Annotated in this window: 48 protein-coding genes (1 of these 48 running past the window's edge); 34 read left to right on the forward strand and 14 right to left on the reverse strand. The window is 35.5% G+C overall.

Annotated elements, in window-relative coordinates; genetic code table 11:
- From D7322_RS28495 to D7322_RS29110, 3 genes are all read left to right on the forward strand, one after another.
- Positions 1-475, forward strand: a 475-nt coding sequence (locus D7322_RS28495) for a hypothetical protein (RefSeq protein WP_220700101.1), incomplete at its 5' end; no start/stop codon positions are given.
- 162 nt (positions 476-637) lie between these two features.
- Positions 638-826, forward strand: coding sequence for a hypothetical protein (locus D7322_RS17965; protein WP_220700102.1), 189 nt, complete (start codon positions 638-640; stop codon positions 824-826).
- 16 nt (positions 827-842) lie between these two features.
- Positions 843-1,541, forward strand: a complete 699-nt coding sequence (locus tag D7322_RS29110) for a KilA-N domain-containing protein (RefSeq protein WP_394342598.1) — start codon at positions 843-845, stop codon at positions 1,539-1,541.
- A gap of 330 nt (positions 1,542-1,871) precedes the next feature.
- Here D7322_RS29110 and D7322_RS17980 read toward each other — a convergent pair whose 3' ends face one another.
- The 4 genes from D7322_RS17980 to D7322_RS17995 form a co-directional block, all read right to left on the reverse strand.
- Positions 1,872-3,434: a serine hydrolase gene (locus tag D7322_RS17980; RefSeq protein ID WP_183078750.1), complete on the reverse strand. Its 1,563-nt coding sequence runs from the start codon at positions 3,432-3,434 to the stop codon at positions 1,872-1,874.
- A 71-nt stretch (positions 3,435-3,505) separates the two neighbouring features.
- On the reverse strand, positions 3,506-4,315 hold the full coding sequence (locus D7322_RS17985) for a helix-turn-helix domain-containing protein (RefSeq protein WP_121125633.1): 810 nt from the start codon (positions 4,313-4,315) through the stop codon (positions 3,506-3,508).
- Positions 4,316-4,365: 50 nt separating this feature from the next.
- Positions 4,366-4,857 carry a DinB family protein gene (locus D7322_RS17990; RefSeq protein ID WP_121125634.1) on the reverse strand — a complete coding sequence of 164 codons (492 nt, stop codon included), beginning with the start codon at positions 4,855-4,857 and terminating at the stop codon, positions 4,366-4,368.
- Positions 4,858-4,867: 10 nt separating this feature from the next.
- Complete coding sequence (locus D7322_RS17995; protein ID WP_121125635.1) at positions 4,868-5,233, reverse strand: DUF7674 family protein; 366 nt, start codon at positions 5,231-5,233, stop codon at positions 4,868-4,870.
- A gap of 674 nt (positions 5,234-5,907) precedes the next feature.
- Between D7322_RS17995 and D7322_RS18000 the strand changes: the two genes are divergently transcribed.
- A complete protein-coding gene (locus D7322_RS18000; RefSeq protein WP_220700103.1) occupies positions 5,908-6,309 on the forward strand; it encodes a hypothetical protein in 402 nt (133 codons plus the stop codon).
- 556 nt (positions 6,310-6,865) lie between these two features.
- Here the strand turns inward: D7322_RS18000 and D7322_RS18005 are convergent.
- A complete protein-coding gene (locus D7322_RS18005) occupies positions 6,866-7,405 on the reverse strand; it encodes a hypothetical protein (RefSeq protein ID WP_121125636.1) in 540 nt (179 codons plus the stop codon).
- A 104-nt stretch (positions 7,406-7,509) separates the two neighbouring features.
- Positions 7,510-8,556, reverse strand: a complete 1,047-nt coding sequence (locus D7322_RS18010; protein ID WP_147430471.1) for a hypothetical protein — start codon at positions 8,554-8,556, stop codon at positions 7,510-7,512.
- 633 nt (positions 8,557-9,189) lie between these two features.
- Here D7322_RS18010 and D7322_RS18015 point away from each other — a divergent pair.
- The 4 genes from D7322_RS18015 (at position 9,190) to D7322_RS18030 (ending at position 12,995) form a co-directional block, all read left to right on the forward strand.
- Positions 9,190-10,533: an ImmA/IrrE family metallo-endopeptidase gene (locus D7322_RS18015; protein WP_121125638.1), complete on the forward strand. Its 1,344-nt coding sequence runs from the start codon at positions 9,190-9,192 to the stop codon at positions 10,531-10,533.
- 26 nt (positions 10,534-10,559) lie between these two features.
- On the forward strand, positions 10,560-11,111 hold the full coding sequence (locus D7322_RS18020; protein ID WP_121125639.1) for a hypothetical protein: 552 nt from the start codon (positions 10,560-10,562) through the stop codon (positions 11,109-11,111).
- Positions 11,112-11,521: 410 nt separating this feature from the next.
- Complete coding sequence (locus D7322_RS18025) at positions 11,522-12,547, forward strand: AAA family ATPase (RefSeq protein ID WP_183078751.1); 1,026 nt, start codon at positions 11,522-11,524, stop codon at positions 12,545-12,547.
- 1 nt (position 12,548) lies between these two features.
- On the forward strand, positions 12,549-12,995 hold the full coding sequence (locus D7322_RS18030; RefSeq protein WP_121125641.1) for a hypothetical protein: 447 nt from the start codon (positions 12,549-12,551) through the stop codon (positions 12,993-12,995).
- Between the two features lie 539 nt (positions 12,996-13,534).
- On the opposite strand, the gene D7322_RS18035 is transcribed toward D7322_RS18030, so the two are convergent.
- Complete coding sequence (locus D7322_RS18035) at positions 13,535-14,365, reverse strand: universal stress protein (RefSeq protein ID WP_121125642.1); 831 nt, start codon at positions 14,363-14,365, stop codon at positions 13,535-13,537.
- Positions 14,366-14,577: 212 nt separating this feature from the next.
- Positions 14,578-15,618 carry a cyclic nucleotide-binding domain-containing protein gene (locus D7322_RS18040; protein ID WP_121125643.1) on the reverse strand — a complete coding sequence of 347 codons (1,041 nt, stop codon included), beginning with the start codon at positions 15,616-15,618 and terminating at the stop codon, positions 14,578-14,580.
- A gap of 212 nt (positions 15,619-15,830) precedes the next feature.
- Between D7322_RS18040 and D7322_RS18045 the strand changes: the two genes are divergently transcribed.
- From D7322_RS18045 to D7322_RS18170, 26 genes are all read left to right on the forward strand, one after another.
- Entirely contained in the window at positions 15,831-16,262 is a 432-nt protein-coding gene (locus tag D7322_RS18045; RefSeq protein ID WP_183078752.1) for a helix-turn-helix domain-containing protein, read from the forward strand.
- Between the two features lie 529 nt (positions 16,263-16,791).
- On the forward strand, positions 16,792-17,550 hold the full coding sequence (locus D7322_RS18050; RefSeq protein ID WP_121125645.1) for a polysaccharide biosynthesis/export family protein: 759 nt from the start codon (positions 16,792-16,794) through the stop codon (positions 17,548-17,550).
- Between the two features lie 19 nt (positions 17,551-17,569).
- Positions 17,570-19,858 (forward strand): GumC family protein, encoded by a 2,289-nt coding sequence (locus tag D7322_RS18055; RefSeq protein ID WP_121125646.1) that lies wholly within the window; start codon positions 17,570-17,572, stop codon positions 19,856-19,858.
- Positions 19,859-20,152: 294 nt separating this feature from the next.
- The gene (locus tag D7322_RS18060) at positions 20,153-20,707 is read left to right on the forward strand and encodes a UpxY family transcription antiterminator (RefSeq protein ID WP_121125647.1); all 555 of its coding nucleotides are present in this window, start codon (positions 20,153-20,155) and stop codon (positions 20,705-20,707) included.
- Complete coding sequence (locus D7322_RS18065; protein WP_121125648.1) at positions 20,695-21,990, forward strand: nucleotide sugar dehydrogenase; 1,296 nt, start codon at positions 20,695-20,697, stop codon at positions 21,988-21,990. Before D7322_RS18060 ends, D7322_RS18065 begins: the two co-directional genes overlap by 13 nt.
- A 3-nt stretch (positions 21,991-21,993) precedes the next feature.
- The gene (locus tag D7322_RS18070; RefSeq protein ID WP_121125649.1) at positions 21,994-23,436 is read left to right on the forward strand and encodes a lipopolysaccharide biosynthesis protein; all 1,443 of its coding nucleotides are present in this window, start codon (positions 21,994-21,996) and stop codon (positions 23,434-23,436) included.
- Positions 23,433-24,599: a DegT/DnrJ/EryC1/StrS family aminotransferase gene (locus D7322_RS18075; RefSeq protein WP_121125650.1), complete on the forward strand. Its 1,167-nt coding sequence runs from the start codon at positions 23,433-23,435 to the stop codon at positions 24,597-24,599. Before D7322_RS18070 ends, D7322_RS18075 begins: the two co-directional genes overlap by 4 nt.
- Positions 24,600-24,606: 7 nt before the next feature.
- Positions 24,607-25,470 carry a glycosyltransferase family 2 protein gene (locus D7322_RS18080; protein ID WP_245971374.1) on the forward strand — a complete coding sequence of 288 codons (864 nt, stop codon included), beginning with the start codon at positions 24,607-24,609 and terminating at the stop codon, positions 25,468-25,470.
- Positions 25,471-25,510: 40 nt separating this feature from the next.
- Complete coding sequence (locus D7322_RS18085) at positions 25,511-26,683, forward strand: O-antigen ligase family protein (protein WP_121125651.1); 1,173 nt, start codon at positions 25,511-25,513, stop codon at positions 26,681-26,683.
- A 1-nt stretch (position 26,684) separates the two neighbouring features.
- Positions 26,685-28,508 carry an asparagine synthase (glutamine-hydrolyzing) gene (gene asnB / locus D7322_RS18090; protein WP_121125652.1) on the forward strand — a complete coding sequence of 608 codons (1,824 nt, stop codon included), beginning with the start codon at positions 26,685-26,687 and terminating at the stop codon, positions 28,506-28,508.
- Positions 28,509-28,756: 248 nt separating this feature from the next.
- Positions 28,757-29,857 (forward strand): glycosyltransferase, encoded by a 1,101-nt coding sequence (locus D7322_RS18095; protein ID WP_121125653.1) that lies wholly within the window; start codon positions 28,757-28,759, stop codon positions 29,855-29,857.
- Between the two features lie 55 nt (positions 29,858-29,912).
- Positions 29,913-31,223 carry a DegT/DnrJ/EryC1/StrS family aminotransferase gene (locus D7322_RS18100; RefSeq protein ID WP_121125654.1) on the forward strand — a complete coding sequence of 437 codons (1,311 nt, stop codon included), beginning with the start codon at positions 29,913-29,915 and terminating at the stop codon, positions 31,221-31,223.
- On the forward strand, positions 31,201-31,797 hold the full coding sequence (locus D7322_RS18105; RefSeq protein ID WP_121125655.1) for a sugar transferase: 597 nt from the start codon (positions 31,201-31,203) through the stop codon (positions 31,795-31,797). Before D7322_RS18100 ends, D7322_RS18105 begins: the two co-directional genes overlap by 23 nt.
- A gap of 38 nt (positions 31,798-31,835) precedes the next feature.
- Entirely contained in the window at positions 31,836-32,933 is a 1,098-nt protein-coding gene (locus D7322_RS18110) for a glycosyltransferase family 4 protein (protein WP_121125656.1), read from the forward strand.
- Between the two features lie 56 nt (positions 32,934-32,989).
- Complete coding sequence (locus D7322_RS18115; RefSeq protein WP_121125657.1) at positions 32,990-33,904, forward strand: glucosamine inositolphosphorylceramide transferase family protein; 915 nt, start codon at positions 32,990-32,992, stop codon at positions 33,902-33,904.
- 24 nt (positions 33,905-33,928) lie between these two features.
- Complete coding sequence (locus D7322_RS18120; protein ID WP_121125658.1) at positions 33,929-35,050, forward strand: glycosyltransferase; 1,122 nt, start codon at positions 33,929-33,931, stop codon at positions 35,048-35,050.
- 53 nt (positions 35,051-35,103) lie between these two features.
- Positions 35,104-36,204 (forward strand): NAD-dependent epimerase, encoded by a 1,101-nt coding sequence (locus tag D7322_RS18125; protein ID WP_121125659.1) that lies wholly within the window; start codon positions 35,104-35,106, stop codon positions 36,202-36,204.
- Positions 36,205-36,435: 231 nt separating this feature from the next.
- The gene (locus D7322_RS18130; protein WP_245971375.1) at positions 36,436-37,788 is read left to right on the forward strand and encodes a pectate lyase family protein; all 1,353 of its coding nucleotides are present in this window, start codon (positions 36,436-36,438) and stop codon (positions 37,786-37,788) included.
- A 97-nt stretch (positions 37,789-37,885) separates the two neighbouring features.
- On the forward strand, positions 37,886-39,034 hold the full coding sequence (locus D7322_RS18135; protein WP_121125661.1) for a glycosyltransferase family 4 protein: 1,149 nt from the start codon (positions 37,886-37,888) through the stop codon (positions 39,032-39,034).
- A gap of 45 nt (positions 39,035-39,079) precedes the next feature.
- Positions 39,080-40,111 carry a GNAT family N-acetyltransferase gene (locus D7322_RS18140; protein WP_121125662.1) on the forward strand — a complete coding sequence of 344 codons (1,032 nt, stop codon included), beginning with the start codon at positions 39,080-39,082 and terminating at the stop codon, positions 40,109-40,111.
- A 69-nt stretch (positions 40,112-40,180) separates the two neighbouring features.
- Complete coding sequence (locus tag D7322_RS18145) at positions 40,181-40,984, forward strand: phytanoyl-CoA dioxygenase family protein (protein WP_121125663.1); 804 nt, start codon at positions 40,181-40,183, stop codon at positions 40,982-40,984.
- A gap of 33 nt (positions 40,985-41,017) precedes the next feature.
- Positions 41,018-42,004: an aspartate aminotransferase family protein gene (locus D7322_RS18150; RefSeq protein ID WP_121125664.1), complete on the forward strand. Its 987-nt coding sequence runs from the start codon at positions 41,018-41,020 to the stop codon at positions 42,002-42,004.
- 70 nt (positions 42,005-42,074) lie between these two features.
- Positions 42,075-42,569: a GNAT family N-acetyltransferase gene (locus D7322_RS18155; RefSeq protein WP_121125665.1), complete on the forward strand. Its 495-nt coding sequence runs from the start codon at positions 42,075-42,077 to the stop codon at positions 42,567-42,569.
- Positions 42,570-42,829: 260 nt separating this feature from the next.
- Positions 42,830-43,885, forward strand: coding sequence for a GNAT family N-acetyltransferase (locus D7322_RS18160; RefSeq protein ID WP_121125774.1), 1,056 nt, complete (start codon positions 42,830-42,832; stop codon positions 43,883-43,885).
- A 13-nt stretch (positions 43,886-43,898) separates the two neighbouring features.
- Positions 43,899-45,851 carry a polysaccharide biosynthesis protein gene (locus D7322_RS18165; RefSeq protein ID WP_121125666.1) on the forward strand — a complete coding sequence of 651 codons (1,953 nt, stop codon included), beginning with the start codon at positions 43,899-43,901 and terminating at the stop codon, positions 45,849-45,851.
- Between the two features lie 65 nt (positions 45,852-45,916).
- Positions 45,917-46,276 carry a hypothetical protein gene (locus tag D7322_RS18170; RefSeq protein WP_147430473.1) on the forward strand — a complete coding sequence of 120 codons (360 nt, stop codon included), beginning with the start codon at positions 45,917-45,919 and terminating at the stop codon, positions 46,274-46,276.
- A gap of 219 nt (positions 46,277-46,495) precedes the next feature.
- Here the strand turns inward: D7322_RS18170 and D7322_RS18175 are convergent, their stop codons facing one another.
- The 6 genes from D7322_RS18175 to D7322_RS18205 all read right to left on the reverse strand — a co-directional run.
- Complete coding sequence (locus D7322_RS18175; protein ID WP_121125668.1) at positions 46,496-47,263, reverse strand: leucine-rich repeat domain-containing protein; 768 nt, start codon at positions 47,261-47,263, stop codon at positions 46,496-46,498.
- Positions 47,264-47,926: 663 nt separating this feature from the next.
- Entirely contained in the window at positions 47,927-49,435 is a 1,509-nt protein-coding gene (locus D7322_RS18185; protein WP_121125670.1) for a RagB/SusD family nutrient uptake outer membrane protein, read from the reverse strand.
- Positions 49,436-49,454: 19 nt separating this feature from the next.
- Positions 49,455-52,616, reverse strand: a complete 3,162-nt coding sequence (locus tag D7322_RS18190; RefSeq protein ID WP_121125671.1) for a SusC/RagA family TonB-linked outer membrane protein — start codon at positions 52,614-52,616, stop codon at positions 49,455-49,457.
- Between the two features lie 33 nt (positions 52,617-52,649).
- Positions 52,650-53,648 carry a TlpA disulfide reductase family protein gene (locus tag D7322_RS18195; protein ID WP_121125672.1) on the reverse strand — a complete coding sequence of 333 codons (999 nt, stop codon included), beginning with the start codon at positions 53,646-53,648 and terminating at the stop codon, positions 52,650-52,652.
- Between the two features lie 44 nt (positions 53,649-53,692).
- Positions 53,693-56,362, reverse strand: a complete 2,670-nt coding sequence (locus D7322_RS18200; protein WP_121125673.1) for a M14 family metallopeptidase — start codon at positions 56,360-56,362, stop codon at positions 53,693-53,695.
- 421 nt (positions 56,363-56,783) lie between these two features.
- A protein-coding gene (locus D7322_RS18205) for an alpha/beta hydrolase (protein ID WP_121125674.1) crosses the window boundary here: on the reverse strand, positions 56,784-57,671 show its 3' portion. Its footprint extends 150 nt past the window's final position; the window shows 888 of its 1,038 coding nt (coding positions 151-1,038); the start codon falls outside the window, past its right edge; the stop codon is at positions 56,784-56,786.

Consider the following 57,671-nt stretch of genomic DNA (forward strand, 5'->3'; position numbering starts at 1 on the left):
AATACTGGATGCAATAATTACCCATGACACTTATATCAGTCGATTGATCATAACTGAAAAACCTGAAACTTATATTGAAAACAAATTTATCAAAGATATGATACATACGACTTACAAGGAGGATTATCCTCTGGGAGATGCTATTGGAATCAGGGAATTGTTTAGCCATCTTGGTTATAGCATGCAAGATTCAATCGGTTTCCTAAATCAGACAAGAGCAAGGGATACAGTATACATTCCCCAATCGATCGCTCATAAGTATATGGTTAAAGACAGCAATAGATTGACTATGGAAGAACGTTTTTTAACAAAGCTGGTCTTCCACTTACCTATTCTGACATATGACGGCCAAAAAGCATTTGTGTCCGTGGATCATATATGTGGTGGATTGTGTGGCCAGGGATGGTATTTTATTCTTGAAAAAATAAAAGGCAAATGGAAGGTTGTAAAATATGAGGGGACTTGGATAGCTTAATATCAATAGCAATATGAAGTAGTCGACAACACGGCTTGAATAGATTATCGGATTTTTAAATGAAAAGAGTATTTTCAATTGTGTATTAAAAAATTAAAAAAATAATACTAAATGCTATTTTTACAGCATATTCGTATTTTGTAACCAACTGTTAATAGTAATATGATGGCAGACGACGAACTAGAAAATGTAGATCCAGACGATATTAGCGATTTACTTGTTAAAGTTGAAAAATCATTTGACATGAAGTTTGAGAGCACCGAACTGATGCACATTATCACTTTTGGTGAACTATGTGATCACATCGTCAATAAAATTCAACTAGCGCATTCGAACGACTGCACAAGCTAAAGATGGAGACTTTTTCATTTCTGATTGGCTTCGAAACAGAAACACAGTTAAATATCTGGGTATTTGGGAAAGCATTTATAACCCTCTTTTTAATTATGGCGAATTCGCCGTAATTAAAAGTCAGGCCGGACTTAACAGTTATAAAATCAGTGTTAAAGATTGGGTTGAGAAGACAAATGCTATTGGCTTAAAAGCGACCGCAGGAAGATATGGGGGGACATATGCGCATCCTGATATAGCTTTTGAATTCGGCATGTGGATTAGCCCCCATTTTAAAATTTACTTAATCAAAGAATTTCAGCGTCTAAAAGATGAAGAAAATGATCGTTTGAAATTGAACTGGGGCTTACAAAGGACACTAGCCAAAGTAAATTATCACATTCACACTGATGCTATAAAGGAAAACCTCATTCCTTCAGAAATTACCAAGCAACAAGCGAATTCCGTTTATGCCAGCGAAGCCGATATACTGAATGTCGCACTATTTGGTATGACAGCCAAACAATGGAGAGATACTAATCCTGACAAAAAGGGCAATATTCGAGACTACACGATTATAGAACAGTTGGTCGTGCTAAGCAACATGGAAAGTATAAATGCGTTGCTGATCCAACAAGACCTACCACAAAATGAAAGACTTATACAACTGAACAAAGTAGCGGTAACCCAAATGAAGTCGCTCGTAGAAAATAAGGCTGTTAAAAAATTGAAATAGAAAATCACACGTATTTTTAGAGAAAGTTTCTACGATTACTGGAAAGAAATGCTGACTTTAAATTCTATGAATCCAAAAATATGACAACATTTACGACGCGCCAGTGGCTCGAAGAAAGCAAGCCCATATTGCGTTTTCAATAATCATGATGGTGACTGGCAGTTTTTGACCAGCAAATGGAAGGTTGTTAAATATGAGGATACTTGGATAGTTAAGACCAATAGCAATATTGGGTGATCATTAACACAGCTATTCACAAAAATCTGTAAAACGCAGAACCACTCTATATTCTAATGATAAAATTAAAGGATATAGAGTGGAACACTTGCTTTAATCTATTCGCTTTAAATCCAGATCTTGAAAGTCGAAACTAAAATCAATTGAAGGTGATATTCCTTTCATTTTAAATGATTGTGCTTTACCTCTTTTACTATAATCAAATATCACAAACGCATCACAATTCATATCTTGATAATCCCATTTCACGGCAAACGTATTTTTATCATAAAAAAACATGCGGCCATTTAATTTTGGCGAACGCAAACTCCTGATTCTAAGCTCACCATTCTTCTCATAAATTTCCATTTGTCCAAACCATTTATCGTTATACATACCCATTAAATTCTGACGATTGTATTTGATACCACTCAAAGAATCTACCTGTGCCCAAACTTCCTTTGTTACCGCATCTGTTGCACCAATGTTACGCGAGAGATTTCGGGCTCGGTTGTCGATCCACTCGGCATCATCTAAGCCGAAATAACTGTCAAGAATAGCTCTAGTAATAGCAAATGCCAGCCCCCCGCCCCCATTTTCTGTATTGGTTAAAACAACTATCCCCAACTTCATATCCGGCACTAACATCACCTGTGACAACATTCCGGGTAAGCCACCGGTATGCATAGCAGTAAGATGACCTCTCATATCATTTAACACCCAACCTAATCCATATCCGTTAAATTGCGTGTTATACCGTTCTGAAATATAGTTGGGTAGAACAGTTTGAATCGTCCACATCTTTCCGCTACTGGCAGAACTAAATAATAATGATTTTAGATCATCACCATACCGCCCCTTATTAAGCTGTGTTAACATCCATTTTGACATGTCTGCCACATTTGAATATATTCCGCCGGCTGGTCCAATCATTCCAATAGCAAACCGGTCTATCTTTTTTAATTCACCGGTTGCCGCAGAATGCGGTGCTGCCACATTCTTGGCATCCTGAATATTTGAATCTCCGACAAATGAAGAATTCATCTGCAAAGGATTGAATATTCGCTTTTGAATAAATTCTTCGTAACTCATCTTGCTCACCCTTGCGATAATTTCTCCAGCAATGATGTATAATAAATTGTCATAATTATATTTTGTCCGGAAGGAAGAAACTGGTTTAAAATGTTGGAAAATACCAAACAGATCTTTCACTGTAAAGTCAGCTCCATCGGGAATAAATGTTAAATCTCCCGCGCCAAGTCCAAGACCGCTACGATGAGTTAGTAAATCAACGATATTAAAATTGTCGGTCACATAATCATTGTACATTTTAAATTCGGGAATATAATCTTTTACTTTATCATCCCAGGTTATCTTTCCTTCATCTACCAATATTGCAAGCGCAGCCGCAGTGAATGCTTTAGTGTTGGATGCTATTTGGAAGTTGGTATATTCGGTTACTTTTTCCTTCGTAGTAATTGAAGCAACACCATAACCTTTTTGATGTATCACCTGGCCATCTTTCACAACTGCAATCGAGGCTCCAGCGACATTCAATTTAACCAAAGCTTCTTCCATAAGGGAGTCTATCTTTTGATAAGATAATTGGGAGAAAAGTGGAAGTGCGATCAATAACAACACTATTATTAAGGCAAACTCAGATATTCTTTTTTTCATGGTTTATATTGTCAAAATGTAGCTTAAAGTAACAATGAAAAAAACATTAAAAATTGTAAAAATGTTACCAACTATATGAAACGCCAAATATTCTTTATTTCGATATCTACATTTTTAAAGAAAGAATTCGGACTCGATTTGGTAAGGGCCTTAAAGTCTTTTACAAAATGGGGCTGATCGTAGAATTCGTTTTTATAGGACAATTCTGTTAAATTTCTAACCCTTGCTTTGCTATCAATTGTATTCCTAAATCTAAATATCTTCCGGTAATCCATGGGGGATTTTCCCAGATGTTTGTATATCAATTTGTAAAGATGCTTTCTTGATATATTATTTTTTAGGGCGATGTCTGCGATTTTCATATTAGATTCAAGATCAACCAAAATATTTTCAATTTTTCGAAAATCTTTGTATCTAAACTTCGAAAGCCAATAAGCTTCAAATTCATTTCGTTGAATCTGCCTCTCAGAAATATGAAAAATACGGCTCATTTCCCTTTCAAAATCATCAAAATGAGATCCAAATTCCACAGGTTGCAAGGAAGAAAACATAATCTCCCAATTCTCCAAAAAACGATTAATTCCAAGCGGCTTAAAATAAATAGTGATTTCTTTAATGGGCCGCTCGTAACGTATTGTTATTGGTTTGGTATAGTTATAAATCAAGTTAGCATAGATATTTTTTTTTGCTGAAGGTACAATTGAGATTTGATTTTCATTAAATGTAACGCTTGAATCAGAATTTATGGAAACGATGCAGTAGTTGTTAGGAAAGGTAAAATATTCCTCAATTTCTTCCGAAGCATCGTCAGCAATAAAATAATAGCCCTCGATGTATTTCCTTAAGGTTTCATTTTCTGGTATATAAAACTGTAATTTCAATTGTCATTTTCTTTAGTGATAACGAATAGTAGGTTTGTCTTCTGCGACGTTTATTCTTTCACCTGAGATACCCATTTCGGCGCACGATCAATTGTCTGTCTAAGGTATAAATTCAATTGTGCAACATGATGCTGAATATGCCGCATATTATACAATAGAATCTCAAGTAAAGAAAAGTTCTTAGATTCGTTGATCCAACGGGCATTCATTCTGCTCGGTGTGAGTTCTTCTATATGCTTTCTAGCTTTCTGTCTACATTGCTCCAAATACGCAAGAATTTCTGACCTGGTATATGTCCGGTCTGGCTTTTTGCCCGTCGGATCAAATTCTGAAAATGTAAATGGTTTTGGTGGCTCAAATTTATTGGGTTCTACAGATAAATAATAATCTGTCCAAAAGAGACAGTGGAAAGACAGGTACCAAAAATCTAGTGCGGTGTCCCAATGTTCATCGGGGCACATATGGATCGCGTTTTCGAGCATGTCTAAACTAGCTCCAAACTGGCTCCAAAGTGCGTCTTTTATCATAATTGAATCTTGCATATTTGACTTTTTACTCGGTGCCGCGATTGTTTCTTGGAGAATTATTGTAATTCTCTATATTAGTATAAGCCTCACCCAAATGCAGTCCTAAGCGTTTTTTAAAATCAGGATTTTTGGAAAAATCCAATTTACCCAAAAAACTTAGATAAATGGCATTTTGAACCCGTTTATCAACTAAAGGCAAATTCTTGGTTAAAAAATCTACCATAACATCGAAGGTAATCAGATCATTTTTAGCTATAGCTTGCTGTATAAATCGTTTAAAACGGCCTATTTGAAAGGTCATAGAATCTCTGTAATCTTCATCTAAAAACTCTTCTTTCAAACTCGGAAACAATTGAATCAACTCTTTAATAAATAAATCTTGGTCCTTCATAATTATTATTTTGGAACAACTTCCTTACTTTCTTCCACCCCAAGTCAATAGATTTTGAATACGATGATTAAATTAGCGTTTTATATAATCCCGATATTCTTCCTGAACATGGCCTAGCCACTGCTCTACAGATTTTCCCAGTTTCAGCCTTGTTATGATTTGATCGTCTGTTAAATACTGTATCATAAATAAAAACCTGATGCATGAATTTAGTAAATTGTACTTTGGAAAGGAAATCATTTTGGCATCATCTTTTAAACCATTTGATAGATTTAGGAAAGTAAGTTACTAACCCAATCTGTCATCTTCATCCGCACCTGTCAGTGAGCCATATTCTCCGCAAAATCAAGATACATGGTCACTACTCTATTCAACTCGCTCAGTTCTACACCAAAGAAAAGAAGCAAAAGAACATCACTTGATTATGGTTGGTTTTTATCTTTACGATTGTTGAGGATATTTTTATTTCAGTCAATTTACTGATGAAGACTTTAGGGAACTTGATAATTCAAAATACGCATTGCGTGTATTTGCGAGTTGTGCTTCACTCTAATTGAACTCAACGCCTAATTTCCTCAGTTTATTCGATTTTTTCCTGCGTTCATTGTTTTGTTATTGAATAAAAAACAGCACCATAATATTTTTGCTTCATCAAACAATTAAAATCAAAAAAGATGAATAGAGAATTAGTATTTTTAAGAATTTTCGCAGTTGCAACTGTTATAGGAATTACATTTATTTCATTAACTGCATTTAAAAAATCAGAAAACCAAAAATTTAGTAAAATAGATGTAGAACGTATCAACATTGTGGAAAAAGACGGAACGGTAAAAATGGTTATTACCAATGTAGATCGTTTTCCGAACGGAACTAGCAAAATCAATAATCGCCCGACCAACGCAGACCGAAAAAAACGTTCGGGAATGTTATTCTTTAACGAAGAAGGAATAGAATGTGGCGGATTTATCTATGACGGAAGAAAAACGGAAAACGGACATTCGGCGGGGCTTAAACAAAAGGCAAATGGAAGGTGGTTAAATATGAAGGTACTTGGGAAGCTTAGTACGATTAAATAATCTTCCCTATCTACTGGTCATCCGTTTTCGAATCCGGATGGTCAATGGCATCAAAACATCCAATATATCAACAAATTAGTAAAATAACAATTAATCCACCGATAAAGCTAACAAACAATAATGCAAGCAGGCAATAAAGGATGGCTATTTATTAGTGGTTTTCAGTTGATGGCTTGCAACAAAAAAGTAAGCTCAAGTAATTGCCTGAATGATAATTTTTCTTTCTGCTGCGTACTTCCAGCGAAGGGGATACAACAATATAGAGTTCCTCGAAATCCAACAACATAATGTGATCAAAACGAATATAGAGTGTCTTGTTGATCTGTAAATAAATACCGCCGTGAAGATCGTCTATGGTATCCTCATCTTCAAAGAGAAAAGGTACAGCATATCCTTCATCAATAATAACGTAATCAAAACCTTCACCGTAGATAAAAGCATAAAATTCATATTGAAGAGCAGCTGGGTCATCATTGGCTGATTCTTTTCTATTTGATGCACTAAATGTATTCGCTAATCTCTCTGCTTCTTCTAACAGATCATTCTCCCTGATAATCTATGGATTAAAATATGAAGATTTATTAAGAAGTTCACTACCAATAACGTTGAACAAGCTTTTCCGGTAAGGGCTATATTGAAGCAAAAATATATAGCCATTCGCCACCGCACATAAGAACCACATTATATCCCACGGAACATTGTGACACGTGAGATCAGGACTAGTAGCGCGTATATAACCTGGAACAAATAGCTTTTCTATCGGCAGGGAATTCCGATATAAAATTCCTGCCATTAAAAAAACGGTCAATGTGTAGGGTACAAATGTCCAAAATGCTTTGAATTTGACTGGTTTATATCCATAATAAGATACTATACTCCATATAGTTAAAATGAGTGCTATTCCAGAAAAACACACAGCAGCCGGCAAAATCAACTTCAAACGATCTAAAATAAACGCTAGAAACACATCTTGCGGTGCAGATACGAAGACAGGAATATAGGCGGCAAATCCGCAAATTGACACAAATATAATAGTTACAGAAAGACAAACAATATAGTCCTTCCACTTTGTTTTATGTTTATTGGTACTTTTCATGATTATATATTGGTAATAAAATGTAGAAAACTCTCTAAATAAATCCTATTAGACAAACGCCTGCCGTTCAAAATTCAATAATTTCTTCATAAACTGCATTCCCTTTATTTGATAAGTCGTATATTGTCTACATCATCTTTTGCATAATTCTTGTAAAACCAGGGTATACCCAATCTTCCCTCAAAGACTTTCACCTCTACCCGAGCCTCCGAAACGGATCGAACTAATGGTAACATCATATTTCTGCTCCCCCATTGAGGATTATCAAGAACAATTTTATGTGGATCCATTCCCGGTAAAATGATAATTTGAGGATTATAAACGGTTCCTATCTCCCAACCCTCGACTTTCCCTAGATTGAGCATATTACCAACCTTAAGAAAAGCAATGCTATATAAGCTTAGAAAAATAAAAAGAATGGAATAGAATATGCCTTTGAGATAATTGGCCGCAAATTTTCGGTACAACTGGATAAATACCCAAATCAATAACGTCATTGCAAGACCCAAGACTGCTCCCCATTTTACAAAGAATAGCTCATCCAAAAGATGTACGTCGTCAAACATTAAGTACGCAAAAGCTATTATCGAAATACCCGCACTCAAAAACAGGCGTTTTAAAGCACCCCGTGGAAATCTATTCCAATATTGCAGCACCATAACCAATTGTAGGGTAACCGCTATACAAAAAAACAAGACCACGGCAGTGTTAAAATAAAAAATATCAAGAATAAATATATAGGCTATAAGCATAATCGTTACTATTCTACAAAACCAATAAGCAAGGAATGCTAAATTCCAACGGTTGGTTTCAAAGAAGTCCGAATAATGCTGCTGGCTGCTCTCCAATGTAGCTGCAAACTCTTTGCTCGAGAGTTTTAAATTTTTAAAGCTCTTTTGCCTTAAGAAAGCTAAATTGGAGTCTACAATCGCAGGCTGGCCAACAACCCAATTACTGATCTTGTATCCAGTATATTGTCCATCTAAAGCAGCTCTAAGGAGACCATATCGTCCCTCCATCAGCTCCAAATTGAAATTGCCCAAGATGATAACGTCAGTATCCCAATTGAAGGATAATTGTCCCATCCAAGGATCATATATAGTGATACCTTCCGCCGTCAATATTGCTTTCCAGCGGTATATATATAACAAATACCGAAAAAGTTTATAACAAACAAAGACCGAAGAAACAGCAATAATAAGCGGGAATACGGATATTTCACCGTTATATTCTAGTCGATATTGAGAAAACAAAAATGTCCATAGCGAAATTCCAACGATTGATATTAACAATAAAGTAAAAAAAATGCGATAAAAAATGGGGTAGACAAGAATTTGATCGTTAGTTTGCATAATACTGTGTTTATATTTTTAATTGATTAAATGGATATTTGGTTAATATCCTTTTCAGTTCATATGGTTTTCTGTCAAAATGGCTTAACTTTTGTCGCATTTATCGAGGCTAAAGGCTTCTATTTTTGTATCCGCCAGCGAATTATACCAATATTTTAGGATATCAGGATAGCTCATCTTTTTTATTCGTGATGTTTAATATAGTTATTGTGCGAAAGATAACATTTTTTTTATTAATGCTTGTTAAATAAATTAACAAAGCACCTAAATTACAAATAAATAAAATTATTAAGATAACTGATAAGGTAGGTTTTATGATTGAATAAAAAAGCCAGGCATGTAGGTTTTTCAACAAAAAAAACTACACAAAACTACAAATATTAGCTTTAATATCTCATTTTTTTAGTATAATTGTATATAAGAAATTTCGATATGAATACAGTATTAAAAGGTAATCAGTTTGAAGATAAAGTATTTGACATACTCCAAGACGAAGTAGAAAAAGGAAGCATTCCGCTACTTCTTCAATGTTGTAAGTTTAAAAAGAAACCTAAATACTATTCGAAAGATCGTGAAAAACCTATCGAATTCGACATCAGTATCGAAGTTACTCCTATCGGTGCTGAAAATTATCAATTGCTCTATATAGCAGAATGTAAAAACTACAGTGGCAAGATATCTATTGATAATATCGAAGAGTTTGTAGAAAAGGTAAATCAAGTGTCAGGCAAGAACGTCAAGGCAGTATTCGTATTCTCAGGAGAACTTCAATCAGGTGTGCAAACTTATGCCAAAAACAAAGGTGTTATGCTAATAAATGTCACAGAAGATAACCTAACAAACATTATACTTCACAATAAAAAGAATAATTACAAGATCACACAAGATTGGACAGAATCAATAGATTATAACAATGGCCTTATTGCTGATTCAGCAAATATTGATAAACAGAAATGGGATGAAATAATAGAGAAAGCTTTTACAATATCACTTGGCAAAACAACAGAAAAAAGCGAACTCAATTCGTCCTTGAGTCAAATTGAACGTCTATCCAAAGAAAACATTGAAAAATTTGCTCAAAGAGTACTCTACAAAATTAACCCTAGTATTTTAAACGGTATTTCAAATCTCTCCGTTGAAGAGCTAAGCAACTTTCTGAAAACCGAATACGGTATATCAATATACAACGATCAAACGGTTTATAATCTGTTTAATCTGGATATAAAAGGATATTGCGATCCTAAAAAAAGGGAAATTCACATTAATCAAGAAATCGTAGGTACGGATAGTCATCTGTTTACCCTTGCGCATGAATTTGCACATATTCTATTACACGCTGACACAGGTCTGAATCAATCGGATTATAATAGCTTGGAAGATTCTAAATTTAATCCTTTGACCAGGAAACATAATCTTCAAAATGACAAAAATTGGATTGAATGGCAAGCAAACCAATTCGCTTCTGCCCTATTAATGCCAAAAGATGCCCTAAAAATGCGATTGATACTGAACCAGAAGCTTCTTGGTATCAATCGTGTGGGACAGCTCTTTTTAGATGATCAGGAATGCAACAAATTTGATTACATAAAGATCACTAGTGAACTGTCGGCATTTTTCAATGTGAGCAAGGCGATGTTAAAATATCGCATGGATGATCTCAACTTAATTCGTTATAGTGAAAAGAATCCTACAAGATGGAGAAGTATTATGAATCCTAACAATGAACCAGAACTGATTGGCGATATCATGACAAGGGCTATTATGCGATATAGTTAGCAACAAAAATTAATCAATAGTAAACTATGTTTGATACTACCCTACCTTATAAACTTATACAGATACGCAAGAATAGATTTGTCAATAGCGAATCTTTTCTGCGTGAATACATTTTTAAATTTTACCTTCACAACAAAAAAGGTTGCATTAAATATATTGTAAGTGTTAAAGAATATGCAGAAGGCCTACTCACTATGGATTATTACCCTAAAATTAGTTTAACGCCTAGAGTATCCGCACAAGATACGGTACAAGATCTTCGTTATCGTATGCTAACAAAACAAAATTCCTTTGGTAAAATTGGAGGAACGCTGATGGACATTATGGTAATGTTTCAAAACAACCATAATTTAAGAATATGGGGATTCTTGGCGGCAAATCTCATACGGGAAGACTCTAATGATAATAACAAACGATATAGGACCTACATAGAGATCCTAAGACGTTCATTTCAAAACAAGTATAATATTTTCGGAAACCGGAAAAATTCAGTTATATTTGTAATACCTAATATTTTTAATAAAAGTATCAAGGAAATAGTAAAGCGATATGAAGACATCTTTGCAGAAACAAACTAAGCACGAAGTTAAGGTAACTCACAGAGTTCCGAAGGCTACGCATGCCGTAACTTCTGACAAGAACAGATTTAAAGGTATGTCTAAAGACCTCGAGAAAGTGGAACCACTCTATATTCCTGGTTACAAAATAAGAGGATAATTCCTTATAATCTCAACGCTAGCTGTCCGTGTTAAACAACTAATCTGGCTTAATTAGCCCGATAACTTCTCTTTTTTCTAATCGCAAGCGTTACAAAAATTATAATTCCCTAAAATAATAACTCCGATTTTAATTACCACGAATTCGAGGTAGATACAGAGGAAGCAGTAGCAGAAAGATGTATTATATTTGTGGCAATGTATTGGTAGAACCATCGGGTATAGTAGAAAATATCGGTTGTGAAGAAATCAAAACAGAAAAATTATGGTCTATGGAAAGATTAATCGTCAAAAGTTTTGGTCCTTTATCGAATATTGATATAGAAATCAAGGATATTAACATCTATATTGGATCTAATCCCAGCGGAAAAAGTACTGTTGCAAAGCTTTTATCAATTCTCAAATCTGGTATTTTCTTCAATACCAACAATCGATTAGATACATTTAAAAAATCTCTCAGCAACCATAATATCGATTTTGCAATAAACGAAGATACCTTAATTCAGTATGAAAATGGCAATCACTTTTATACCATTAAGAATCAACAATTCGCCTCAAATATCTTGAATGAAAAGGATATAAAAAGTGTAAATCCAATTTATATACCTGCTGATAGGGTATTTTTTGCGACTTTTTCTCAATCTATTTTTAGCTTGATCAGTAGCGATATCGCTTTGCCTAAATGGCTGATTGAATTTGGAGCCAAGTTCGAAAGTGCAAGAAGCCATATCAAAGAACTATCTATTGATTTTCTGGAAACAAAATATCAATGGAAAGATGGGACAGACTATATTCAGGTATCAGATCAGACTACGATAAAACTATCGCAGGCTTCAAGCGGCATTCGATCTATAGTTCCACTTCTCCTTGTCGTGCAGCACAATACCAACTCAAAAAAGAAAGATGATGATCTTTTCGTAATAGAAGAACCCGAACTTAACTTATATCCTTCTTCCCAAAAAGACCTGATAGAATTTATTATCGAAAGGATAAAACAATCAGAGGATAAACTGATCGTGACGACGCATAGCCCATATTTGCTTACATCAATTGATAATTTGGTACAAGCCGGAAATGTGGTTCGCGAAAAGCCCGAACTTAAAAATGATGTCGAGAATATTGTACCATCCCCATTATGGTTAGATTTTGAAAATGTCGCTTGTTACTACTTCAGCAATGGAAAATCAACGTCTACATTGGATAATGAATTGAAATCAATCGGTCCATCCAATATAGATGATATTTCTGAGGAGCTAAGTGAAACGTTTGAAAATCTGTTAACGCTAAGATATTCGTAATATGCCGTGCAAGGATATATATGCTATATTAGGAGGTGACATGGATTGTTATAGTAATTCGTCCGTCGCTTTTGAAAACGGCAAAAAATTTGTAATAAACAACCGAAGCAAGAAGAGCATCTGTAAAATTCACATCGATAATTGCCTTATCAAAGACAATAATATCCGTAAATGTGACTTTTTCTTTGCAATAAAAGAAGATCAAAAATTTTATCTGGTAGAACTTAAAGAACAATCACTTGACGATGCTGTCGAACAAATAAAAAGTACTTTCGACATATTAAACAGCAAAATAAAGAAAAGAGCGCAAGACTTTATCGGGATTATTGTTTCTAGTGCTGTACCCAAAGCTGCTGACCAAAAATTTAAAGCTATCCAACAAAAGTTATTTAAAGAACATAAATTACTGATCAAGAGAAAACAAATTCATTACGAAGAAGTAATTTAAGCCCTTTTAAGGTACCCAGGTGGGAATTACTTTCATTCTTTGATTTAACGATATTTACAACTTTAGACCAATTTCACCTCAACTCTATCTCTTCAGGATTTGAGTGGCAATAATCAATGATTCCGTCAACAGCACAGCATATCTTTATCCGCTTTTGAATCTAAAGGTTCACAAGCCTCGCGAATATTTAGAAATAATTAACGATCTTTGCATCCTTTAAAAGAAGAAGTTATTACGATGATTAAAGATGAATTTTCAGTGTTATTAGAATTGATACCATAATACATATTATTAAAAGAAAATTTAGCATTTTAAGAGAGGAGGCGTCATGTTGAATATTATTAATAAATTGATCCATAAGAAGAAAAGTCTTGATAAGATCAGTGTTCCTCTATTGCGCCAAATTTCAAAGCGCAACCAAGTTTTTCTTCTAAAATATGAGAAGCTCCCTATTGGAGAGTTCCGTTTTAATGAAAATGAATGGGAATTCAAGTATTCGGAAGATTTTAAAAAAGTAAAGGATAAGTTTAGGGATTTATTTACTTTTTATAAGTTAATATCGGAATTTTTCTCAAGCGAGATAGTTCGTGTGTCGTTGAAGCATAAAGTATTGGGTTTAAATAATGTTTAGATTTATTTATAAAAAAAACAACTAGAGACGGTCTTATTTTTCTAACCGCAAGATCAATATCTTCAATTAAAGTGTTCGTCGAGGTTCTGAGAGCATATTTAACCTTAACCGCAACTCCTATTCTTTTGAACAACCGCCCTTCTAAAAGCGTAGCTTTAAGCATAATTTCTTGTGGAGAGACAATATGCAATAATTTAATTTCAATATTAAGTGTTTTTACAAACTCTACAATCTTCTTGATTTCCTTTTGATAATTAGTCATATCTGAAGCGTAACAAATACTATCTATAGTTTTTGTCTTATAAAAACTAGGCACACTAATCACGGGAACTGAAGATTTCGCAATTAATTTGTTTGCTGAGGCACCGATCGTCTTTTTTAATCTCCCTCCCCCCTGAATGCCATGGCATATACAGGTACATTTATGCTTGGACACGCATCTCAAAATAGTGGTCACTGTATTTGGATTCATCTGAAGGTCGATCTCAAAATTGACGGTAGGCGCTTCTATGTTACTAAAAATTCGATCTAAAAACTTGTTTAACTTAGTTAATATAAAATCTCTTCTGACTTGACGGTAATTTTCAAACCTATGAGGTCTCCAGCTTTTGGGTTTCAAAAGATGATAAACATGCACAATAATCAAAGTAGCACCTTTTAACTGTGACAATTTATAGGCAAAATGAATAGCTGAAGTAGAACCAGCCGAAAGATCTGTAGCTACCAGAATTTTTTCCATACATCCTCATCATTTTTCCCTAAAATTACCTTTAGAATAATACAGATACAATGATGGCTATCAGTTAAAACACTGATCGTTAGCGTAAAATATGCTTCACAGATAATTTGATGATATACATTTTTCAAGATTTGGAGAGAACACCTTATACAGGCATTTTAGGGAAGGTAATTATAATTGTTCTGATGAAAACGGGGCTGTAAACCGTTTGTTTAGCTTTTCATCTTTATTAAACCGCCAAGATCCATAATGTGGATCTGACTTCCATTTCTTTCTATTAATCCTCTTTCTCTAAAATCGGTAAGTATTCTACTAACCGTTTCTGTAGCGATACCAGCAAGTCCAGCAAGTTCGTCCCTACAAATATCTATTTGGTCTATTGGGACTGCATTCTTATTTAACCTAAGTAATACTTGTGTAAGTCTTTTTCTCACAGACTCGTAAGCAAGCTCTACGAGTTGATCTTTTTTTTCGCGTAAATAGGCTGATAATATTTTAATAAAGTGTTGATTAAGTCCAACATGTTCGTTTAACAAGTCAATAATTGCACTTTTAGATATAAGATAAAGAGATGAATCCTGAGTAGCTTCGGCACTTTCAAGCCAAGGATCATCTAGCAACAAAGTATCCAAACCAATAAAACTGTTTGGTTTATACAACCCTGTAATCATTTGTCGACCATCGTCTGTTAGTTTCAAAGTTTTAATACAACCTTCGATCAATAGATAAAGCCATTGCGAATGATCGCTTTCGTAATACAACGTTTGTTTCTTTTTGATATGTCGTATTTTGCATTGAGAAATAAGATCGAACAGTTTTTCCAAGCCTGTACCATTATGGGGATGATTGTTATTCGCCTCGCTAATCGGCAATGATATCTGATTCTTATTCTTGTTAATTTGACCTTCTACAGATCTAACAAGCTGATCGCCCTGAAATGGCTTTGTGACAAAATCATCAGCGCCACATGCTATCCCTTTTTTTACAATATCTGGAGTGGATAAAGCATTTAAAAAGACGAAGGGTATTTTAGTAGTTGATGGATTTTTTGACAATATAGATAATACACCAAAACCATCTATATTTGACAGCACAGTATTGCATAATATTAAACTAGGAAGTTTACTTAATGCTAGATTAATCCCTATTTCGCTATTAAATGCTGCCGTTACTTCATACCCTGAATTTTTTAATACATCCGAATATTTACCCAGTAAATCCAGATCATTTTCGATAATTAAAATATTATTCATTTTTGTCAATACATGTATAAGATAATTGATAAATCTACTTCTAATTCTGCTTTGCGACAATTTTTTCTTAAAAAACGTAACCTTTCAGCTACAAAACCGATCAAAATATGTGACCATCGTCACTATAAACCCTGACAAGCATCATTTCACATACAGAACATTTGAAAGAAATTTAAATGAAAACTAATTGTGTCCTAAAAATTAAGAGAATTATGAACGCTATCATATCGGAGAAGGATTTTTTTAAAGTTGGTTTAAATCCCGAAAGCAGCAGAGCTGCCTTAAAAGATTCTTCACAAAAACATGCAGGTAATATTGTAGAATCCATTATTAGAAAGCAAGGTCATAATATAAGTAAGCTGGCCAAATATATGAAGATTAGCAGGTGTACGTTATACAAATGGTTTGAGCATGATACCTTACCTTTTGATGTATTAGTTAGAATTGGCTCTTATACTAATTATGATTTTTCTTCTGATTTTCCCGAAGTTTTTCGCTCAAGTTCAGACGCTAAAATAGAACAGCATCCTTTACAAAACCCATCCAAAGAAAATGAGAAGATTGACTATTGGATAAGAAAATATATCCTTCTGTTAGAAAAATATAACGAGTTTCTAATAAATCAATCTCAACACCCTAAATAACTTTCTTAATTCGATATCTTCTTAAAAAAAACATCCCTTTTATCTTTTCCGTTAGCTTATATGTACTAAGGTCACTAAAACTTGGTTATGATCGTGCTTAGGATATAACGCCCGATTTGAACCCGTCTTTATATACCTCACCATAAAGACTACACAATACCTGACGGGCTCCTCCCCCATTCTATCTGCTATATGCATTTTTTCTTTTGGTTATCTGTGGTTTAAAACTGTAAAAAAATCAAAATGTTTAAACTGGGAAATGCAAATCTCCTGTTTTACAACTTTTCTTAAATTGATATACAACAAAAATTACATTCATCACACATTAAATACAACCAAGTATTATACATATAGTAATTCACTTTTTTTACAACTCCCGCTAAATCTGTTGAACAAAACCGTAAACTCTTGTAAAACCGGTATACCATTTATACAATTTAAATACAAAGTAATCTGCCGCATAAATTATTGATTGTTTTATATATACCTTAGTTATCAAGAAGTTTTGCACATTTTAAGATATAAAATCATGAAAACAAAACACCTGTTAATTATTATATATATACTCACTTTTAGCTCATGTGCGCAAAAAAGAGAGTTGGCTTATTTCAGCAATTTAGCTCAGCAAACCGCCGAGAAAACGATACGAGACGAATCAATAAAAATACAACAAAACGATCTTTTGAGGATAAATATAAATAGTCTTAACCCGGAATCAAACACACTATTTACGGTTAACCGCCAAAATGCAGCGGGAGCTACTTATGAAGGACCGGCAGGTTATAGAGTAGCTAAAGACGGAACGATTACTCTCCCCGTAATAGGCAATATTATAGTGGAAGGTTTGACTATTACACAAACCCAGGATGCATTAATAGAAAAACTAGCTAAATATGTCAAAGAACCAATGGTTGAAGTACAACTTTTAAATTTTAAGATTACCGTAATCGGAGAAGTAAATAAACCCTCGAGCTTTACCATACCTAGCGATCATATTAATTTATTAGAGGCGCTTGGTATGGCAGGTGATATGACGGTTTATGGTAAACGAGAAAAAGTATTAGTCATTAGAGAGCAAAATGGGAAAAGAATAATGAAAAGGTTGAATTTAAACCAAGAAGATGTGCTTAATGATCGCTTTTTTAATCTGATGCAAAACGATATAGTTTATGTGGAGCCGGATAAATCTAAAGCTATAGAATATAGCCCTAGCACGAGAATTATGCCTATTGTTATTGCCTCTATATCGGCAGTTGCCGTCCTGATTTCAGCCATTTTAAGAAATTAATTACTTAAGGAATAAGATCATGTTTGCAGAAAAGAACTTAAACGGCCCTAAAGATGTTGCAGAAGCTTTGAAAAGTTTTACCAAAAACTGGCCCTATTTTTTAATTAGCATTACGACAGCAATAGCTTTCGTTTATGGCTTCTTGTTCATAACACCTCCTGTTTATAAAATTAGTAGCACATTGTTAGTACAAGACGATAAAGAGGGCGCTTCTATGTCTAACGGCACTGCTTTTAGCGATTTGAACATGTTCCAAACCACTAAAACAGTTGAAAATGAAACTGAAATTTTCAGATCAAGAGATTTGATATCTAAAGTTTTAAAAGATTTGAATCTTGAGACATCATACTTTCAGAAAGTAGGTTTTAAAACAAAAGAGTTATACGGTAATACATTACCTATTAAAGTAGAAGTACAGGAATTGAAAAAAGGAGCTTATTCTAGAGCTATAGAAATTGCATCTATTAACAACAACCAATTTCGTTTAACAGTTAGTAATATTAATATGATTGCAAACTATGATCAACCTATCAAAAATAAAAACTATACAATACAAATAAAGAAAGGGCCTGCTTTTAAACCTGAATATGGAAAAATAAATATTCAATTTCAAGATCTGTATAAACTGACAGAGTCATATAGCTTAGCTAGGTTGAATATAGTTCCTGTAGCTAAAGATGCTAATACTATTACAATTAGTTTGAACGATAATATTCCGCAACGGGGATTAGATATTTTAACAAATCTCATTGAAAACTATAATATTAATAATGTAAACAATAAAAATATTATCGCTCAAAATACAATTAAGTTTATAGATAACAGATTAAAATATTTAGTAAATGACCTCGCTGGAGCGGAACAAGATGTAGAGAACTTCAAACAACAAAATCAAGTGACCGATTTCGGTATAGATGCACAATTAAATGCAACAAGATCGGTTGAATACAATCAATTGTTAGCGGAATCAGTTGTAAAGCTCGGCCTAGTAAAATCTATCGAAGATTATTTTCAAAGCAATCAGGCACAAGGCAGTTTAGCGCCAAGCGCCATGGGAATAGAAGATCCTATACTAAATGTAATGATTGGAAAGTTTAATGATTTACAGTTAGAAAGAAACAGAATGCTTCGTACAGCTAATGCTGAAAATCCTCTTGTTTTAAATTTGAATGAGCAATTATCAAGTTTAAAAAGCAACATTCTGGAAAACTTAAAGTCAATTAAAAGTGGGTTTAATATTCAGAACAAAAATTTACAAAAAAATTATTCACAATTCTATAGTAAAAGTAAATCTGTCCCTACAATAGAAAGAGGACTTTTAGAAAGAAGTAGAGACCAAAGTGTGAAAACTGGATTATACCATTACTTGTTGCAAAAACGTGAAGAAACAGCATTATCATTGTCTACAACTGTACCTACATCACAAGTTATAGATAGACCAGCTTATAATACAGCACCTATTGCTCCAAAAGCACAAATGCTTTATTTATGTGGTTTAGTCTTCGGATGCTTAATACCTGCAGGGTTTATTTATGTTAGGGGATTTTTTAACAATAAAGTGAGGGATGCCAGAACAATTGAGCTTACAGGTGCAAAATTGCTAGGTGAACTTTCCCACAATCTAGATAAAGGTACCAATGTTTTTCAAACAGACCATCGCTCCACTATTTCCGAGCTATTTAGGTACATACGCATGAATTTAAGCTTTATGACAAATCAACGCCATAAAATGATATTGGTTACATCCAGTATGAAAGGGGAAGGAAAGACATTTTTTAGCATCAATTTGGCGACTACATTAGGAATGCTTAATAAAAAAGTAGTTATTGTAGAACTTGATTTAAGGAGCCCCGTACTATTAAAAAAGTTAAAATTATCATCAACGCTAGGAGTTACAGATTATCTTGATGATGAGTGTATTTCTGTAGATGATATTATCCAACCCAGTCTATTATCAGATAATGTCAGTGTAATTGGCTGTTCAGAAATTCTAAAAAACCCAGCAGAAATGATAATGAGCTCCAGAGTTGGTGAACTCCTAAGTGAATTAAGAAAACGCTTTGACTATATAATTGTAGATACATCCCCTGTTGGACAAGTAGCTGATGCTTTCAGTTTAGCGCCTTATGTAGATGTAAGCATTTACCTGGTAAGATATAATTACACGAATAACTATCAATTAGGTATCCTGAAAGATATTAACGACGAAAATAAGCTTAAAAATCTAATGGTAGTATTTAACGACGCTAAAAGAGAAAAGAACCAAAAGTATGGTTATGGGGGCTACGGATATGCCATGCCTAACTAATACACTTCTTAAAAGAAGAAAATAGATCTATTGCAATATTAAAACAATAGCCATTATATAAATAAACTTACGCTGCACCTCACTAGAAATAAATGATCCGCAAATAATAATTTTAGCCGATTCCAATTTACCCTTTGTCTAATTACTTTACAAAAACACATCCTCATCACTGTAAGTGATATGGCGAAGCCCTGCACCCCAAAGTAGCAAACCAGGAATTACATATTGTCCGGAAAATTCTATTGGGTCTAATAAAACAACACATTTTTTTACTTCCTCTTAACGAATCTAACAATGGAAATGGGATTAAATTACAAAAGAAAACTAAAAAAAAACTGGCTGGTTATTTATGTACGTCCTCGTTGGGAAAAAAAGGTTGATAGGCTATTGCAAGAACAAGGGGTTGAGACTTTCTGTCCCTTAAGAACTACCGAAAACCAATGGGCGGATAGAAAAAAGAAGGTTAGTGTACCACTTTTTACCGGTTATGTTTTTGTTAAAATAGATGATAGAGAGCTTACAAAGGTTAGATATACGCTTGGCGTAATTAACTACATCTATTTTATGGGGAAACCAGCTGTGATAAAGGAGTCAGAAATTGAACAACTTAAGGAACTGGTGAAGACATATAATAACCTTGAAATAATTAACCTAAATGATCTTTCGCCTGGTGATAGAGTAAGAATTAGAAGTGGCTTATTCTATAATCACGAAGGTAAAATAATCAAAGTACAAGGAAAAACAGTCCTAATGTCGCTTGACCATATAGAATGTGCATTGGTAACCTGTATTGAGATTAATCATCTTGTAAAAGCTTCACCTTTAAACACAACATTATGCACAAGATAGAACCCACAAGAATAGCCGTAATTGGCCTTGGGTATGTTGGACTTCCACTAGCAGTAGAGTTTGCCAAAAAGCATAAAGTCATTGGTTTTGACATTCTTCAACGAAGGGTGGATGATCTTAACGAAGGCAAAGATTGTACTTTAGAGGTAAGTGAAGAAGAACTCAAAAAAGTGCTAACTTTTTACTGTACAGTTCAAAATGGACTGTATTGCACGAGCGAAAAAGACAAATTAAATTCTTGTAAAGTTTTTATCGTCACCGTTCCGACACCTGTTGATAAAAATAATAGACCAGATTTAACGCCATTAATAAAGGCTAGCACTCTAGTAGCAAGTGTATTAAAAAAAGGAGATATTGTTGTTTATGAATCGACTGTATATCCTGGTGTGACAGAAGATGAGTGTGTTCCTATTTTAGCAGAAAAATCAGGACTAGTTTATAACGAAGATTTTTTCGTAGGATATTCGCCAGAACGGATCAACCCTGGTGATAAGGAACATACAGTTGCCAATATATTAAAAATAACTTCGGGCTCTACACCTGAAACGGCCACTAAAATTGACAATCTTTATAGATCTGTAATTGGGGCAGGCACCCACAAAGCTTCATCAATAAAAGTCGCAGAAGCAGCAAAGATTATAGAAAATGCACAAAGAGACATCAATATTGCCTTTGTTAATGAATTAGCGATGATTTTTAACAGGCTGGGTATAGATACCACTGAAGTGCTTACTGCTGCAGGTACAAAGTGGAATTTTCTGAATTTCAGACCAGGTCTGGTAGGTGGGCATTGTATAGGTGTTGATCCGTATTACCTTGCACAGAAAGCACAAGAAGTTGGTTATCATCCTGAAATTATTTTGGCTGGGCGTCGCGTAAACGATGGAATGGGAGCTTATGTAGCAGATCAGCTTATTAAACAAATGATCTATAACGGCACGCATATCATAGATGCAGAAGTGTTGGTGTTAGGATTTACTTTTAAAGAAAATTGCCCCGATGTAAGGAATACAAAGGTAATCGACATAGTTAGGAGGTTAGAAGAATATAAAGTAAAGGTCTGCATTCACGATCCTTGGGCCAATTCAGATCAAGTTAAACAAGAGTATGGCGTGATTTGTCAGAACGGGGAATCGAAAAAGAGACAATACGATGCAATTTTAATAGCCGTTGCTCATCAGGAATTTAAACACCTCGACCTTACAAAGCTCTGCAAAGAAAATGCAGTCGTTTACGACATCAAATCAGTCTTGCCAAATACCATGGTAAGTGCACGCTTATAACAAATGACTTTAAAGGAAAAGACCATCTCTGGCCTAATATGGTCAGTAGGTCAGCAATTTGGTTCTAAACTAATTAGTTTTTTTATAACCATAGTGCTTGCCCGCATTTTAACCCCGGCAGAATTTGGGTTAATAGCTATGTTATCAGTATTTATATCCATCGGAAATACATTACTAGACAGTGGCCTTACTTCTTCGCTTATACGAACGGCCGATGCAGATCAAAAAGATTTTTCTACCGTTTTTTATTTTAATTTGATAGGGAGCACAATACTTTATTTTATATTATTTTCTTGCGCCCCTCTTATTTCATCGTTTTACCATCAGCAAGTCCTTACAACTATCATTCGTGTTTATAGTCTGATATTTATTTTAAATGCTTTCTTTGGTGTGCAAAACACCTGTCTTGTAAAAGAGATGAGGTTTAAAACACAAACAAACATACAAATCCCTTCATCTTTAGCAGGGGGAATTTTAGGAATTATTTTGGCTAAAATCGGATATGGCGTTTGGAGTCTGGTATGGATGAGTTTATTTACTACATTTTTATCTACCATACTTCATTGGATATATTCAGACTGGCGTCCTGCTTTGATATTTGATAAAACAAGTTTTAACCGTCATTTTGATTTTGGTTATAAAATGACCCTATCGGGAATACTTGACACCCTTTACCAGAATATATATACACTGATTATAGGTAAATTTTACTCTGCTACTCAACTAGGATATTATTCCCGGGCCGATTCTATCAGTCAGCTACCGACAGCAAATATTTCAGCAGCTGTCAATAAAGTTACATATCCGATGTTTTCAGAAATATCCCATAATAATGTGCAATTGAAAAGGGTAAACAAAAAAGTGATGCAGCAGGTTATTTTTTGGAATGCTCCCATATTGATTTTTATGAGTGTAGCAGCTCAGCCTCTTTTTAGTTTTTTATTAACCGATAAATGGTTGCCAGCAGTACCTTATTTTCAAATACTTTGCATTGCAGGTGTAATGCAACCCCTTCATGCGTATAATTTAAATATTTTAAAGGTAAAAGGCCGGAGCGATTTGTTTTTAAAACTGGAGGTTATAAAAAAAGCACTAAGTGTAATAGGCATTTTGAGTGTAATACCATTTGGTATTTATGGTCTGTTATATTTTCAATTATCCTTTAATTTTATTGGATTTTACATCAACACAATCTATAGCGGAAAGATGATTAACTATCCGGTCAAAGAACAGATATTCGACATTTTACCCACCATAATCTTAGCTGTCTTTATTGGTATTTCAACTTATCTTCTTGATTCTTTCTTAGTGGATTCTTTTAATATTAACAATTTGACACGGATTATCATAAGTGCTCTGTTTTACGCTCTTACTTATTTAAGTATCAGCAATCTTATAAACCTTACAGCAATAATAGATTTTAAACAATTAATACTAAAAAGATGATACCAGTAACTAAGCCATTTCTTCCTAAAATAGAGGAATTTGAAAACTATGTAAAAAGCATTTGGGACCGCCAATGGTTAACCAACAATGGTCCTCTAGTTAATGATTTGGAACTTAAACTCAAGCAGTACCTAAATGTGGATTATTTATTATATGTATCCAATGGTACTATTGCTCTCCAGATGGCTATCAGAGCATTGGAATTGAAGGGAGAAATTATTACAACCCCATTCTCTTTTGTTGCTACAACGAATAGTATTGTATGGCAGGGCTGCAAACCAGTATATGTGGATATCGATCCGGATACGTTCAATATTGATCCAGGTAAAATCGAAGCAGCAATTACCCCTAGAACTTCCGCGATTTTGGCAACCCATGTGTATGGCAACCCATGTAATATTGATGCAATACAAAACATTGCTGATAAATATGGTTTAAAGGTGATATATGATGCAGCCCATTGTTTCGGAACAAAATATAAGAACAGGTCAGTCTTTGCGTATGGAGATATTAGTATCACAAGCTTTCACGCAACTAAATTGTTTCATACCATAGAAGGAGGAGCTGTTTTCACTAAAAAACCAGAGTTGTTAGAGAAAATGGCATTTATACGTAATTTCGGATATAGCGGGCCGGACACCATTGCGCTGGTAGGCATTAATGCGAAAAACTCAGAATTTCATGCAGCTATGGGGTTGTGTAACCTGGGACATATTGATGCCATTCTGGAAAAGAGAAGATCTTTGTCTCTGCATTACCGAGAGAACCTGAAAAAGTTAAAAGTTAAATTTCAGTCCATTGATTCTGCTCCCGATTACAATTACGCCTACTGTCCGATTCTGTTTGATTCAGAAGAACTGATGCATGATTGTATTGTCAAACTTGAATTGGCAGGTGTATATTGCAGAAGGTATTTTTTTCCTTCTTTGGCTACATTACCGTTTGTAAGCCGTAAAAGAATGCCTGTATGCGATTCTGTGGTAAAAAGAATTGTTTGCCTGCCCCTGTATGATACACTCACCATCCCCGATCTGGATATGATTTCACGTATATTATTGAGAGCACAGAAATATCCTGTGAAAACCATCAATACACAAAAAGGCTTTGGAGAATTGATTGCCAATCGAATAGAAAAAGTCATAAATGGTCATGAAAAAAAGTAAACCAGCTATGAAAAGTATAGAAACTGAAGTGATGGTTAGCATCTGCTGTGTAACTTACAATCATGAGAAGTATATAGCACAGGCTATTGAGGGCTACTTGATGCAGCAAACTTCTTTTAAATTTGAAATTCTTATCGGGGAAGATTGTTCTACCGATAATACCAGAAAAATTGTAGAGGAATATGTGCTAAAACATCCTGACAAAATAAAATTAATTACTTCAGAATCTAATGTGGGTGTCCACAAGAACGCGGTAAGACTGAATAAAGAGGTAAAAGGTAAATATTTAACCCAATGCGATGGAGATGATTATTGGACAGACCCTTTAAAACTGCAAAAACAAGTTGATTTTTTAGAACAAAATCAAGAGTATATCATGTGTTGTCATTATTCAAAAAGGATTAAAGAAAATAATGAAATATATTATATGAATTTAAATCCAAAACCAATAATCTATTCGTTTGAGGATATATTATTCGATAATGATTTTGAAACAGTACTCAATACAATTCTTTTCAGAAATACGCCCGAAATTAGAGAAATTTACTCAACAGATTGGTTCTTTAAATTTAATGCCCCAGACAGATTTCTTAAACTTTATTTAACATTTACTTCCGGAAAGAAAATCTATGTTTTACCCGAAATAATGTGCTGCTATAGAAAACATCCAGGAGGCATCTGGAGCATGTTAAAAGCAAAAAGTTTAAAACAAAAAACACTTGACGATTTGTACTTGATTATTGAAATTTTCAAATATTCCCGCGTTCAAAAAATCAAGTTGCTTCTCTATTATCTTAAAAAATATTTCCTATTTGAAGTTAGAGATCACAGTCTACAAAATGCTTTTAGTACAATAAGAACCATATTGTAAGCGGTTAGAAAATATAATTATACATTAAATAATTTCCGGTATGAAATATCTTAAGATTATTATTTTATTCTTAGTTTTCTGCAATCTTCCAAGTTATTTCTTGGTTAAAGCTAATGCCGCAATTGGTCAGCTTTTAAGCTACAGCACCTTCCTTCTCATAATCGTTTATTATTTTTTAAGTGAGAATAAGAAGCCAATAGTTCCATTTATCGTATTCGGTCTTTTATTCTTTTTGATATCGATAATAGTCAGTGCACAAAATGACGATGGTTATTTAGTAACGCTTATTAAATATTTTATTGTCGTAGTTATGGGAGCAAGTGTTATAAGCGATACTACAAAGGAAGATATATATATAGTGCTTTTACTAGGATGTTTAAGTATAATTTTTGAATCTATTTTTATTGAAGGTATTGGTGGCAGATATAGAGGGTATTATATTAACCCTAATGCAGCTGGCTATGCTTGTATATTAGGTTATTCTCTAAGTTTTTCAATAAATAACAAAAAATTAAAAATCATTGGCCAATTACTATTTTCAATGGCCGGCTTTCTTACTTTCTCCAGGACTTTCTTATTTATCTGGATATTAGTCAATTTGATATCTTTGCTAATCAATTATAAAAATGTATATAAAATACTAATAGGTATTGTTTTATTTGGTCTGTTTCTTTCATTTGGAGATAAACTGGATTTAAGTACGAAAAGAATGCATGCATTTTCAGGAATACTTGAAGGAAAAGTAAATGATGATTTAAAAGAAGAATCGAGAACAGAAACCTGGTCCCATTATTATAATCAAATTTTAAACAATCCAATCTTGGGTAATGGATACCATTCCTTTAGCGGAGAAATTTTTGGACCTGAATACAATACTTACACCGTAAAAAATGGTGTACACAACACTTTTTTAATGGTTATTGGTGAAGCTGGCTTTTTTGTCCTTCTCTATTTTCTATGGATATATGGGTCATTTTTAATTAATGGCATAAGAATGTTTCATGATAATCCGGTAATTTTTCTGGTTTCATTTTCTTTAGTAATGTACATGCTTACCAATCATAATTATTTTGAAAATAACCTGGTATTATTTGTTTCGATGTGGCTGTATATTCAAATAGATCTGGGTAAGAAAGTATTTGAAAAGAAACATTTAGATCTTCACCAAGTCAGGAACTATCAGGTTGAGTATCTAAATATAAATGCATTTTAGTATGTGTGGAATTTATTTAACCAATATTCCTATTGAAGAGGAGGCCGTAAAATTAAAACTGGAATCTATACAATTCCGTGGACCGGACTATTTAGGGATTCAAAAAGTATTTGATTTGACTTTTGGACATTTACGACTATCCATTTTAGATTTAAATGTTCGTTCACATCAACCTATGACATTTGAAGACCTTGTTATAGTGTTCAATGGTGAAATTTATAACTTTCAGGAGATAAAAACAGATTTAATAGCTCTAGGGTATACTTTTGATACAACCAGCGATACGGAGGTGTTATTAAAAGGTTATAAAGAATGGGGAACTGCTTTAGTGCCGAAACTAAACGGAATGTTCGCTTTTGCTATATATGATGCCACATCAAGAAAAATATTTTGTTCACGCGACCGCTTAGGTGTAAAACCCTTTTATTATTCATGGAAGGACGGTGAACTTGAAATTTGTAGCCAGTTACGTCCAATAAGCCAACACAAACAAATAGACGATGAAGCTATATCGATGTATTTGGACTGCGGTTATATCCCCAGCCCATACACGATCTATCAAAATGTCTATAAATTACCTCCCGGAAATAATCTGGAGATTGATTTGGACAGACAAAAATACGAAGTTAAAGAGTACTGGAATCTGAAGGAGGTCGCCGAAGTGGGCTTATCTTATAATGAGGCCAAAGAGAAGTTGCACAATCTGTTAAAAGATGCCGTAAAAATAAGATTGCAAGCAGATGTGCCTTTTGGATCATTTCTCTCCGGAGGAATAGATTCTGCTCTAATATCCAGTATTGCTTCAACGGTTTCAAAGGATCCCATCAAAACATTTTCGATAGGCTTTGAGGATCCGGAATATGATGAAAGCAAGATCGCTGCAGAATATGCAAAAATTATAGGTTCTGAACATACAGAAACAATTTGTAAAGCAACAGATATTTTAGAAATGATTCCCCAATTAGTAAAAGTGTTCGATGAACCTTTTGCAGATAGCTCTGCATTGCCTTCTTTACTGTTGAATAAAATAACGAAGCAATCTGTTACCATGGTCTTGTCTGGAGATGGGGGGGATGAAAGTTTCTTTGGATACAACCATTTTAGATTAGTGCCTTACGCAGATAAAATTACGTTTGTACCCTATTTTTTGAGAAAAATGGTCGCCAGCGTATTAAGTTTTAATTTTCTAGGGGCCCGCGCACTTTCCTATAGAGGAATACTCAATGCTGCTTCAAAATATGATTTCATTGCAGGTATATTTGTTGGATATGACTCTCTTCTAAAGAAGAGAAACTTTAATTGGTTGTCACACTATAATGGCTATAAAATATGGTCGAAAGATTTGTTACAGGCAACAGCTGATTTAAATATTAAATTGTGGTTAGAAAACGATAGTAATGTAAAAGTAGATCGTGCCAGTATGGCTCATTCAGTAGAAGTAAGAAGCCCATTTCTTGACTATAATATCATTGAGTTTGCAAGAACACTTCCCATATCATTTCGTTACGAAAAAAGCCGAAGAAAAAAAATATTAAAGGATATACTGAAAGAATACATTCCTGAAGAAGTATTTGACCAACCCAAAAGAGGATTTGCTGTGCCTTTAGCCGGCTGGATAAGAAATGAACTGCGTAGTGAATTTGAAGAAAATCTAACAGACGATTTTTTACGTCAGATTCCTATCTTAAATGTACCCAGGTTTAAAGATATTTTTAAAAAGCATTTAGAAGGAAAGCATGACTATTCATCTTTTATTTGGAGAATATATATATTGTCTAAGTGGTATCAAGAATTTGGATTTTATAAAAAATTTGGCACCCAATAAATACCTTTAGCACCGAATAATAATACCCATTACTTCTTCTTTAACTAAAAAAAAGCATTGTTTCAGGCATGTATGGCTTTTTTTAATGCTTTTAATCGTTGGTATTGCCCCATTAAATATTTTGATCATTGAAGTTTTCCAGATACTTGTCAACTATGAAACACTCATGGTTAGCAAAGCCCGCGTGTGTATTCCATTCCGGTAACTCGGAACAAGTTAATGACAGATAAAAGACAGATTAAACACATATGAAAAATAAGTTATTTTTTGTTATTAATAACCTTCATAGTGGAGGGGCAGAAAGAGTGTTATCTATATTGGCAAATGAATTTAGTAAACAAGGATTGAGTGTTTTTGTTGTTTGTCTCAATGAAGCCGAACCAGGTTATCAAATTTCATCTCATGTCAAGATGATTAATTTATTAGAAAAGAGGGAGAAGGAAAATATTTTTAACCGTATTAGATATGCATTATTAATATTTCTACGATTGTCTAATTTGCTTATTAAAGAAAAGCCAACTTGTGTTATTTCTTTTATGACCACAGCAAATTTATGGACCGGTTTAGCTTGCTCTTTAATTAAAACACCCTTTATAGTTTCGGAACGAACTACCCCTGATCACACGATTAATTCATTCAACTTCTTTTTAAAAAGAATTTCCTATATCATATATAAAAAATCTAAGGCTATAGTTATACCAGCCAAAGGAATAGAGGACTGCATTAGAAACCATAAATCTTTTAAAAGATTAAATAATTTTAAAATTATCCGAAATCCTTTAAACGTATTTAAATCGCCCTCTGTTAAACCGGTAAACAGCAAGAAGTTCATCTTAGGAGTTGGTCGTCTTTCCTATATTAAGGGATTTGACCAACTAATTGAGGCCTATAGTAAAATTAAAGCTGATGACGTTGATTTATTAATTGTTGGTGGCGGAAGTGAATATGAAAACCTATCCAACCAAATTGAAAAATTGGGTATGCAAAAACGGGCTAAATTAATTGGACCAAAAGATAATCTGCAGGATTATTATAATCAAGCCGAATTGTTTGTTCTACCATCCAGAAATGAAGGATACCCAAATGCTTTAATAGAAGCGATGAGTTTTGGCTGTCCTTGTATTGCCATGGATTGTGAGTTTGGCCCATCAGAAATAATAGAAAATGAAGCAAATGGAATTTTAATAGAGGCAAATAATACTGGTAAACTTACTTCCGCAATGGATAATTTATTAGCCGATGAAAGCCTTAGAGTAAAAGTTGCTAGCAATGCGCGGTTAATAACTCAAATAAATTCTATAGAAAACATTCTGCCAAAATGGAAAGATTTGATATTGCATAATGCATAATCAATGTCCTTTCTTTTACTGAAACAGACATTTAACCACCTTAAATTTTAGAATTATGAATATTCCATTTTCACCTCCGTTTATTGATCAATCGGTTATTGACCAAGTAGTACAAACACTTCAAGATAAGTGGATTACAACCGGACCTAAAGTTAAATCTTTCGAGCAAGAAATAGTTAAACTTACCAATTCTGATGCAGCAGTTTGTGTAAATTCCTGGACATCCGGAGCAATACTGATGTTAAAATGGTTTGGGATTAAAGAGGGAGATGAAGTAATTATACCAGCTTACACTTATTGTGCAACCGCTTTAAGTGTTTTGCATTGTGGTGCTATTCCTGTAATGGTAGATATCAACGATGATTTTTGTATAGATCCTGAAAAAGTCAGAAAAGCCATAACTGCGAAAACAAAAGCTATTATAGCTGTAGACATTGCAGGATGGCCATGTAATTATGTTGAACTAAAAGCTATTATTCTGGAATCGGAGGTGAATAATATGTTTACAGCAGAGTCTGATAAACAACAACTTTTAGGACGTATCTTATTGATCGCAGATGCAGCACATTCTATCGGTGCAACGTATAACGGTTTGTCTTCGGCTAAAATGAGCGATATAGCTATATTCTCATTTCATGCAGTAAAAAATATCACTACAGCTGAAGGGGGCTGTATTTGTTTAAATCTTCCTCGCAGTTTTAATGCAATGACAGAATATGAATATCTAAAGATATATACACTTAATGGACAAAACAAAGATGCTTTGGCTAAATCAAAAGGTGGTGGTTGGCGTTATGATATATTATTTCAAGGGTTAAAAATTAATATGCCAGATATATGTGCTGCTATTGGTTTGGCACAAATAAAAAAATACACTAATGAGTTATTGCCTAAGCGTAAAGAAATAGCTTCAAAATATTGTAAGGGCTTGGAGCAAATGGATTGGTTTATAAAGCCACCTTTGCAGGATAATGAGAGAGAATCTTCCCACCATTTGTTTCCACTACGAATAATGGGTATTACCGAAGCACAGCGGGATCGGATAATAGATGATTTGGCCCAACTAGGTGTAGCCGCCAACGTACATTTTATACCGATGCCTATGCTTACTTATTTTAAAAACCTTGGGTATCATATAGAAGATTATCCAGTCGCCTATAAGCAATACTCATGTGAAATTTCTTTGCCTCTTTACCCTCAGCTTTCAGATGCCGAAATACAATTTATTATTGAATCGGTAATTGCCACCGTACAAATTCAATTAAACAAACCAGCACAGGCAGAGGCTAAAGATAAAAATAAGAAAACAAGAAAAGCAATCGTTTCAACAAGAATTTTTGGACATGGACACCAAACGCATATTTGATATTTTATTAGCCTCATTTGGCCTAATTGTACTTAGTCCGGTTTTTGTAGTAATTGCTATACTAATACTTCTAGATTCGAATGGAGGAATATTCTATCGTCAGATCAGGGTGGGAAAGAACGTGGAAGATTTTCCGCTGTTCAAATTCAGAACTATGTATGTGCATCAGACAGATCAACAACTACTTACCATAGGCAATCACGATACTCGAATCACAAAAATTGGATATTGGTTAAGAAAATATAAACTTGATGAATTACCTCAGTTATTAAATATACTAAAAGGCCATATGAGTTTTGTTGGTCCGCGTCCTGAGGTTCGTAAATATGTAAATCTTTATAACGAGGAGCAAATTAGGGTACTCTCCGTTAAACCGGGAATTACCGATTGGGCATCAATTGAATTTTCTGACGAATGCGAACTTTTGGAAAAATCCAATGATCCGGAGCATTTCTATATAGAAGAAATAATCCCATTAAAAATCACACAAAATCTGAAATACATCAATAATCATGATTTATGGATTGATCTGAAAATCATATTTCTGACTTTAAGAAAAATTGCGATTGGATAAAGCAGTCAATTAATACGATTCTAAAACTCATCAGCAAAATGAAAATAGTTCACATTATAGGCGCACTTAGAAGAGGTGGAGCAGAGCGTTTTGTTGTCGACTTATGTAATGAGTTGGCAAAGAATGATCAGTATCAAATATATATAATTTCTCTTTGTGATAATGATGCTGATACAACTTTTCTTAATGAAATCAGTGGGAAGATAAGTTATTTATCCCTACACAAGGGCAAAGGTCTAAATTTCCGGGTACTTTTTAAATTGACCAGTTGGCTGGTTAAGCAAAAAGCGGATATAGTTCACACGCACTTAAATGCTTTTGAGTATTTGCTTTTGTATAGATTTATGAGTGGTAATTGCAAGTTTTTTCACACCATCCATTCAACAGCCCAAGCCGAATGTCCGAATTTTTTAATTAAGGCATTTCGTAAAACTCTTTACAAGAAGAATAAGGTAATTCCTGTCGCAGTTTCAAATGATGGAGGCAAATCATTTCAGAAATATTATGGTTTGGATAATGTTATTGTAATTGAAAATGGTCGTCCGTTTTTAACTCTGACTGATGAATATCCTGTACTTATTAAAAGATATAAAGAAAATATAAACTCTTTCCTTTTAATTCATGTGGGAAGGATTATGAAAGTGAAAAACCAGCAGCTATTAATTGAAGCTGTACAAAAGTTTAATGCAAATGAAGAGAAAAAATGCAAACTATTAATAATCGGTGATGTTCGTGATGAATCCTTATATCATCATCTTTATTCAATGATAAAAGACGACCCTTATGTTGAGTTTCTTGGAGGAAAAGAAAATATCGCTGATTTTCTAAGTATGGCAGACTTTTTCTGCTTATCAAGCTTTTATGAAGGGATGCCTATATCCTTAATTGAGGCATTATCAGTTGGATGTATATCGATTTGCACTAAGGCCGGTGGTATTAAAGATATGATTAAGAATGAGGACACCGGCTTCTTGAGCAATGATAATAGTGTGGATTCATATTATCAAACGATAAAAAGAGCCGTTTTCTATCCAGATAAACAAAAGATAAAAGAAAATAGCCTGAATTCATTTAAACAGCACTACCATATAAGAACTTCGTGTAAGAAACATGTAGATGCATACCTTGTGATCTAAATATAAATACTAAATAAACAGAACCTTTTAAGAATTTGCATAATCAGGTTTGGATAATGAAATTCTTGTTATTTAATCTTGATGAAAACATGAATAACGTAATTGACAGGTATTTTGGTGCAGACAAATGGAATATAGGATTTGTTAAACAATCTGCTGCAGATTTAATCCGGAGAAAAAGATTTAACGGAAAAGTAGTATGGCTGGAGGAGGATGAAGCCCATTATTCGGCAGACCCCTTTGTTGTCAAAATTAATTCCAGTATTTTCATCTACTATGAGGAGCTTAACTTTTGGAAAATTAAAGGCAAAATTTCGAGAATTAAAAATTTTAATTTTAGCACTAAACAAAGAATATCTGGCCTTACACCAAAAGGGATACACTTTTCATATCCATATATTTTTGAAGAAAAGTCAAATTTTTATTGCATTCCAGAAACAGCAGATGCAGGTGAAGTAAGTCTGTATCAGCTGGATCATGAAAACTCGACCGAGTTAAAGAAGAAAAGGGTTTTGCTAGTGGGGCCACGTTATGTGGATACTTCGATTATCTACTACAAGGGAAAACATTGGCTATTTACCAATATAGATGGCATGTTAAATGATCTATACATATACTATTCAGATTCATTAGAGGAGGAATTTAAACCACATGCTTTAAACCCCATTCCGGTAAGTTCAAAAAATTGCAGGAGTGCCGGAAACTTATTTATAGTAAACGGGCAACTTTACCGCCCAACTCAGAATCTGGAAATCCGTTACGGAGGATCCATAATTATTAATAAGATTTCTGAACTTTCTGAACATTCATTTAAATCAGATCCTGATTTTGAATTATTACCGGAAGCCCCTTATTTGGAAGGTATGCATAATATCAGCTTTGGAAACAATTTGATTGTTGTAGATGGAAAGAGAAGAACACATTCTCCCATTACTCCCGTACATAGATTATTAAAAAAAGTTCTTTACTAAAATATATGCCCTTATTGGCGCATAATGTTAGCTGAGAAATGTGATTATTTTCAAAGGATGGATACGATTTCAAATAGATTATTATTTGTTTCAATGTCTGATACTGCAGGTGGAGCAGAAAATATCCTGCGTATGGCAGCAGGTGTAACAAACAGTCCATTAATATTTCTGAAACATGTATTTGATTCTCGCCTTTTCATACCAAAAAAACAGGAGGTAAAGCATTTAACTAAAGGGGCGCTGTTGATCGGCTTTTTAAAACTTGTTAAAGAGCTGTACCCTTACAGAAAAGATTACACAATCATAAGCACACATCCTTACCTAAATTCATATTTAGGCCTGCTCAAACGCGTTGGGTACCTAAAATCAAACCTGATTGTCCGTGAATGTACTTCGGTATTTACCCGCTATACAGGTCTCAAAAAATTAAGCTATCGGATAGCTTATAAATTAGGTTATCCAGCCGTTAATTTAATCGTCTGCCAAACGGGAATTATGCGTAATCAGCTATTAGCCCAAAATAAATTTATCCCAAACGATAAGGCTGTAATAATAAAAAATCCGATTGACCTAAATCATATATTAAGAAAAGCAGAAGCCTCTATAGATGAAAGTCTGACAGATTCAGAATTTATTTGCTCAGCCGGCAGGTTAATTCCTGAAAAGGGCTTTTCAATACTAATCCATGCATTTGAAAAAATTGCACAACAGCATGAGAACCTAAAGTTATTGATATTAGGAGAAGGCAAAGAAAGGAAAAATCTCAATACTTTAATAAAAGACACCTGTCTACAAGATCGAGTAATCCTAATGGGGCATGTTGATAATCCAATACCATATTATAAAAAAGCAAAACTATGTGTTGTCTCATCTATTAAAGAAGGATTTCCAAATGTTTTGCTTGAAATGATGGTCGTAAATGACTCCGTTGTTTCAACCCTTTGCGCCGGCGGCATTGAAAAAATACCTTCTATTCTTAAAGTTGAACCCAATAATATCAACTCTTTAACATCAGCTATAGGGTTTGCGCTCGCTGATTATCCCAGCCAGAAAAACGATAGCAGACAAGACTACCTCAAAGATCGCAGTCCTGAGCTATTTATCAGTTCCATTCTGGAAGAGGTGCACCGGGTAAATAGCTTATAACTTTTAATAAAAAGACTCAAACAATCTATAATTCATCTATAAACTTATATCTTATGAAAATTTTAGTCACAGGCACGGCCGGATTTATTGGCTTCCATTTAGCCAAACGTTTGTTAGAAAGAGGAGATACAGTAGTAGGTATAGATAACATCAATGATTACTATGATGTCAACTTAAAACACGATAGACTTATAGAAACAGGAATAGATGTGACAGAACTAGAATATGGTATAAGTAGGATAAGTACTAAATATCCAAGCTATACTTTTATTAAATTGGATATTTGTGATAGTGAAAGTTTAGCGACTTGTTTTGAAACTTTTCAGTTTGATGCTGTTTGCAACCTTGCTGCACAAGCAGGTGTAAGATACAGTATCACAAACCCTGAAGTTTATGTAGAGACTAATATAAAAGGTTTTTTGAATGTTTTAGAGTGCTGTAGAAATTTTAAAATTAAACACTTACTTTATGCCAGCTCATCAAGTGTGTATGGATTAAATAAGGTAATGCCTTTTTCTACACATGAAAGCGTAAATCATCCCGTTTCACTATATGCTGCATCTAAGAAAAGTAATGAATTAATGGCTCATGCCTATAGCTATTTGTTCAATTTGCCAACGACAGGTTTAAGATTTTTTACAGTTTACGGTCCTTGGGGTAGACCAGACATGGCTTTGTATATTTTTACTAAAGCAATAATGGAAGGTGAAGAAATAGAAGTTTTCAATAGCGGTGAGATGAGTAGAGATTTTACTTATATTGACGATATTGTCGAAGGCATAGTTCGAGTAATTGATACTCCCGCACAAGCAAATCCAAATTGGAATGCGAAAAGCCCTGATCCTGCGACTTCAAAAGTACCTTACGTTGTTTATAACATTGGAAGAGGAGAACCGGTAAGTTTGCTAAATTTTATTAATGAAATCGAAAAACATACTGGAATTAAAGCCAATAAAGCTTTTTTGCCTATGCAAGCCGGAGATGTTGCCGAAACTTCTGCTGACATTAATGATTTAACCAATAAGCTTCATTATCAACCAATAACAAGTGTGGGAACAGGGGTGAAAAATTTTGTAAACTGGTACAACAACTATTATACGGTGTCTTATCAAAATCAGACAAAAATTATACAAACCGCAAATGGTTTGTCATAATACTGTAACATAAGGTTTTTTAACAACTTGAATAATTTTACTTGAAAACAAAAATTTGAAAAAATACAAACAACTGAATATAAAGGCTTAACGAAAAAATATTCAAAACTAAATTAGATAACGACTTCATTATCTGCATTGTGTTTTAATTTACAAATCCTTTAGGTTTGCGCCCAAGATGTAAATTTAAAACACAAATTCATGCAGAAGAAAACAAAATTAATTACAAAAGTGCTAGTATTTAGCTCACTACTGTTTACAATTTTCACCTTTAGTCAATGTCAAAAAGAAGGGGTAGAAAATCTAACAATTGATGCGCCTAACGATGTGGATTTACAAAGTGTTGTTTCAACAACTTCAACTTCTGTATTCACAGTAAATGTTTCAAAAGGTATTTCCGATGGCGGATTTTCGGTACGAATTCCGATGGACGTCAATTTAATAAGCGACACAAACGATAAGCCAACTGCATCAACCGTAAGAGTATTTGAAAATGGTGTTGAAATAGGTCCTTCGCACTCTGTACACCAGGAAATCAGAAACTTAGGTAAAGGTCGTTTCAGTCATAAATCGGGCTTCTTGTTCCTTTCGGCTTCTGATAACTCAGATCCGAGAACCAATCGTAAGAAATACACCTACACTGTAGGCGATCAAAGCATTACAATACCTCCAGTAGTTCCGCCAACCGGTACCACAGATCCTCCAGTATCTACTAATGAACCTATCGGATATGCTTCTGTAAATGGTAAAACAATAGGAGGTGCAGGCGGTCAGACGGTAACTGTGTCAACTTTTTCAGCGCTTCAAAGTGCTGTTTCATCCTCGGCACCATTAATTATACAAGTTTCTGGTACGATTACAGGATCCGGATTACTTAGAGTACAATCTAATAAAACGATTCTGGGCCTTAACGGATCTAAACTGATTGGTGCAAGTTTGTTTATCTACGGAAAGAGCAATATCATTATCCGGAATATGACAATCAGCAAAGTTAAAACATATTCAAATATAATTATCAAAGGTGGTGCACACCACGTGTGGGTAGATCACTGTGACCTTTCATCAGAACGGGTAAGCGACTGGGATTACTATGATGGATTGTTGGACGTAGGAACTGGTGCTGATTACGTTACACTATCATGGAATAAGCTGTACGACAACCATAAAGCTATGCTGATCGGTTTTAGTTACAACGAACCTGAATCTGTTGGTAAACTTCGTGTTACTGTACATAACAACTATTTCTATAATGTTTCAGAACGTTGTCCGAATGTAAGATATGGAACTGTTCATACTTTCAATAACTATTATGACAATGCAGGATTTGTTAGCTCTTTTATGGGGGCAATTGTAAGAGTGGAAAATAGTTATTTCAAAAATACTACGCTTCCGATCAGAACAGAACTTAGTCCTGTAGCAGGTGTTATCAGCGGTGAAAATACCAATATATTTGATAACTCTGGAAAAAACAAAATTACTACGGCCCCTTCAAATTGGGTACCTACTTACGAATATAAATCAGTACTTAGTGCTGCAGCAAATGTTCCATCTATTGTGATGAAAGGTGCTGGCGCAACTTTATAATCAACAGAAGTAAGTTAAAACATTTAATTGCAAAGCCATCTGACTGTAAGTCAGATGGCCTTTTGGTTCATGTATAATTCTTTTTAATTCCATTATTATGGCAGAAAATAGAAAAAAAGTATTGATAGCGTGCGATTCTCCGCGTACATTACTTGATTTTAGGGGCAAACTCATTGAAGAACTTATCAAGAAGAATGAGGTGTTTGTTTATACCCCAAAAATTTCACAACAGCATGTTCAAGAAAAGCTAAAAAATCTTGGAGTAACTGTTTTTGAAAATCATCTGAACGGAAGTAATGTATCGATCCTCTCCGATCTTACATACATGATTCAATTATACAAGGTTATCAGGAAACTAAGACCGGATATTTTCTTTCCCTACACATTTAAACCTGTAATCTATGGAACTATTATAGCAAAGCTTTGTGGAATAGATTGTATAACTCCGATGTTAACCGGACTGGGGTATAATTTCACCGATAATGGTTCTAAAAAAAGTATAGTGAGCCTGATAACCAAAACACTGCTTAAGTTCAGCCTGATGGAAAACCGGAGGGTCAGAATCATTTTTCAGAACCGAGATGATTATAATAAATTAATAGAATCAGGTATAATCGGAATTAAACATCAGGCATTTGTAGTAAATGGTTCTGGTGTGGATTTGGGCCATTATGATTATTCTGAACCAGAAACTACTAATATCAGCTTTCTAATGATATCTCGCCTTATCAATGCAAAAGGTGTAAATGAGTTTTTTGAAGCCGCGAAAACCATCAGATCCAAATACCCGGATATAAAATTCAGGCTTATTGGTTCTTTTGATGATAACATTGACTCCATTAACAAAGAGCTGTATTTCAAAATTCAATCTGGAGATACCTTAGAATATATTGGGCAAGTGGATGACGTAAGACCGTATATAAAAAATTCATCCATCGTTGTACTCCCTTCGTATTATGGAGAAGGTGTTCCCAGATGTATCCTAGAAGGCATGGCCATGGGAAGGGCCATCATTACCAGCGATTCTGTTGGATGTCGTGAAACTGTAAATGTTTCACCTTCCTGTACTAATGGTTTTTTAGTTCCGGTAAAAAATATTCCAGCGCTTGCTTCCAAAATGGAGCACTACATAAATAATACCCGAGATATTATCTCATATGGTATCAATGGTCGAAAATTCGCCAAAGAGAAATTTGATGTGAACCTTGTCAATGCAGAAATGCTGAAAATCATGAACGTTGGCTAGCTTGTACATCTAAAAAACTGTGGTTCTTAAAAAATACTATAAGTCATGGCATATCGCTTGATCAATTTTCAACAATCGGAAGAATGGACAGCATATGTCCATAATTCTGTAAACTATGATTTTTATCATACCTGGCACTATCATTCACTAGAGAAAAACGGGGATCCATTTCTTTTCGTTTACGAAGAATCGGATGTGTTTATTGCGTTACCTCTGCTAAAAAGAGAAATTGAAAATTCAGGTTTATATGACCTGACTTCTGTATATGGTTATTCAGGGCCGATTTCCAATAGAAAATTTGCAGACATAAGTGACCAGATACTTGAAAATTTCAAGTATTTCTTCTTAAACTTCATGAACACTGGAAGATATATCTGTGTTTTCTGTAGACTTAATCCTTTTATTGACCAGAAAGTGTTGATTGAAAAAATAGGAGGTATTTCCAACAATGGTAAAACTGTATACATGGACTTATCCATTTCTATTGAAGAGCAAAGAACAGGCTATGAAAAAAGGATGGGCAGACAAATCAGACATTTGAGAAAGATGCCTTACATTATTAAAGAAGCTAAAACCGGAGATGAAATAAGTTTATTTACGGCCATGTACAATGAGAACATGCACCGGCTGAAAGCAGAAAAAAGCTATTTTTTCAACGAAGATTATTTTGCAGCAATCATTAAAGAGGATAGTTGCAAGTTAGTCGTGATGTATGATGGAATTAAAATGATTTGCGGCGCAATTATTATGTGTTGTGGAGGCATAATCCGAAACCATCTGTCTGCCACAGCAGTCGATTATGTTAATCAATCACCCAGTAAGTTACTCACGGACGAAATAAGTATAATAGGTAGGCAGCTGGGAATGAAGTATTTTCACCTGGGCGGTGGTTTGGGAGGTCGGGAAGACTCCTTATTTAAATTCAAATCATCCTTTTCAAATCTGTTTCTCGAAGATTCTACCTGGAAATTTGTATCGGATACAGTCGTATACAATGATCTGATCAAAGAAAGAAAGAACGATTTAAATATAAATTATTTCCCCTTGTACCGTTACCCTGAAATGGACATTAAATAAAAGCAATCCGATTTCAAAATACCGGGTTCTCTAAAAAAAATAAATTTTTAACCATTAAATCTGTATGCTTTGAAAAATATATTTAATTACTCTGGAGCTACTATTAGTGACTTTGAGAATGCAATTGATCAGTTTGGTTGGGTTATATATGAAAACGCTCTTAATGAAGGGCTGATTACTCAAATTATTAATGACCTGGAACCGGCTTATTTGCAAAGAAGAGAAATCCAAACCCAAAACGGTATTGAAACAAATATGGAGGGAACCCTTCATCATTTATTGGAATGTGACAATTTTAGTTTACATTTTTTAGAACAAATGTTTTGTGATAAGGAAATACGCTTCTTTTTAGGTGGAAACTATATTTTAAATGGGTTTAGCGCGGTTATTAACATGAAAAATGATAGGCCGTATGTTCAAAATATTCATCGGGATTTGAGAAGTTTTACCGGAAATATGAAAATGATGATCCAAATGATTGTGTTGCTTGATCATTTTACAGAAGAGAATGGTGCTACTTATTTACTTTCAGGCTCACACAAAGAAGATATTAAACCAAGTGAGGAATATTTTTACAAACACGCTGACCGGGCGATAACAAAAAAAGGCAGTATTATCTTGTTTGATTCTAACTTATGGCATGCTGCCGGTAAAAATTATACTGAAAATGCTAGAAAAGTATTAACATTAAGTTTCACCAAACCATTCTTTAAGCCGATGTTTGATTTTCCAAGATATTTAGGTTATGAATTTGGAGAATCTTTAAGTGAAAGCTTAAGGCAAGTTGTTGGTTACAACGCCAGAATTCCAGCAGATTTGTACGAGTTTTATCAACCTCCTCATAAAAGAATGTATTTATCGAGTCAAGGTTAATAGTTTTTTGAGAAAATTTAACTTCCAATTTTTATGAAAGATCAAAAAGAACTTCAGAAAACCATTGGAGGCTTTTTTCAGTTACAACTCTCAAATGGCGAAGAATACTATCCTTCACTCATAAAATTAAATACAACCAGAAATGCATTAGAATATATATTGAAGGTTAAGGGGTATACTAAAATTTATATACCCTATTTTACGTGTGATACGATATTGGAACCTATGTTAAAATTGGCAGTTCCATATGAGTTTTATACACTGGATAAACAGTTAGACCCTATTGTTGATTTTGAAATTGGATATACTGAATGCTTTTTGTATACCAACTATTTTGGCATAAAACAGCATACAGTAGAAAAATTAAGCAAAAACGTTAAAAATTTAATTGTTGATAATTCGCAGGCCTTCTTTTCAAAACCAATAGATAACATCGATACAATATATTCATGCAGAAAGTTTTTTGGCGTCTCTGATGGTGCTTACTTGCAACTTAATAGTAGTCTCCGATTGAACATAGAAACGGACATATCTTTTGATAGATTGTTACATCTTATAAAGAGTATCGATGTTGGGAGTGAAAATTCATATGGGGATTTTGTTGAAAACGATAAAAGTCTTGAAAACAACGATATAAAAAAGATGTCTGTTCTAACGCAGAAAATTCTTTCTGGAATTAATTATCAAAACAGTGAAAAAATAAGAAAACAAAACTATAATTATCTGCAGGAAAATTTGGCTCTAATAAATGAACTTGATATTGAAATACCTTTAGATGCTGTTCCTATGGTATACCCTCTTCTTATTTCAAATGATAAAGTTAAAACTAAACTTATAGCGAATAAAATATTTGTTCCTACCTATTGGCCTAATGTTTTTAAGTGGACAAACGAACAGATGTTTGAAAATCATCTGGCAAAGCACCTTGTCCCACTACCAATAGATCATCGGTATACTATAAAAGATATGGAACGAATAGTTTGTGTGTTGAAAGATATAATACATGAACTAGCATCTTAGTTCTATTTACTAGCCTCTTTATTTTTTGATTCACATTATGAATTTACTTTAAATCTTTTAAAAAAATAGGATGGATAATTTAGTTTATATAAGACCATTGGTTTTAAGCGATGCAAATGTCTCTTATCAGTGGAGAAATGATTCTGACATCTGGAAATATACTGAATTTAAACCTGATAGATACGTTTCTTTAGAAACTGAACAGGAATGGATAAAAGGCAAATTAGAGAATAAGGATGAACGACGGTTTGCAATTTGTCTTAAAGAAAACAATCAATACATAGGAAATATTCAGTTATTAACTATAAATAATGGACTGGCATCCTTTCATATATTCATAGGTGAAAAAAGCTTATGGGGAAACGGAATAGGCAAGCAAGCTACAAAGCTTATATTAAAGTATGCTTTTTTCGAACTAGGTTTAAAATGTGTCTTATTAGAGGTAAATCCATTAAATATTCCTGCTTATAAAACTTACGAAAGAATGGGTTTTGTTGCAGTAGGCTCCAATGAAGTAAATGGATTTATTAAAATGAAATTAAATAAAAAAGAGTTTCCCATCTAACCTTAGTTCACTTACTATCATGAGAAAATTAATTACTCTTTTTCACAAAGAGCAATGGAAAGCCTACGTATGGCGCCAATGAGCCAATATATAATTCCTTAGTTGATCGTATAGGAATCGATCCTAATAATAAGATTGAGTATTTCCCCTTATACAGATACGACTTTATGCCGTTAAATAATGCAATACTCCAATATTAGCTGATATATGTTAGTATTTGATTAACCTCTTGGTCTTGTGACCGCCTAAAAATGTACCCCATGATTAAATTACTTACCCTTAACGAAAGAAGCGAATGGAATTCTTACATTAAACGCTCTTTTGTACACGATTTTTATCATACCTGGCATTATCATTCTTTAGACAATAGTGGTAATCCTATACTCTTGATTTATGAAGAAGGTGAAAATTTCATAGCCTTTCCGTTCCTCAAAAGAGTTATCCCTGATTCGCCATTTTTTGATTTAAGCTCTGTGTATGGATATCCTGGACCAATTGCAAGTAAAAAATTCGAACACCTGGATGAAGGATTAATCGATAATTTTAAAAAGTCATTTTTAAAATTTCTGAAAAACGAACAGATAGTCTCCGTATTCTCCCGATTGAACCCTTTTTTTGATCAGTATATTTTGATGAAAGAATTTGAGGGGGTTCATGAAAATGGACTTACTGTTGCACTCGATCTGAATTTACCTTTAGATGTTCAGCGTAAAAAGTACGATCGGTCAGCCACTAGAGCGATCAAAAGATGCCGGAATAAAGGATACTTCGTAAAGGAATCAAAACGACAGGAAGATATTGATACATTTATTGATATCTATACAGAAAACATGCGTCGAATCGGTTCAACTGAATACTATTTATTTGACAAACAATACTTTACAAGCCTAATTCATTCAAAAGAGTTTGACTGCAGATTATTATTGGTTTATTTAGGTGATGAAATAACATGTGCAATGATCATCTCTTTTTCTCACGGCATTATTCAGGCACATTTGGTTGCTACTAAAGCATCATATTTAAATCAATCTCCTGCAAAATTTCTAGTTGATGAAATTACCATTATTGGACGGGAAAGGGGAATGAAGTTTCTTCATCTAGGTGGGGGGCTCGGCTTTAAAGAAGATTCCCTGTTCCGATGGAAATCGGCTTTTTCAGATCTGTTCTTAAACTATAAAAGTTTCCGGTTCATTGCAAACCGCAAAGCATACAACTATTTGCTTGATAAGCGAGGAATTGATAAAAAAATAGCAATCGACTATTTCCCTTTATACAGAGCATCCATCACCTTATTTTCCTCTCTATCATTTATCTAAAATTACTATTATTATGAAAAAGTTATTATTTAGCAATAAAGTACATTCAAGATGGCTAATATTATTGATCGATCAGTTAATCGTAATCTGGACACTCTTTATGTCTTTATTGCTGACAAAAAAAATTGAATCTGCTGAATTGTTTTACACCAGCGATATCCTATATATAGGACTTTACAGTGTGATCTCTATTTACGTGTTTATCAACATGAGAATTCATACAGGAATCATAAGATATTCCAATACAGAAGATATCTTCCGCGTATTCATGGCAGTGCTAATAAGCAGTATTGGTTTTATGCTTATCAGTAATTTGTTTGTTGCTCCATATTTTAAACTTCCGTGGAAATGGTTTGACAAAGTACTGTTATTGAACTTTTTTATTTCTTCATCCTTGTTAATTATTTTGAGAATAGCCGTCAAACACATTTTTGGATATTTAAAAGATTTACAACCCGGAAATATAAAGGATAATATTTTAATTTATGGAACTGACAACACCTCAATTCTGGTGAAAAAAGCATTGGATACCTGTCAGGAAACACCTATAAATGTCTTTGGTTTTATTGATGATGATCAGGATAAAATAAACAAACATATAGAACAAAAAAATGTATATCCGTCATTTTGCATAGAAACTCTTAAGAAAAAATATGCTATCAATAAAGTTTTATTAGTTGGCAACGATCTAAATATTAATGGAAAAAAGAAAGCAATTGAAAAATGTATAGATCTGGGTATTAAAGTGGTTACAGTGCCGTCTTCTGATAAATGGCTATATGGTAAATTAAGTCCTAATCAGATGCAGGACTTGAAAATTGAAGATCTTTTACAACGGGAACCTATTATCCTCAAAAAGAATAATGTATCAAAAGAGATAAACGGAAAGAGAGTTTTGATTACCGGAGCAGCAGGCTCAATAGGCTCCGAAATTGTACGTCAGGTTTTAAACTATAACCCAGAGTATATCATCCTCTGCGATCAGGCAGAAACACCTTTACACGAACTTCAGCTTGAAATTCAAGATTATTATCCTGAAGGTAAAACCAAAATATTCATGGCCAACATCCAGAACAAAAGCCGAATGAAAATACTGTTTGAAGAATTTAAACCACAGATTGTTTTTCACGCAGCGGCTTATAAACATGTTCCGATGATGGAAAATAATCCTGCAGAAGCTATATTAACCAACGTATTAGGTACGAAAAACATATCCGAGCTTTCGATAGATCATGAGGTAGAAAAGTTTATTATGATTTCTACAGACAAAGCTGTAAAACCCACTAATATTATGGGAGCTTCTAAACGTCTTGCAGAAATGTATATCCAATCGCTAAATAACAATAATATATTATCAGCTTCGGAGAACGTTAGAGCAAATTTTAAGAGTTTACTTAAACCAAAAACTAAATTTATTACGACCCGTTTCGGGAATGTTATGGGGTCAAACGGATCTGTCATTCCGAGATTTAAAGCTCAGATAGAAAAGGGTGGCCCAATAACAGTTACCCATCCCGAAATAACCAGATATTTTATGACTATTCCTGAATCTGTACAATTGGTATTGGAAGCTGCAGCAATGGGAAATGGAGGTGAAATCTTTATTTTTGATATGGGAGACCCGGTTAAGATTGTTGATCTGGCAAAGAACATGATCAAACTTGCCGGCATGACGCCTGATAAGGATATCAAAATTGTTTTTACCGGACTACGCCCAGGAGAAAAGTTATATGAGGAGTTACTCCTTTTGGAAGAAGAAACTATTCCGACCCATCATCAAAAGATTAAAATATCTAAAATTATTGATTATAGCTTTAATTATGTTCATCAGGTTACAGAGGAATTATTGTGCTTAAATAGCTTGAACAATGACTATGAAATGGTAAAAAAAATGAAAGAAATTCTACCAGATTTCATCAGTAATAATTCCAAATATGAAGAGCTAGACTTGTGTGAGACTAATTAGATCAACTTTTACATTTTTTTATTATGGGCATACACGTAGGAAATATTCTAAAACAGGTTCTTCGAATGGAACGTATTGGGATTAGCGAATTATCCCGAAAGCTTAAAGTAAGTAGAAGAACAATATATAATTGGTTTGAACAAGAAAATTTGAATCTTCAAATTCTCTTAGAAGTTGGTAATATAATTGGACACGATTTCACGGCCGAACTACCTGAAACGTTAGTAAAAAACCATCGTCACGTGCTTAGTGCACAAGATGCTTCTTCTGTAAAAAATACAGATGCCGATAATAATTCTGTTTATTTCTGGATGAATAAATATATTGGCTTGTTAGAAAAATATAATGATCTATTAAATCTCAATTCCGAGAACTCACCTTCAAATAAGAATTCAACAGACAAAAATGGTTATTTTTTATTGTAAATTTAATAATCTGCCATAATGTTGCTTATAATCTCGAACCTGTCAATGTAAATACATTTCATAGTCAACGATTGAACAAGGAAAAATTACTTTGTACTAAATTTAGGTAATAGTCTTTCATCGGTATCCCATCTAATCGGTGAGGAGATTCGAGAAATGTTTCCTCTTTATTTTTCGCAAACTCCCGTTCGGTTTGGCAAACCCTTGTTATGCGACGTATTATTTTTTAATTATAATTTCTTTCCCATTCACAATATAATGCATTGTTCTGTCAATAAACCAATCTTTAATTTCTTCGAATATTTCTTTTCTGCAGCCAATTTGGTTAAGACTTGGAAGAGTTTTTAATACATCATAGTTGTTAGTAACACAGTCTATGTCCCAAATACATTTCAGTTTTTTCAACTCGGACAAGAAATTTAGATTTTCAATATCATTACCACGAATGTCGATTAGTGTAAGATTTTTAAGTTTTGAAACTGTTTCTAAATCAATTGGCTTTTTACAGTAGAATGCATAAAGTTTAGAGAGTTTGTGTATGCTAGTTAACGGTTTCCAGTCTTCAATATCTGTTTCCGATATATTAAGTTCAGTGAGTGAAGGTAAAGTAAGCAATGGCTCAATATTCTTGATCTTTGTTTTACTTATACTCAGTTTTTTCAGCTTTTTCAGAGAAGTAATCCAGTTCAGATTGTCAATATCTGTATTAGCTAATCCTAACTCTTTTAAATTCTCACATTTACTTAGGCTTGTATAGTCTATATTTACCCAACCAGACAAAAATAAAGCTTCTAAATTGGGAAGGTGTAATAATGGTTCTAGATTAGAGTGCTGACATAAATACAAAAGTTTTACCTTATTAAGTTCTTCAAATGATACCGGAATTTTGCCCCGTAGAGAATAATCATTACCTAGTCCGTGAGATAGATCAGCTTTCCAAAGTTGGCTTAAGCCATTCCAAAAATCTTCAAAATCAGTATTTTTCATTTAGCAGCAGTTGGGTTGGATATATGTCGGATAACGTTTCGGGGGTTTTCGTTCGGGCACGATTTGGAAGCCGGAATATAGTACTAAAATACAAATTTAAATAGAAATACAAAACTTGAATATTGTACTTCAACACAGCTGAAACATTCACGAAAATTGTATCATGTGGTATACTTAGTGTTCTTGAAGTATAGAATTTTCGCCCCGGAAGACTGAATTGCTGATCTCCATTCCGCAGAGATGAAAACTCCACCTATGCGAGAATAGAACAGATCCAGTTTTGAATCAAATTCATTATTAAGCGCTAACGCTTTTATTTGAGGAAAAGGCCTGAAATTTCTCACTTCCTCCGCATTAGCAAATTGATGGTCAGTGAGAGGTATATTTCCATACCCACCCGTATAAAAGACCGATTCACTAAAGTCAATGGTTTTCCTTGTGGTCTGTTTCCTGAACAACACCCAACTGAAGTTGCTACATTTAGCTGGACATTAAGTTAAGAGAATTTAATAAATTAACATCATGATAAGTGAAGCAAAGGAACAAGGACTAAATCGGCTTAACGCATCCAAAAGTAACTATACCTGATACGACTAAATACAATAGCCACCCAGCGTTTTTACTAGGTGGCCTCAGAGACTCTAAAAAACAACTGATCAGCTATCAGTTTTGTAAATTTGGATTATTATTCAGTTCGTTTAGGGGAATTGGAAATAAAAAATATTTGCTATTTGGAGATAAGCTGGATCCATCCGGAAACTTGAGAATATAATGTCCCATTACAGCTACAGTCTTGCCGGCATCATCCAAAAAGGTCTCATTGGCTTCGCGACGTACAGGCGTCGTCTGTGTCCGAAGAATATCGTAAAGACGGAAACCTTCACCCCAAAGTTCTTTGCGGCGCTCCAATAAAACTTCCTGTACCGCCTTTGCCTTATCGAAATTTGCGACATCAAGATCTTGCAGAGTCCGTTTACGTCTTAATTCGTTTAAGAGGTCTATAGCCCCTTTTACATCGTCCAGGCGAGCTCGACTCTCCGCTTCGATAAGCAGCTGCTCTGATGATCGCATTAAAACGATATGTCCATCGCGATTGGGATGTTTATTTCTAAACTTACGATAGCGATAGGAGCGATAGATCGCCTCAGCAGGTTGCCTGGCAATCTCAAAGAGCGATTTACGCACATCACCAGCTGTAAATAAGCTGATAAAATTGGGATCGGGAATAATGCTATTATAACCAAAATATAGGTTTACACCTTTGGCATCTGTCGCATAGGGAGTAGTCTCAATATAAGCTAAGAAAGAAGCTCCACCCAAATTTTGGGTAGCGGTCTGAGGATGTCCCCAGATCCACTCCGGATTACTGACATCGTTAAATCCTTCCTTGTACTGCTCCGCCGTCATAATCGGATAACCAGTACGTGCTTTCGCTGCGTAATCCCGTGCTTGGGGCCAGTTTTCCTGTGTTAAATATGTTCTGGCCAGTAGACCATAAACGACATTGAGGTCGAGTCTGTTCTTCACTTTTCGCTTGAAACCTACCAATAATTTTTCGGCTTCTTTCAAATCGGAAACAACCTGTTCATAAACCTCTTTTACTGTTGCCAGAGGTCGGGGAACCGTCGTTGGTGTCGTCGGCTCTGTATAAATGGGTATTGCCTTGGCATTTGGATCTTTCACGTAGGTAAACTGGTACTGACGTACAAGATTGAGATAATTGAGTCCCCTCAAGGCATAGGCTTGCCCCTTGAGGTGTTTTAGAGTTTCTTTACTGTTATCGTCAATTTTTATATTGGCGATCAGATTATTGGCATGGTCGATAGATTTATATTGCAAGGTCCAAAAGAAAAGCGCCCGTCGGGTGGTATTGTCAAATGGGTCTTTATAAGGATATGAGTCCCGAAAACCATAGCGGCCATCCCGTGCTATAGCGTCCTCTCCCATCACTTCATGAGTGAGGAATATGGTCGGGAGACCAGGATTGTCTTGAGAGGTGCTATTTTCCATCAAAAAACGGATTGATCCGTTGATAAAGGCATCAATATTATTCTCAGAAGAAAACACCTCAGGAGTCGTAATCTGGGTAGCGGGAGCAGTCTCAAAGAAACTGTCACGACAGGATGAGAGTGCCAATAAAGGAAAAACAATGGTGATATATTTTAATTTCATGGTAAATTAAATATGAGTGTTAAAAAGAAACATTTAGGACGAGTGCATATGACTTCTGTGCCGGGTAGCGATAGTAGGTTACTCCACCTACCGTTTGCTCTGGATCGAGGCCCTGAGTCCCATAGAACGTCAATAAATTTTCTCCTACAAAACGTATCCGGGCATCGGAAAGAGCCCAATTTGACACCAAGTTACGCGGAAACGTATAGCTTAAACTCAGATTCTTTAGGCGTCCATAGCTTGCACTCCGTAGAAAACGCGTGGAAGGGATAGTATTCCAGGAATCGCTCACGTATGACAATCGGGGGAAATCGGTCTCTCTATTTTCGGGCGTCCATCTATTGAGGGCCTCCTTAGACCAGCTTCGTCCCGGTGCTGACCCCACATGCATTATCATGGGTTGATCACCATCAAAGATTTTCCCTCCCAGACTATAGGATAACAAGAAAGATAAATCTATTCCTTTGTAACTAAAGCTATTACTAATACCTCCATAGAGATCTGGCAATGAACTTCCTTCAAAATAAAACGAAGCTTCATTTTGATTCGTTGTCGTCGTTCGCCCGCTTATATTTCCCGATGCATCTTTTATATCCTTATACCAGGTTGCCTTCCCAGTCTCCGGATCTACTCCGGCCCATTCCTTGATATAAAAGTCATAGATGGAACCACCTTCAACCATTTTTTTTGTATTTCCATACTGTCCAATGGACCCAGTGAGAATTTCCTTTTGTGGCAGTTTGGTGATTTTATTCTTGTAGTGCCCCACATTTGCCGTAATAGACCATCTGAAATCTCTGTTTCGAATAGGTACACCTGTAATCTGCGCATCAATTCCGCGGTTGCTCAAGGAGCCAATATTGGCATCGATCCCGCTATAGCCAGTAGATGGTGAAAGTGGCTTTTGGAAAAGCAGGTCTTTAGACTGCCGGTCATAGACATCAATCTGTGCTACCAACCGATTGTTGAAAAAAGCGATATCAGCACCGATGTTGAGATTGAGATTTGTCTCCCATTTTAGGTCTGGTGTAGGCAAATCGGAAGGCAAAAGTCCGAGATTGTCCAAACTGTTATAAATAGAATAAAATCCGCCGTAGGCGTAATTACCGACTTTATCATTTCCCTGGGCTCCATAACTCGCCCTTAAATTCAGGTTGTTAATCGTATTGATTTCTTTCAGGAAGGATTCTTTTTTCACGTTCCAGGCCGCACCGACAGACCAGAAATTGCCCCAACGTGACTGCTTACTAAATCGTGATGAACCATCTCTTCGATAGCTCGTCGAAAAGTGATAGCGGTCAAGATAATCGTAATTTACCTGCCCCAACCAGCTTGCAAGCTTGTAATCGGAAGAAGTCCCATTAAAAACACCGCTCAGCGTACCTGCGGAAGGCTCCGTTTTACCAAGTACCTGAAAGCCTGTTCGGTTACCCGATAGCGAAGAAGCTCCCTCCACGTATATTTCGGGACCGACCAAAGCACTAATGCTATGCTTATTACCAAAGGTCGTCGCATAATTCAGAAAGCTATTGACCGTATAATTAAGTGTACGGCTCGAACTTCGGCTTGCGGATCCCGCTCCATCTGTAAGGACACCTGTACTATAGTACGAATGCGAATAGGTATGCGAACTTGTGTTTCGGTAGTCGATATTGGCCGAGGTCTTCAGAAATAAATTGTCTGTAAATGATATTTTGATATTGGTACCCAACAAAACTGATTCATTGTTGGTACCGGAAATTGCATTTTCAGCGCTGCCTAAAATATTTGAACCACTCGCGGCTGTGGTTGGGCGCCATAGCCCATAGTCCCAGATCTTATTGCCTTGTTCATCCAGCACATAGCTGCCATCAGGATTGCGCTGATAGACGGGATACAGATCAGACACCAAACGCTGAAAGTTAGCGAAGTTGCCCGTATTGCTGTCACTTTGTGTAGGTGCACGTTGGAAACCGGACGACAGGGCAACATTCCCGCCAACTTCAAACCAGTTGTTGACCTTTGACTGTATATTTGTGCGGAAATTATACCGCTTGAAATCAGCTGTGCGAATCCACCCCTGTTCATTGAGGTAACCGGCAGAAAGATAATAACGTGTGCTAGCCCCGCCGCCACTCAGACTAAGGTCATATTGCTGGCGTACCCCCTTTCGGGAAATTGCTTTTCCCCAGTTATCGTTCCAGAGTGGTGTTGCTCCCGCAACAAGCTTTCCATCGAGCCCCACGGGCTTTGGATAGTTAGTCCCAAAGATGTTTACTTTAAGCGCTCCGTCCACTAAATAATCTGTAGCATACTGGGCAGCATCGTCAGCGGTTTTCCCTTGATCGAGCTGTGTATTACGGATTGCTTCCCATTGCAATTCGTAGTATTCTTGCTGGGATAGGTATTCATAATCTTTCACTGCCCTACCGGTATAACCGTAATTGGCCGAAAAATCAACAGCAGTCTTACTGTTCAGTTCACCGGATTTTGTCGTGATCACGATGACGCCATTTGCACCCCGGGAGCCATATAGTGCGCTAGCTGTCGCATCTTTTAAGACCGAAATGGAGAGGATATCTTTTGGATTGAGACTATTGGGATTGGCTCCGGGTGTACCATCTACGACATAAAGTGGTGCTGTGGATGCGTTTACTGAGCCTACCCCCCTGACAAATAGTTCGGCGTCGCTCCCCGGCTGACCTGCCGCGGCAATGGATTGTAGTCCGGGTACTGTCCCCTGCAATGCTTTCCCGATCGTCGTAATCTGTAGATTATCCAGTTCTTTACCACTAACTGTAGCGACAGATCCGGTATAACTTGATTTTTTAGCGGTAGTATAGCCTACAACGACGGTCTCTTCAAGTGTATGATCCACAGGTTCAAGTTCAATAACCACTGGAGAGTGATCTATAACCAAGGTCTGACTTGTATACCCCACAAAAGAAATCGTAACCGTGAAGGGCAATTTCTGTCCGGTCACAAATTGAAATTTCCCGAATTTATCGGTGGTTACATGGTGGGTTACATCCTTTAGACTTAAGGTTGCACCAGAAAGTGGCTTTCCGCTGGCGGCGTCCTGTACAACACCACTGAGTACAGCATTTATAATGGATTTTGTTTGCTCCTGTGCGAAGGAAGGTGCCACAGCTCCAGTCCCAGCTAACAAAAGAAGCAAATAAAACAAGCTTGATTTTCTCATTGTTTTTCTGTTTGATGTTTTTTTGTTTGTTCTTTACTCGCCGTAGATTTCCTTCAATTTCTGCAATAGGGCATCGCCTTTAATGTTGCGGGCCACAATAATGCCATGCTCATCGATAAGAAGGTTGCTCGGGATAAAGCGGACACCATACAAAGCTGCCGCTTCCGTATCCCAGAACGAAAGATCAGAAACCTGAGTCCAGTCCAACCCATCGTCTTTAATGGCTTTTAACCAGTCTGCTTTTTTCTTATCCAGCGATACGCCAAATACGTTAAATCCACGGCCTTTATATTTCTGAAAAGCCGCAACGATATTAGGATTTTCCCGACGGCAAGGACCACACCATGCTGCCCAAAAATCAAGTAGCACATATCCTTTACCAAGATGCTCACTGAATCGTATTTTATTTCCCTCGGGACCGGTAGATACAAAGTCTAAGGCTTTATTGCCTGGCAACACGGCACGCTGTTTTAAGATCAAATCTTTCAAGATGCGCACATATTGTGTTTGCTGTAATGAAGCATCCAACAACTTTATATGCTCTTCGAGTTCGTCCGGCGACAGATTATAAGAATAATTGCGAAACAATGCATATGCAGCGACAATAGATTTGGGATCCGCTTCAATAAACTGCTTGGCAGTATACTTACGTTGCTCTTTATTTGCATGCTCAAAATAAGCTTGGGCTTTTGATCCTTTCACGGTCGCATGAACGCCATTTTCTCCAGACTGGATGAATACTTCTATTGGAGCGTCCTCCAAGAAAAGCTGGACAGGATAGCTTTCCTCATTCAACTTCAGACCAAAGAGTTCGGGTAACTGTACTTTAGTTCCAAAACTAAATTGACCTTTGTTGACCAAGGCTGAATCAATCGTTTTAAATACTTTATTGTCGTATTGTTGCAGGTATATTTTACCTTCTTTCAATCCTTCTATTTTTCCTGTTAAACGCAGTGCTGCTACTTTTTGGGCCGATGCCTGTGTGATAAGAAATAGCATCGAAACAGTAAATAATGTGAGTTTATTTTTCATCTATTTAAATTATTTAGGAGTGTCTTTGATATAAATGGAACCGTTTATCTTCTTACCCCAGATTGGAGAACCTGTCCAAGCAAAACAGCATTGGAGAAGCTCCGAGCATTGCCAAAGGAAATGCCCCGAAACAAGGGATCGTCAACAAAGTATACAATGCGTCCATTCCCGCTATTTTCTACGAGGATGCTAGCTGTGCCTGCGATGTTTTTTTGGTTTTCGGCCGATGCGTAACCATTTAATAAGGGAGACTTGCTATAAATTGCTACATTATTGTAGGCCTGGTCACCCTGCTCAACAAAAAGAGTGTGGTTGCGATAGACAGGTTTTGTCCTCTGTGTGTAACCATAACCGATGGGGTGTGTTCTATCAATTTCAGTGTTAAAATAGGTTCCACCAATACGCTTTGTTCCTTCCCGACTTTGAGCGGAAGCATAATCAAACCGTTCCTTTGTTTTCGTTGTTTTTTCTTCTTTCCGCTTTACACTATCGCTCCTTCCGTCAAGAAATTCAAAAGAAGCAATCTTCTGTCCTGCAAGCCATTGACCGGTACGTCCAAAAGCAATTAATGTTCCTCCATTTTTTACCCAAGCCCGGATACGCTCTATAGCTGCCGAACTCAATCCTGCATACTCACCGCTGACCAACACAAGTACCTGATAGTCCTCTAGGTTTACACGACTAAATTGATCAATATTTAACCGTAAAATAGGCTGTTCCAATTGGCGCTCAAAAGTATACCACACTTCACCGGCCTCATAGGCACTGATCCCATTTCCGGTCAAAAGCAATGCATTTTGAGGTACGAGACTTTTAAATCCACTACTTCCAAGATCTATTCCCTTCGCGCTGTATCCGGTGGAAGCAGATACAATAGTTACATTTCCCATTTCATTCAATTTCCGTAAGAAGTCAAATAATTCATCCGCTGAGATGGACTGGCCATATATTGGAATCAACAGGCTTCCATAATCAAACCCAATTGTCCTGCCCTGATCAGACAGTTCAAAAGGACTGCCAGCGGACTTCACAAGGATTCCGCGCTGTAGCAATTGGGATAATAACCAAGGTGCTCCCTCCTGCCGCCAGTCTACGAGATAGGCATAATTGCTCTTCGTCAATGCAACAGGGGGTATATTGGTGGCAGCACTTCGATCAGTATCTCCGTCGTCTAGCGCTTGTCTAAGACCAGCATAAGAGAAACCATAGAGATAGGCAATAGAATTGCCGGAGCCATCATAAAAAACGCTATCCACATATGTCTTTGTCTCGTCAAAGATGACTTTGACCAGCCGATAATTTGCCTGTGCCGTCGGAATAATGATTGAGGTTCCTTTCTCAAAATCTTTACCATCTACCTTACGGTCACGATTGTTCGTTATGTAATGGATTTGATGCCTGGTAAGAAGTTCTTTGAAATGTGCCGCTGTGTTATTATTGTATTTTAGATCCACCAGATAACCTTTGATTGGATCTTTTTGGGCCAATTCGAAAGCGGACTGGAAGAATTTCAATTGGTTTTCCAGAAGCTCCGTACGATGATCAATAGATGCGCCAATGCTCGCCAATGCTATTCTGAAATGATTTCGAATAGCAAAGGGATAAGTTAGATCGCCATTATTTGTCCGCTGAAAGAGCCCCCTTGGACTTGCCTGCTCAAAGAGAATTCCCAGGCTTCCGACATGATCAGGGTAGGTAGATCCATAGGTTGGATTGATATTGTCAAATTGCTCTTTGGTGAAATAAAAAGATCCAATTTCATCCAATGCTTTCGCATAGTAAGCGGCAAATTTCTGATTTAGCTGATAGGTGCTTTTAGGGACTAAAGGAGATTCTTGAGCATCTGGCTTTGTGGGTTCGAAAAAGAACGAAGATGCTGCACCCATCTCATGGAAGTCGCCCTGAAAATGGGGTAACCAATGTTGAAAATAACTGACGCGCGCTTTACTTTCGGGATTTACTTGATTGATCCAATCGCGGTTTAAGTCAAACCAATAATGATTTGTTCGGCCCCCTGGCCAAGCTTCGTTGTGCTCTCTATCCAAGGCATTTCCGTTTGGTGGAAATGTTGCATTAGCATTGACCCAATTGACATAACGATCATAGCCATCCGGATTACGGACCGGATCTATAAAAAATATTCCGTTTGCAAGTGACGTCGCGACGATAGGATCTTGGGACGCTGCCAGATAATAAGCGGTTAAAATAGATGCTTCGGCAGCGGAGGTTTCGTTACCATGCACACTGAAACCCAAAAACACCAAAGCGGGCTGTGCCTCCTTGGACACTATCTGGTTATCTTTTGCATTGTTAATCGTTTCAATATGCTGTTGACGAATTTGTTCGCTATTGCGTATATTATCGGGTGAAGAGGCTTTCAGTACGACCAATGGTCTACCTTCCCAGGTACGACCAATCGTATCTATCTTTATCCGATCGGAACGTTGCTCAAGGATTTTAAAATAATCAACAATCTGGTCATAACGGGTATGACGATGACCTATTTGATGATTGAAAAATTGACTTGGTGCAGGGATGTTTGCTGCAAAACGGCTTCCAGCCGGAAAATAATAATCTTTTTCCAAGTTTTGCCCGCCGGATTCATTTTGAAAAACTTTGGGAACGGAGCCACCCTGGGCAGAAGCAAAAGGAATACTGCTCCACAGAAAAAAAAGCAATAGCGAACACGGGAAAAATACCTCGTATTTTTTCATAGGGATGAATTAGTTTAATAAGTGAATACTAACAAGTAGGATGATGCTACTTGTGGTGTGATGAATAATAAGAGAACCGCGATCCCATATTATGCATTAGAAGGCTCTAGAAGAAAAAACTTATGCGCAATAGCGCATTCGAAATGGAATAAGAATAAATCGAATGTTTTTCAGGCTGTGAATGACGGAAAAGGTTGATCTCTGTTGTCTCATTTGAACTTTGTTTTTGTTAGGTTGTATCGCTGCCAACGCCAATTGATATACGATTTGATCACAAATATAAAACATCCTAACAAAAAATACTACTAAATTAGTAGTATTTTTTTATTCATGGCCAAAATTACAACAACTCACCGTAAACAAACTGACCTCACCAAAAAAAACTGGAGCATTTAAAAGTAGAAAATTTGAATTTCTAATTTTAATTCTTCTTTATTAGATTACGTATTAAAAATTCGTCAATGACATCGACGCATTTTTCCACCCAAGGATGGAAAAGCCAGAAAGGGTGTACCTGCACATCTAATGTATACACTTGATATGCCGTCCCCCAACGCTTTAGCATACCGATCAATTCGTCTTGTCCGGCATGGAATCTAGGAAGACCACTATTGATGAATAACATCGGAATTTTCTGTTCTTCTCTCGCCCAAAATATAGGTGAAGCCTCTTTCCATATTAATGGTTTTTCAGCAAAGGTTCCTCCAAGCCAGAAAGCATCTGGAGAATCAGGCTTCCGCTCCAATTTAAGTGAAAGCGGAGCCATGAAATCCACCACTCCATCCAGATTAATAATAGCCTGAACCCGCGTACTGTGTTTGGAGTCAACAAGCGGTTCAAATTTAGTTACACCGCCTGTCAATCCAACCAGGCTCGCAAGATGACCTCCGGCGGAACTTCCCGCCACTACGATACGGCTACTGTCTATATCGAACTGATCTGCATGATTTTTAAGCCACAAAATTGCTGACTTGATATTGAGCAAGGCGTTTGGATATTTCGCCTCCAACGATAATTGATACTCCACTGGAATGCAAACATATCCTTTTCTCGCCAACAACTGTGCAATGGGTACATCCATTTCTTTTTGTCCTGAACGCCATCCACCGCCATGGATCCATATCACTGCCGCACGATTTCTCCGGTCATCAGGCCGGATAACATCGAGATGTAGGTCCCGAGGACCAAAATCGGTTTGAGCTAGATGGGTATACACCAGATTACGTGTGATCTTTAGATCTCTTCCTAGGCTGTCCGTAGCTGGTCGTGCATGGGGATAGCTTTTCTTTATCTGCCGCCATACGTGCAT

It is taken from the genome of Sphingobacterium puteale, from assembly GCF_003627955.1.
GTDB classification, from domain to species: Bacteria; Bacteroidota; Bacteroidia; order Sphingobacteriales; family Sphingobacteriaceae; genus Sphingobacterium; species Sphingobacterium puteale.

Excerpts from the sequence above, each read along its gene's own strand:
- D7322_RS17965 (WP_220700102.1), top strand. The coding sequence starts at position 638 with ATGATGGCAGACGACGAACTAGAAAATGTAGATCCAGACGATATTAGC.
- D7322_RS17980 (WP_183078750.1), bottom strand. The coding sequence starts at position 3,434 with ATGAAAAAAAGAATATCTGAGTTTGCCTTAATAATAGTGTTGTTATTG.
- D7322_RS17990 (WP_121125634.1), bottom strand. The coding sequence starts at position 4,857 with ATGCAAGATTCAATTATGATAAAAGACGCACTTTGGAGCCAGTTTGGA.
- D7322_RS17995 (WP_121125635.1), bottom strand. The coding sequence starts at position 5,233 with ATGAAGGACCAAGATTTATTTATTAAAGAGTTGATTCAATTGTTTCCG.
- D7322_RS18000 (WP_220700103.1), top strand. The coding sequence starts at position 5,908 with ATGAATAGAGAATTAGTATTTTTAAGAATTTTCGCAGTTGCAACTGTT.
- D7322_RS18005 (WP_121125636.1), bottom strand. The coding sequence starts at position 7,405 with ATGAAAAGTACCAATAAACATAAAACAAAGTGGAAGGACTATATTGTT.
- D7322_RS18015 (WP_121125638.1), top strand. The coding sequence starts at position 9,190 with ATGAATACAGTATTAAAAGGTAATCAGTTTGAAGATAAAGTATTTGAC.
- D7322_RS18020 (WP_121125639.1), top strand. The coding sequence starts at position 10,560 with ATGTTTGATACTACCCTACCTTATAAACTTATACAGATACGCAAGAAT.
- D7322_RS18025 (WP_183078751.1), top strand. The coding sequence starts at position 11,522 with ATGGAAAGATTAATCGTCAAAAGTTTTGGTCCTTTATCGAATATTGAT.
- D7322_RS18030 (WP_121125641.1), top strand. The coding sequence starts at position 12,549 with ATGCCGTGCAAGGATATATATGCTATATTAGGAGGTGACATGGATTGT.
- D7322_RS18035 (WP_121125642.1), bottom strand. The coding sequence starts at position 14,365 with ATGGAAAAAATTCTGGTAGCTACAGATCTTTCGGCTGGTTCTACTTCA.
- D7322_RS18040 (WP_121125643.1), bottom strand. The coding sequence starts at position 15,618 with ATGAATAATATTTTAATTATCGAAAATGATCTGGATTTACTGGGTAAA.
- D7322_RS18045 (WP_183078752.1), top strand. The coding sequence starts at position 15,831 with ATGAACGCTATCATATCGGAGAAGGATTTTTTTAAAGTTGGTTTAAAT.
- D7322_RS18050 (WP_121125645.1), top strand. The coding sequence starts at position 16,792 with ATGAAAACAAAACACCTGTTAATTATTATATATATACTCACTTTTAGC.
- D7322_RS18055 (WP_121125646.1), top strand. The coding sequence starts at position 17,570 with ATGTTTGCAGAAAAGAACTTAAACGGCCCTAAAGATGTTGCAGAAGCT.
- D7322_RS18060 (WP_121125647.1), top strand. The coding sequence starts at position 20,153 with ATGGAAATGGGATTAAATTACAAAAGAAAACTAAAAAAAAACTGGCTG.
- D7322_RS18065 (WP_121125648.1), top strand. The coding sequence starts at position 20,695 with ATGCACAAGATAGAACCCACAAGAATAGCCGTAATTGGCCTTGGGTAT.
- D7322_RS18070 (WP_121125649.1), top strand. The coding sequence starts at position 21,994 with ATGACTTTAAAGGAAAAGACCATCTCTGGCCTAATATGGTCAGTAGGT.
- D7322_RS18075 (WP_121125650.1), top strand. The coding sequence starts at position 23,433 with ATGATACCAGTAACTAAGCCATTTCTTCCTAAAATAGAGGAATTTGAA.
- D7322_RS18080 (WP_245971374.1), top strand. The coding sequence starts at position 24,607 with ATGAAAAGTATAGAAACTGAAGTGATGGTTAGCATCTGCTGTGTAACT.
- D7322_RS18085 (WP_121125651.1), top strand. The coding sequence starts at position 25,511 with ATGAAATATCTTAAGATTATTATTTTATTCTTAGTTTTCTGCAATCTT.
- asnB (WP_121125652.1), top strand. The coding sequence starts at position 26,685 with ATGTGTGGAATTTATTTAACCAATATTCCTATTGAAGAGGAGGCCGTA.
- D7322_RS18095 (WP_121125653.1), top strand. The coding sequence starts at position 28,757 with ATGAAAAATAAGTTATTTTTTGTTATTAATAACCTTCATAGTGGAGGG.
- D7322_RS18100 (WP_121125654.1), top strand. The coding sequence starts at position 29,913 with ATGAATATTCCATTTTCACCTCCGTTTATTGATCAATCGGTTATTGAC.
- D7322_RS18105 (WP_121125655.1), top strand. The coding sequence starts at position 31,201 with ATGGACACCAAACGCATATTTGATATTTTATTAGCCTCATTTGGCCTA.
- D7322_RS18110 (WP_121125656.1), top strand. The coding sequence starts at position 31,836 with ATGAAAATAGTTCACATTATAGGCGCACTTAGAAGAGGTGGAGCAGAG.
- D7322_RS18115 (WP_121125657.1), top strand. The coding sequence starts at position 32,990 with ATGAAATTCTTGTTATTTAATCTTGATGAAAACATGAATAACGTAATT.
- D7322_RS18120 (WP_121125658.1), top strand. The coding sequence starts at position 33,929 with ATGTTAGCTGAGAAATGTGATTATTTTCAAAGGATGGATACGATTTCA.
- D7322_RS18125 (WP_121125659.1), top strand. The coding sequence starts at position 35,104 with ATGAAAATTTTAGTCACAGGCACGGCCGGATTTATTGGCTTCCATTTA.
- D7322_RS18135 (WP_121125661.1), top strand. The coding sequence starts at position 37,886 with ATGGCAGAAAATAGAAAAAAAGTATTGATAGCGTGCGATTCTCCGCGT.
- D7322_RS18140 (WP_121125662.1), top strand. The coding sequence starts at position 39,080 with ATGGCATATCGCTTGATCAATTTTCAACAATCGGAAGAATGGACAGCA.
- D7322_RS18150 (WP_121125664.1), top strand. The coding sequence starts at position 41,018 with ATGAAAGATCAAAAAGAACTTCAGAAAACCATTGGAGGCTTTTTTCAG.
- D7322_RS18155 (WP_121125665.1), top strand. The coding sequence starts at position 42,075 with ATGGATAATTTAGTTTATATAAGACCATTGGTTTTAAGCGATGCAAAT.
- D7322_RS18160 (WP_121125774.1), top strand. The coding sequence starts at position 42,830 with ATGATTAAATTACTTACCCTTAACGAAAGAAGCGAATGGAATTCTTAC.
- D7322_RS18165 (WP_121125666.1), top strand. The coding sequence starts at position 43,899 with ATGAAAAAGTTATTATTTAGCAATAAAGTACATTCAAGATGGCTAATA.
- D7322_RS18170 (WP_147430473.1), top strand. The coding sequence starts at position 45,917 with ATGGAACGTATTGGGATTAGCGAATTATCCCGAAAGCTTAAAGTAAGT.
- D7322_RS18175 (WP_121125668.1), bottom strand. The coding sequence starts at position 47,263 with ATGAAAAATACTGATTTTGAAGATTTTTGGAATGGCTTAAGCCAACTT.
- D7322_RS18185 (WP_121125670.1), bottom strand. The coding sequence starts at position 49,435 with ATGAAATTAAAATATATCACCATTGTTTTTCCTTTATTGGCACTCTCA.
- D7322_RS18190 (WP_121125671.1), bottom strand. The coding sequence starts at position 52,616 with ATGAGAAAATCAAGCTTGTTTTATTTGCTTCTTTTGTTAGCTGGGACT.
- D7322_RS18195 (WP_121125672.1), bottom strand. The coding sequence starts at position 53,648 with ATGAAAAATAAACTCACATTATTTACTGTTTCGATGCTATTTCTTATC.
- D7322_RS18200 (WP_121125673.1), bottom strand. The coding sequence starts at position 56,362 with ATGAAAAAATACGAGGTATTTTTCCCGTGTTCGCTATTGCTTTTTTTT.